The following is a 57,671-nucleotide window of genomic DNA, read 5'->3' on the forward strand; positions in this document are numbered from 1 at the left end:
AAGCAAGCTTCCTTCAGTTCGCTCGACTTGCATGTATTAGGCATGCCGCCAGCGTTCGTCCTGAGCCAGGATCAAACTCTCCATAAGAGAAATTCGATTAGCTCGAGTTTCATTTGCTGGCATCAATTAATATACTCATTTTGTTTGTGTCATCGTTAGATGCACAAACTGTATTTCGTTAACGTTTTGCTGTTCAGTTTTCAAGGTTCATTCTGTTGGTCTCTCGTAAGAGGCAACTTTCTAATATTAACATCTCATCATTTCGTTGTCAACACTTTTACTTAAAAAGTTTTTCTTGTTAAGTTTGATGTTTTCGCAACTGCTTGATGCGACGCTTATAAATATACCACCGCGTTTATGGGAATGCAAGTCTTTTTATCAATTCTTTTAAATAAATATTAAAAACCCCGTACCTACAACAATACACGGATATGAAATTACTACATGACTGCAATATAATAGATCCATATCCGCTTAATCTTCTTCTTTTCCCATATCGTTCATGAAATTATTATATTAAAAGGTCTTAACAATAGAGATTTTTCTATTAGATGAAAGATCAGTATGTGTGCCTGTATCCAAAATCTTAACTATAGGACGCAGGGGAAAATCACGATGCAAGTAAATGATTTCTGCTATCTCGTCAGTTGTCAGTTTCACTTTCGTTCCAATAGATAGCTTGTTGATCAGTTCATGAAGTACTTCAATTACCTTCATATCAAATTTTCCAAACTCCTCTTCCCTCATTAACTCGATTACTTTAAAAGAACTTTCCTTCTGTCTGTATGGTCGTTCAGATACCATAGCGTGATACACGTCCGCCACTGAGAGTATTTGAGAGATTTCCGTTATCTCCTGTCCTTTTAGTCCTCTTGGATAACCACTACCATCAAAGCGCTCATGATGCTGCAAGATTGCTACTTTCATTTCCTGACGTACCAATGGAGAGTCATTTACCATTTGAAAACTGTGAATGACATGTTTTTTCACTTCACTTAGCTCTTCACTCGTTAAGAAGGCCACTTTATCGATAATCTTCTCATCGATTTTCGCCATACCGCTGTCCGCTAATACTCCTGCTATTCCGATTTGAAGCACTTGCCCTCTTGGATATCCCATTGCATCACTTATCAAGGCTGCTAGGATGCCTACACTGATGGAGTGATGTGCACGATAGTTTTGTAATGTAGAAAACTCATTAAGTCCTTTGACATATTCCTTATTCTCTAAAAATGCTTGAATCAAAGGTAAAACAATTGTACGCACTGCCGCAACATCCAATTTTTTTCCTGATCTATAACCAATAAATTCTTTTCTGTATGATTCTATTGCTTCATCATATAGCGCCTCCAAAGATCTTGATTTCAGGGGGGCGCTTTGGTTCATTAGCTTTTCTACCTCTGGAGTTAATTTTACTTCTGTTATTTGCTCTATTGGCCCTTGTTCTGTATTACCAAGTGCCTTTGACTCGACCAGTACACGCGTAATATCAAAGGAATGGAGAATTTCGAAATGCTCTAGCATTAATTTGGTGTCCTTCACCATAATTGGATTTCTTGTATTAACGTAGAGATCCTCTTTTAGAAAACTACCTGGTCTTAAATCACTAACCTCTTTGTAAACATCCAATGCTTTCACCTATTTTCCTCTTCGCTCTATCTATTATCATATAATATTCTCAATTATATGGATAGTTATCTGAGTAAATTCTCCTACCAAAAGAAAAAAGTTATTGAAGTGACGCATTACGCCTCTTCAATAACTTTTCTTTATACGTCTGTATCTGTGTCTGATTGTACTTCTTCAGTCACTTCCAGATGATCTTCTAGCTTATCATCCATCTCATCTTCAAGATCGTCATCCTTTTCTACTTTTGCAACCGTTGCTACACGTTCTTCATCACCTAATCGAATGAGGCGTACACCTTGTGTAGATCGGCCAAATATAGAAATATCGCCAATAGACATACGGATTAAGATGCCGTGAATTGTAATTAACATCAAATCTTCTTCACCGTTAACCGACTTCATCGCTACAATAGCACCATTTCGATCTGTCATATGCATTGTTTTCAATCCATAACCGCCGCGTGATTGAGATCGGTATTCACTTTCAGGTGTGCGTTTACCGTATCCTTTTTCAGTAACTACCAGAATATCGTCTCCTGCTTCTACGATATCCATGCCAATTACTTCATCTTCTTGACGCAATCTGATACCACGTACACCAGCAGCAGTTCTGCCGAGTGGGCGGATACTTTCCTCATCAAAGCGAATCATCATGCCATGTTTTGTACAGATCGCAATGTCTGACTTGCCATCAGTTGATTTAACGGAGATCAGTTCATCATCTTCACGCAATCCTAATGCAATCAAGCCGTTCGCACGAATATTGGCATAGTCCATTATCGATGTGCGTTTAATAACACCTTGTTTAGTTGAGAAGAATAAGTAATGATCCTCAGTAAACTCGTCAATCGGGATCATTGCCGTAACCTTTTCACCTTTTTCGAAGTCAAGTAAGTTAATAATCGGCAATCCTTTGGCAGTTCGACTGTATTCAGGAACTTCATAGCCTTTTTTACGGAATACACGGCCCCTGCTCGTAAACAGTAAAATCGTGTCATGTGTGGAAGTATTCAATAAGTGCTCTACAAAGTCATCTTCATTTGTGCCCATACCTTGGATCCCACGACCGCCACGTTTCTGACTGCGATACGTATTAGCTGGCAGACGTTTAATGTACCCTTGATGAGTTAATGTAACTATGGAGTTTTCCACTGGAATTAAATCTTCATCTTCAAGCATTTCAGAACCGCCGAGCATAATCTCTGTTCGACGTTCGTCAGCAAAACGTTCTTTAATTTCACTCAATTCCTCACGGATAATCTCAATTAATTTTAGTTCATCCGCTAAAATTGCACGCAATTCGGCAATAAGTGTCAGCAACTCTTGGTATTCGGACTCAATTTTGTCTCGCTCCAGTCCAGTCAAACGTTGCAAACGCATATCGAGAATTGCTTGAGACTGGCGATCAGACAACTCGAATGTCTCCATTAAGTTCGCTTTCGCTTCAGCCGTTGTTTTAGATGCACGGATTAAGGCAATGATCTGATCGATATGATCAAGTGCTATACGTAATCCTTCCAAGATATGTGCACGGTCTTCCGCTTTGTTCAAATCGAATTGTGTACGACGGCGAATGACTACTTTTTGGTGTTCTAAGTAATGGTATAGAATTTCTTTCAATGACAATACTTTTGGTTGCTTGTCTACCAGTGCCAGCATATTGATCCCAAAACTAGTCTGCAAGGCAGTCTGTTTATACAAATTGTTCAATAATACGTTCGCATTAGCATCACGTCGTACTTCAATCACAATACGCATACCTGTACGGTCCGATTCGTCTGCTAAGTGTGTAATTCCATCAATCTTCTTATCGCGTACGAGCTCTGCAATTTTTTCGATTAACTTCGCCTTATTTACTTGGAAAGGTATTTCATTGACAATAATCGTTTCTCGGCCGTTTGCAGCCGTCTCAATTTCAGCTCTTCCACGGATGATCAATGAACCTCGACCTGTTTCATAAGCACGACGAATACCACTACGGCCAAGAATCATACCGCCAGTCGGGAAATCGGGGCCTGGAATGATTTCCATCAATTCTTCAGTGGTGATTGCGCTATTCTCTGCTAAAGCAAGTACAGCGTCAATCGTCTCACCAAGGTGATGGGGTGGGATGTTTGTTGCCATACCTACAGCAATTCCTGATGTACCGTTCACCAACAAGTTCGGATAACGACCTGGCAAGACGGCAGGTTCTTTTTCCTGCTCGTCATAGTTTGCTTGGAAGTCGATTGTATTTTTATTGATATCACGCAATAATTCCATTGCGATACGGGACATACGTGACTCTGTATAACGCATTGCAGCAGCCCCGTCACCATCAACAGAACCAAAGTTACCATGTCCATCTACTAACATGTAGCGATAACTAAAATCTTGAGCCATCCGTACCATCGTGTCATATACTGCACTGTCGCCGTGCGGGTGATACTTACCGATAACGTCCCCTACGATACGGGCTGACTTTTTATGCGGTTTTTCCGCAGTGATACCCAAATCATGCATAGCATACAAAATGCGGCGATGTACGGGCTTCAAACCATCTCGAACATCTGGAAGGGCACGAGAAACGATAACGCTCATCGCATAGTTTAGAAATGAGGTCTTCATTTCTGTATTAATATTTATTTCCTGCACTCCGCCTTTTGGCAAATCTGCCATGTTGTCATGCTCCTTTCACCACTTACATCTATAAGTTCGGTCTTTGCTATATAATCCGTTTACGATTCATCAAGTATCAATATTTTGCACGTAAACTGCATTATCTTCAATGAACTTTCTGCGTGGCTCTACTTCATCACCCATTAATTCTTCAAATGTTTCATTTGCTTCTACCGCATCATCCATACGGACCTGTAGAAATGTTCGTTTATCAGGGTCCATTGTGGTTTCCCAAAGTTGCTCGGGATTCATCTCACCCAAACCTTTGTATCGTGTAATATCGGGCTTTGGTGAAGCAGGCATACTGCTCATAATTTCCTGCAACGCTTCTTCGTCATAACAATACTCTTCCCTTTTTCCAGAGCGCACACGATAAAGTGGTGGCTGTGCAATATATACGTACCCTGCTTCAATTAGTGGACGCATGAAACGGAAGAAAAAGGTTAGTAATAATGTACGAATATGAGCACCATCAACATCAGCATCGGTCATGATGACTAGCTTATGATAACGAGCTTTATCTAAGTTAAATTCGGGGCCGATTCCTGTACCGAGTGCCGTAATGATCATACGAATCTCTGCATTTCCAAGAATCCGGTCCAAACGTGCTTTTTCTACATTGAGGATTTTTCCTCGTAATGGCAAGATCGCTTGGAAGTGACGATCACGACCATTCTTCGCTGATCCTCCAGCAGAGTCACCCTCAACAATATACAACTCACTAATAGCTGGATCTCTTGAAGAACAATCTGATAGTTTCCCTGGTAAACTCGAGATTTCCAACGCTGATTTGCGACGTGTCAATTCACGAGCATTTTTCGCAGCCATACGCGCTCTTGCCGCCATCGTACTCTTGCCAACTACCTGACGCGCTACTACTGGGTTTTCAATTAAGAAACGTTGCAATGCTTCGGAAAACAATGAATTTGTAATTGTGCTAACTTCCGAGTTACCTAATTTCGTTTTTGTTTGACCTTCAAATTGAGGATCAGGATGCTTAATTGAGACGATAGCCGTCAGTCCTTCACGCACGTCGTCCCCAGTCAAATTATCTTCTGATTCTTTCAATAAACCATTTTTACGTGCATAGTCGTTAATGACGCGAGTTAACGCAGTTTTGAAACCTTGCTCATGTGTTCCACCTTCATAGGTATGAATATTATTAGCAAATGACAATAGATTTTCGCCATAGCCACTGTTGTATTGCATAGCAACTTCAACAGTAATACCATCGCGTTCGCCTTCAATGTAAATTGGTTCTTCAAAGATCGGCTCTTTATTTTCATTCAAATGCTGGACGTATGATTTAATTCCACCTTCATAGTGAAACAACTCAGATACAGGTTCTTCACCACGTTCATCGCTAATGGCAATACGCAAACCACGGTTCAAGTAAGCAAGTTCACGCAAACGTGTTGCTAGTATGCTGTATTCGTACTCCGTTGTTTCGGTAAAGATTTCAGAGTCCGCTTTGAAACGGATAGTAGTACCGGTTTCGTCCGATTCACCAATGACTTCAAGTTCCTTCGAGACAGGACCTCTAGAAAACTCAATTGCATATAATTTTTTATCCAGTTTAACATAAACTTCCGTCTTCTCTGACAATGCATTAACGACTGAAGATCCTACGCCGTGCAAACCACCGGAAACTTTATATCCACCGCCACCGAACTTACCACCTGCGTGGAGTACAGTCATGATGACTTCAACTGCTGGTCTACCTGTTGATTCCTGAATGCCTACTGGAATTCCACGGCCATTATCGGATACCTTGATCCAGTTATCTTTCTCTATCGTTACTTCAATATGGTCACAATGACCTGCGAGAGCTTCGTCTATACTATTGTCGACAATTTCCCATACTAGATGATGAAGCCCTTTTGCACTCGTTGTCCCAATATACATACCAGGGCGTTTACGGACAGCTTCAAGGCCTTCCAACACTTGTATCTGACTTGCATCATAAGCTGTCTGCATATCCTTTTCTTCCATTGCCAAGGTTTTCACCTTTCCTTTCCAAAACTATCAAACCACAATCATTTATTCTCTACGTAAAACGGATCCATCATGCACTTCAAAAATAGCTGCTTCTTGGATCGTATTATGATCAATTCCTGCGATATTGGTTGTTGTTACAAATGTTTGTACTTGTCCTTGCATCGTACTGAGCAAATGTGACTGTCGGTAATCATCCAATTCCGATAACACATCATCAAGCAATAAAATTGGCGTTTCGCCCACTTCTTGTTTTACTAGTTCGATTTCCGCAAGTTTCAAAGAAAGGGCGGTCGTCCGTTGCTGTCCCTGTGAACCGTACGTCTGAATATCGTACCCATTGACAAAAAACTGCAAATCATCACGATGTGGACCTACCAGGGTAAGCCCTCGTTCTAATTCGCGTCTTCGCACATTCTTTAACTGATCAGCAAAAATTGTTTCCATCTCTTCAGCAGTCTGCCCAGAATGTAGGTCTTTTAAAGTCCCATAGGAAACTTCCAATGTTTCAAGACCACGTGAAATTCCTTGATGAATCGGATTTGCCCACTTTTGTAGCAATTCCATAAAATAAAAGCGTTTTCGAATAATTTGAACTGCCACTTGAATATACTGTTCCGTGTAAATATCGAACATAACATCCTGGAGATCCAATTTACCTCGATTTGCTTTTAACAAGGCATTGCGTTGCTTTAATATCTTTTGGAAATTGACCAAGTCGTGCAAATAGACTCTTGAGATCTGTCCAATTTCCATATCTAAAAAACGCCTGCGCAGCTGTGGGCTGCCCTTTACGATATTCAAATCTTCAGGCGCGAACATGACTACATTCATCTGACCAACATACATACTCAAACGATTTTGTTCCAAATGATTGACTCTAGCCTTTTTTCCCTTTTTGGAAATTGTCAGCTCTATCGGCAAGTATCCAAATTTACGTTGGACATCCCCTTCTATTTTACCACACTCTTGTTCCCAACGTATAAGTTCACGATCATTTGATGTACGGTGGGATTTTGCCATTGCTAATACGTAAATAGCTTCCATGACATTGGTTTTTCCTTGTGCATTTTCACCGATCAATACGTTCATCGTAGGAGAGAATTTTAATTCCAGAGATTCGTAATTTCGATAGTTCGTTAACTTAAGCCGATCAATATGCATCCGACTGTCCAGATTCATCCACTGACAGTTTGAATTTTCCTGCACCTGGAATATTTACTACATCTCCGTCATATAATTTCTTACCGCGTCGTTGTTCTGGCTCGCCGTTTACGTAAACAATGTTTTCACCTAAATACCATTTAGCCATTCCACCTGAGCTAATAACATTCGTCATTTTCAATAATTGGCCTAGCGTAATATATTCTGTATTAAACTGTATTGTCTCCATTTTTAATTCAATCCCTCATAAAATATTCTGTCCCTCTAGTTTACCTAACTTTTCGCAATAAGTAAAAAGGTAGCCAACATGTTGACTACCCTATTACGAGATATTTTCTTAAGTTACAGATTAAAACGTTCTAACCGGTAAAATTAATTGTAGAATGGCTTCGCTATCAATGGACTTCAAGATGAATGGGCGCATGCTGCCAGTGAAATGAATCTTTAGATCTTGGCCATCAATTGCTTTCAAGGCATCCATCATATATTTCGCACTGAAAGAGATTTTCAAAGGTTCACCTTCGATATGCACGGCTTCTACCAATTCTTCTACATTTCCGACGTCCGGTGAATTAGAAGAGATTTGCACATGTGGACTACCATCTGTTGAGAAGTGCACGATATTATTCCGATCTTCTCGAGCTAATAAAGATGCACGATCAATTGCTTGCAACAAATTGCGTCCATTAATCGTGATGGATGTTTTGTATTCAGTCGGGATCAGACGTGATGTGTCAGGGTAATTGCCCTCCAAAAGTCTTGAATAGAATAAAACATTGTGAAGCTTGAATAATACTTGTTGATTCGCAATAAAAATTTCTACTGCTGTAGCATCGTCAGGCAATATCTTGCTTAGTTCTTGAAGACTTTTGCCTGGGATAACTGCATTGAATGGTGAACTAGCTTGAATCTCAGGTGTCACAATCCGTCTAGCCAATCTATGACTATCTGTTGCGATACAGTAAAGTTCTTGCTCTTTCATAATCCATTGAACGCCTGTCAAAACTGGACGAGTTTCTTGTTGGGATACTGCAAATACAGTTTCTCTAATAAGCGATTTCATCAAGTCAGCAGGCATTTCAAAACGCTCCGCATCTTTTACATCGGGCAATATGGGATATTCATCAGCACTTTGGGCAATAATATGAAATTCAGACTGTCCAGAACGAATATGTGTTTTCATTCCATCACGTAACTCAATCATCACTTCATTTGTTGGGAGCTTGCGAATGATTTCGTTAAAAACTTTTGCTTGCAATACCAGTGTACCTGGTTGGATTGTTTGAATAATTTGAGTGCCGTCTTCTTCTACTGGTATGAAAGTGGATATCGTAATATCTGAATCACTTCCAGTCATAGTTAATCCCTTTTCAGTAATTTCTAATTTAATACCTGTCAAAATAGGTGTTGTCACTTTTGAACTGATTGCTTTGACAACATCGCTTAACCCATCCAATAATCTATCTCTCATAATTTCAAACTGCATATCGATACCTCGCTTATATAATAATAATTAAGTAATTAAATATAGTAGTAATAGTAGTAGGGCCTGTGGATATGTGGAAAAGCCTTTCGGACGTATGAGAATCATAGTTTCCCACATGTGTATAACAAGTGGACGACCCTGCACTACTTGTCCACAGTTATCCACAGTTCATTAGGCTCTTCCTAAAACCTTTTTAATATCTTGGACATCTTGGAGCAATGCTTTGTCTTCATCGAGCTGTTTGGAAATCTTCTCATGTGCGTGAATAACAGTTGAATGATCTCGACCACCAAACTCTGAACCAATCTTCGGTAAAGAGGAATCTGTCAGCTCTCTCGATAAATACATCGCAACTTGACGTGGAAACGCGATAGCCCGGGTTCTTTTCTTCGCTACAAAGTCTTCTAATCGAATGTTAAAGTGTTCCCCGACTGCCTTTTGGATGTCTAGAATGGATATAATCCGCGGACGGGAATTTGGAATAATATCTTTTAACGCTTCCGCTGCCAAATCGGTAGTGACATCGGCATTTACCAATGAGGAGTAAGCAACGACGCGGATTAGGGCGCCTTCAAGCTCTCTAATATTAGTATCAATTTGGTTAGCAATATACAACATGACATCGTTTGAAATGTCTACTAGGCCGTCTGCTTTCGCCTTTTTACGTAAAATTGCAATTCTAGTTTCCAAATCAGGCGGCGCTATGTCCGTGATCAGGCCCCATTCAAAACGGGAACGCAAACGATCTTCCAGTGTAGGTATCTCTTTTGGAGGACGATCACTGGAAATAATAATTTGCTTTGACTCTTCATGCAGTGTATTAAATGTATGGAAGAACTCTTCCTGGGTTTGTTCTTTTCCTGCTAAAAATTGAATATCGTCAACTAACAGGACGTCTACATTGCGGTAGCGGTCCCTGAAATCGCCGGCTTTATTGTCTCGTATGGAGTTAATAAACTCATTCGTGAATTTTTCGGATGATAAATACACTACCTTCAATGCAGGGTTTTGCTCCAGTACATAATGACCGATCGCATGCATTAAGTGTGTCTTACCTAATCCAACTCCTCCATATATAAAAAGCGGATTATAGGCTTTGGCAGGTGCTTCAGCAACTGCTAATGAAGCTGCATGGGCAAAGCGGTTGCCGGATCCAATAACGAACGTATCAAAGGTATACTTCGGATTCAGCATTCCAGCTGGGTTGACCGTAGGTGTTTTTTCTACTGGTTTTGGCTGTGATTTTGGCAATTTAATATCGTTCTCTGCCATGTCTTGCGGAACAATAAATTCAACGATTCGATCTTCACCTGTTAGTTCGGATAAAATCCCCGTAATTAAATGGACGTAATGCGTTTCAAGCCAATCCTTGGCAAATGAATTTGGAACAGAAATAGTTGCATGTTCTGCTTCATACGTTAGCAATTTAGTCGATTTTAACCACGTCTCAAAACTAGGCTTCGAAACTCTAGCTTCAATATTTTTTAATACTTGTTCCCATAAACCTGATAGATTTTCCAATCGTGTGCCTCCTTTACAATGAAATATTAAAAAGCCCGGAATCCGCTTATGCACAGTATCCAGGGCTGTGGATAAAAATTATCGAAACATGTTGAAAAAACTATCCACACTGTATTCACATATGTGGATAAGATTTTAGCTATAAAATATATACACAACAAAAGCTTTTTAATTGTAACAGGGAAACTGATTATTGACAAGGAGTCTGATGATTTATGCACAATCCCGTTAACTGTGCATAAAGTGGTTATCCACAGCCCTGAATATGTGAAAAACTTGTCGACAATTGCCGGTTTAGAAAATCCACAATTTTAGCCATGAACAATTCATCCAGAGCTGAATCTTCTTTTGTTGTGGATAAGTTTCCAGTGAACAAGAATATTATTATAAGTGGATCCCAAACGAAGGAATAGAAAAGCATTGACATTCTTTTACTGAATCGCTATACTATTCAAGACTGTCACAGTAGGAAAAGAGACAATCAAAGCAGGAGGTGTCTTACGAAATGAAACGTACATTCCAACCAAATAAACGTAAACGCGCTAAAGTCCACGGCTTCCGCCAAAGAATGAGTTCGAAAAACGGCCGTAGAATTTTAGCAGCTCGTCGTCGTAAAGGAAGAAAAGTTCTTTCAGCATAAGGCCACTGACATCAGTGGTCTTTTTTTTAGCTATTAGAGCGATTCGAAACGAATATTGGATCTCTTCCATAGTAGCGGATCAGTAGATTATGACGGTAGAAAATTAAAGCAGGTGTTATTATGAAAAAAAGCCAGCGAATTAAAAAAAATAAAGAATTTCAAACGGTATTTAAAAAAGGAAAGTCCTTTGCTAATCGACAGTTTATTGTCTATACCTATAAGAAGGAAGACCAGCAAGAGTTCAGAATTGGCCTATCCGTCAGCAAAAAGGTCGGGAATGCTGTCACACGTAACAGGATTAAGCGCTATATTCGACAATCATTTCTAGAAATGAATGATGAAGTCAAATCTGATCTAGATTATGTTATTATCGCAAGAAATCAAGCTGCCACGCTCGATTTCCATACGACCAAAAAAAATCTGAGACATGTTCTAAAAATCGCAAAAGTCTTTAAGTGAAATCAAAGTTCTTCCTAGATGTAGAACGATTAAAGCCATCATGTTACACTGAAAATTAAAAAATGATCTTGCGACTGTTTGGGGGAAAAAACATTGAAAAAGAAATTAGTGTTCCTTTCACTACTCGTTGTAGTTGCTGTCTTCATGGCAGGTTGTTCGGAATTCCGAGAGCCTATCACGGCAGAAAGTACAGGGATTTGGAACGAATATATTGTTTGGCCGCTTGTTACATTGATTGTGAAATTCAAAGAATGGCTAGGAACATACGGATTAGCAATCATCGTCGTTACAGCGATCATTCGTACTGCATTGCTTCCATTGATTATTCAACAAACGAAAAGTTCGAAGCGTATGCAGGAGATTCAGCCAAGACTTAAAGCGTTGAAAGAGAAATACAAATCAAAAGACGCTGTGACACAGAAAAAGTATCAAGAGGAAATGCAACAGATTATGATCAACGAAAAGATTAATCCAGTTGCAGGATGTCTACCAGTTCTCATTCAGATGCCAATATTTATTGGTTTCTACCACGCCATCAGCCGGATGAATGCCACACCAACGATTGAGTTAGGTAACTTCCTAGGTGTTGCACTTGGTTCACCAAGTATTTTATTTGCTATCATCGCTGGATTGTTCCAGTTAACGGTTTTACGTACAGGACCCGCAATGGATAATCCACAGATGAAGATGATGATGTACATCATGCCATTTATGATCATGGTATTTGGTTCATTCTTACCGGCAGCACTTGCTTTATACTGGATCGTCGGAAATATCATTTCGCTACTCCAAAACATTTTCATCTATAAGCCGTTCGATAAGCCAAAAAACGTCGAAGTAGTGAAAGCAGGAGGGAAAAAGAAATGAAACAACTTACACAAAGGGCAGCAACCGTTGAGCTAGCAATTGAATCAGCTTTACAGGACCTGGGTGTAACAAAAGATCAAGTAAAAGTACAGATAGTGGAAAACGGCAGGAAAGGCTTTCTTGGTTTTGGCGTAAAACAAGCAGAAGTGCTTGTAACCGTCCTAGAAAAATCAGAGCCAGATCCTAAACGTAATAGTGCTCAAGTACCTGAATTGGCGCGGTCGCTTACAGATAACAGTGAAGTATTATCTTCCGTTACTGAGAAAACGGAAGTAGTTCAACAACTTCAAACTAAAGCTGAGCAATCAGAACCATTTGTGGCTACAGAAGATAAGGAAAGAGTACATGCAGCCAAGATCAACAATGAAAATGACGTAATTGAAGAAACAAAACAGTATATTGAGGATATGGCTAAAGAAATGGGCATTGAAGATTTGGTCATTACGTGCGAAACAAAAGGGAAGTATATCAATTTCCAGCTTGAAAGTGAAAAAGCAGCGTTCCTAATAGGTAAAAGAGGGCAAATGCTTAATGCGATCCAGCAATTAGCGCAACTCGTAGCCAATAAGGTAACAAAGCAATTCAAAATTGTTAGAATTGATGTCGCGGATTACCGGGAGCGTCGCGAGCAATCGCTCGAGCAACTGGCAGATCGTATGGCAGACCGTGCAGTACGAACAAAACGTCAGGTCGCACTAGAACCAATGCCTTCATACGAGAGAAAAGTTATCCATAACGCGTTGTCGCTCAGACTCGATATTGAGACATTTTCAGAAGGAAAGGATCCATATCGATACATCGTCATTAAAGGAATCGAATAAGATCAAACCCGTAGAGGCTTTCTACGGGTTTTTTATTGTCATCAAAAGACAATTAATGAGTGGATGTGGAGGGATTGAAGCATCAGATGAGGACGCTTTCCGAAGGAGCAATGTAGAGTCGTTTTCCGTCCTAGTCTTTGCTTCAATAATAGCCTAATAATGATGAAATATAGATCGCCCGTTCCTGCCTTATTCTATTCATCCCACATTTTTCTTTAAGAAAGTTTCTACACTAGAAAGCTTGAAACGACAGGGTTCTTTGTCGACTGCTAGCACATGATAAATTACCATGACGCTAGGTTCAAAATTCCTGAATTTATCCACATGTTTTAAATTCGCGTGCTAGGAGATTCCGACGATTTATGATAATATAGGTTGTTAGAAAGTAGTATTCGCTATAAAAGATATGCACATGTGCACAACGAAGCCAGGAAGGTGAAAAAACTTGCATTTTGATACGATAGCCGCTATTTCTACTCCTATGGGAGAAGGAGCGATTGCCATCGTTCGTCTGAGTGGCGAAGACGCATGGAGGATTGCAGACCGTATATTCCAATCACCAACAACTAAACCACTCTGCGAACAACCATCGCATACAATTCATTATGGACATTTGCACGACCCCGCCACCGAAGAACTAGTGGAGGAAGTCATGGTGTCGATCATGAAAGCGCCAAAGACCTTCACGCGCGAAGATATAGTGGAGATTAATTGTCACGGAGGCATCACCTCCGTCAATAGAGTACTCCAATTAGTATTGACAGAGGGGGCTAGACTAGCAGAACCCGGTGAGTTTACTAAACGAGCATTTCTGAATGGCCGAATTGATTTATCCCAAGCTGAAGCAGTTATGGACTTGATTAGAGCCAAAACAGATAAAGCTATGAATGTTGCACTCAATCAAATGGAGGGAAAGCTATCCCATTTGATCGGTGAATTGCGACAGGCATTACTCGAAACACTTGCACAAGTAGAAGTTAATATAGATTACCCAGAGTATGATGATGTGGAAGAAGTGACGATTCCTTTGATGATTGAAAAAGGAACGTGGGTACTGGATGAGATTGATGAGTTATTGCGCACGTCATCACAAGGAAAGATCTTACGTGAAGGATTGTCTACTGTAATTGTAGGACGTCCGAACGTTGGGAAATCATCGTTGCTTAACAGCTTAGTGCAGGAAAATAAAGCGATTGTTACGGATGTTGCGGGGACTACCCGTGATATTATAGAAGAGTATGTCAATGTTCGTGGAGTTCCTTTGCGTCTTGTCGATACTGCAGGAATTCGGGAAACGGAAGATATTGTCGAGCGGATTGGTGTGGAACGTTCAAGGAAGGTACTGAAAGAAGCAGACCTCATTCTATTGATGGTTAATAGCTCTGAAGCTTTAGCAGATGAAGATGAGCGATTATTTGAAGCTGTTGCCGGCATGGACATGCTTGTCATCGTCAATAAAACGGATTTACCAACAAAGATTGATCTAGAACGAGTCTATGAATTGGCGGGAAGAGATCGTGTGATTACTACTTCCATCCTGCAAGAGAAAGGTATTACTGAACTGGAAGAAGCCATCGCTGCACTGTTTTTCGATGGTTCATTAGAATCCAATGACCTGACGTATGTATCCAATGCCCGTCACATTTCGTTACTAAAACAGGCACGTAATACGATAGACGATGCAATACAAGCTGCTCAAGCAGGAGTTCCTATTGATATGATTCAAATAGATGTTACACGCACATGGGAAATTCTCGGTGAAATCATCGGAGATACCGTTCAAGATAGTTTAATTAAAGAGTTGTTCTCAAAGTTCTGCCTCGGAAAATAATGATTTTATAAATGGGAAGGATGAACGAACATGCCACAATTTGAAGCAGGCACGTTCGATTGTATCGTCATTGGAGCTGGACATGCAGGCGCAGAAGCAGCCTACGCATCCGCCAAGATGGGCGCATCGACATTAGTATTAACAATGAATTTAGACATGATTGCTTTCATGCCATGTAATCCTTCATTAGGAGGACCTGCAAAAGGTATCGTAGTGCGTGAAATAGATGCACTAGGCGGCGTGATGGCAAAAGTCATAGATAAAACGCATATTCAAATGCGTTTATTGAACACAGGGAAAGGTCCAGCAGTGCGTGCTTTGCGTGCACAAGCGGATAAAGTACTATATCAGCAAGAAATGAAGCGGATACTGGAAGAGGAGCCGAATTTGACACTTCGTCAAGCGGTTGTCGAGCAGTTGATCGTAGAAGATGATGAAATAAAAGGCGTAGTGACACAGATTGGTGCAATTTTCCGTGCGAAGACTGTCATTATTACAACAGGTACATTTTTACGCGGTGAGGTTATCATTGGGGATCTGAAATACTCTAGTGGACCGAATAATCAAATGCCGTCTATCAAACTGGCAGAACATCTGCAGGAGCTTGGTCTACAGACGGTTCGATTCAAAACAGGAACACCTCCGCGTATCAACAGTAATACGATTGATTATAGTAAAACAGAGATTCAGCCAGGAGACGACGTGCCGCGTTCATTTAGTTATGAAACAACGGAATACATTATGGATCAACTACCATGTTGGTTAACGTATACCACTCCGGAAACACATGAAATCATCAATGAAAACCTTCATTTATCTCCGATGTATTCGGGTATGATTAAAGGAAAAGGACCCAGCTATTGTCCATCCATTGAAGATAAAATTGTACGTTTTGCGGACAAGTCGCGACACCAGATTTTTCTTGAGCCTGAAGGCCGTAATACAAGGGAAGTATATGTGCAAGGGTTGTCAACAAGTCTTCCTGAGCATATACAGCATCGCCTAATTGCGAGCGTACCGGGACTTGAAAAGGCTGAAATGATGCGTGCGGGCTATGCGATTGAGTACGATTCCATAATTGCGACACAACTATGGCCAACGCTGGAAACTAAAAAAATCAAAAACTTGTACACAGCTGGTCAAATAAACGGAACTTCGGGATATGAAGAAGCTGCAGCACAAGGATTGATGGCGGGAATCAATGCAGCATGCAACGTACTTGGCAAAGAAGAGGTCGTCCTTGGACGCAGTGATGCGTATATTGGTGTACTTATCGATGACCTGGTCACAAAAGGTACGAGTGAACCCTATCGTCTCTTGACGTCACGAGCGGAATATCGTCTCTTGCTTCGTCATGATAATGCTGATATGCGCTTGACGGAAATCGGTTATCAAAACGGAATGATTAGTGAAGAGCGCCATACGAAGTTTTTGGCGAAGAAAGCACAAATTGACGCGGAGATTGATCATTTACGCAAGATTACTGTGAAGCCGACCGAACAAATCCAAGCGATTATCGCTGGAGTGGATGGAACACCGCTTCGTGAACCAATGAAGGCGGCTGATTTATTGAAACGGCCGGAAATGAAGTATAGCGAATTGTGTAAAGTAGTTCCACCTCTTGAAGAAATTAATGAAGAAGTGGCGGAACAAGTAGAAATTTTCATTAAGTATGAAGGATACATCGAAAAGTCCATGCAGCAAGTAGCAAGAATGAAAAAGATGGAGAATAAGCGCATTCCAGAAAACATTGATTATGATGCGATTTCAGGTATTGCGAAAGAAGCAAAGGCAAACCTTAAAGAAGTACAGCCATTGTCAATTGCACAAGCATCACGTATTTCTGGTGTCAATCCAGCAGATATCTCTATCTTACTTGTCTATATTGAACAAGGGAAAATTGCGAAAGTATCCGGTTGAGTCTTTGACTGGCGTTCAGTGGCGTCAGTCTTTTTGAAAAGGAATGAGAACATGACAGAAGAACAGTTTTACGAAGCTCTGCAAGAGAAAGGTTTTGAGTTGTCCGATGCACAGAAGCAACAATTCAAACGCTATTTTGAAGTGCTCGTCGAATGGAATGAAAAGATGAACTTGACGGCAATTACGGATGCACCTTCCGTATATCTAAAGCATTTCTATGATTCCATAACAAGTGCATTTTACGTGGACTTCACAAAATATGAGTCTGTTTGCGACGTAGGTGCTGGCGCGGGTTTTCCGAGTATCCCGTTGAAGATTATCTACCCGCACCTACACGTGACGATTGTAGATTCATTGAATAAACGTATTACATTTTTAAATCATTTGGCTGGTGAATTACAGCTTGAAAATGTGGCATTTGTCCATGCTAGGGCAGAAGAGTTTGGTCGTGACCCGAAGTACCGTGAACAGTTTGATGTAGTGACTGCACGCGCGGTAGCACGGTTATCGGTATTATCGGAACTTTGCATTCCGCTTGCCAAACAAGGGGGACTGTTTGTTTCTATGAAAGGTGCAGCTGCATCGGAAGAAATGAAAGATGCTACTCGAGCAGTAAAACTACTTGGAGCAGTTTTACAGAATGAACATGAATTCTTATTACCGGAAGAAGATAGTGAACGTCATATTTTTGTATTTGAAAAGAAAAAGCAGACACCTAAGAAATATCCTAGAAAACCAGGAGTACCTAATAAAACACCGATTACAGCAAACTAATTGTGGGAAATGTTTCACGTGAAACAATTATATAGAAGAGTAAAAAAGGGAATAGTTTCGAAAAGGTGGTGCAGAGGTTGAAAAGTACTTTTTCGCGTTTTTTTGGTGGGGGAGAAAAGATGACTACAATAGAAGAAGTAAAAGTTCATCATCTGGAGAAGGTAGCACAAATTGCAATTGATTCAATTACACCGAATCAATACCAGCCACGGGCAATTTTCAATGAAGAAAAAATTGAAGAACTTGCTAGAACAATCCATACACATGGCGTTATTCAACCCATTGTTATTCGAACAAAAGAAGACGGATCATACGAAATCATCGCTGGGGAACGAAGATTTCGGGCAATGCGTAAGCTTGGTTGGACAGAAGTACCAGCAATTGTGCGTGACTTAGATGATAAAGAGACAGCCTCGATTGCTTTAATTGAGAACTTGCAGCGTGAAGAATTAACGGCAATTGAAGAAGCACATGCTTATGAACGTTTACTAGAGCTACATGAATTAACACAGGAAGCATTGGCGCAACGGCTCGGTAAAGGGCAGTCTACAATTGCAAATAAGATGCGCTTGTTGAAATTACCTGAACCGGTTCAAACAGCAATTTTACAGAAAAAGATATCTGAACGTCATGCACGTGCTTTATTACCGTTAAAAGAACCGACACTTCAAATGGAAGTGCTGGAAGAAATCAAAATAAATCAATATAACGTCAAGGATTTAGAAGCTAGGATTAAAGAAATATTGTATCCAGCAGAATCAGTTGAGAAAGTACAACCCGCAAGAAGACGCGGACCTCGACAAAAAGCTGTGAGTAAGGATGTTCGTATTGCAGTGAATACCTTGCGCGAATCTCTTGCGCTGATATCTAAGAGTGGAATTGAAGTAGTCTCTGAGGAAGTGGATTCTGAAGAATACTACACGATTACGGTGAAAATATGTAAAAAGTGACGAATGGAAACTCTTGCTGATTTACTAGCAAGGGTTTTCTTATATATCAATAGAGTTCATACAGTGAAGATGATAAACTGAAATAGATCACATAGAACATATTCTTTGTCAGGAACTTCAAACATAGGAAGCCACGAGTAAAACTTTGGTATACTAGTAAGACAAACGAAATAGGAAAGAAAGCAGGTGCAAGAGTGGGTAAGATTATTGCTATAGCAAATCAAAAAGGCGGAGTCGGAAAAACGACGACTTCTGTAAACTTAAGTGCATGCCTTGCCCATTTAGGCAAAAAAGTGCTCTTAATTGATTCCGATCCACAAGGAAATGCGACGAGCGGAGTCGGTGTTAACAAAGGTGATGTACAAGACTGTATTTATAATATGTTAATTGATGATGTGCCAGTACGTGACGTTATTCTGCCAACAGATATTGAAAATCTTGAAATTGTTCCTGCTACCATTTCGCTTGCGGGTGCTGAAATAGAGCTAGTTTCTACGATATCCCGTGAGGTTCGTATGAAACACGCAATTCAAGACATTAAAGATGACTATGATTATGTCATTATCGACTGTCCTCCATCTCTTGGTCTTTTAACGTTGAACGCATTAACGGCTTCGGATTCAATTATAATTCCTGTACAGTGTGAATACTATGCGCTCGAAGGACTTAGCCAATTGCTAAGTACGATCCGCTTGGTTCAAAAACATTTAAATGAGGCACTTTATATTGACGGGGTATTATTGACAATGTTTGACGCTCGGACCAATTTAGGCATTCAAGTTATTGAAGAAGTAAAGAAATACTTCCAAGATAAAGTGTATACAACAATCATTCCGCGTAACGTTCGTTTAAGTGAAGCACCGAGTCATGGTAAGCCGATTATATTATATGATCCACGATCCAAAGGTGCGGAAGTGTATTCAGAGTTGGCAAAGGAAGTGGTGGAGAATGAGTAAAGGTCTAGGTAAGGGTCTTAATGCATTATTTCCTCGTGAAACATTAGAAAAGGTAGAGCTTTTACGTCTAAAAAGTATTAAAGTCAATCCATATCAGCCGCGCAAAGAATTCAATGATGTGTCTTTGAATGAATTGAGCGAATCAATTAAGGAACATGGCGTTCTGCAACCAATCATCGTACGAAGTGTAGGTACGCAGTATGAAATCGTTGTAGGGGAAAGAAGATTCCGTGCTTCTGAATTAGCAGGCAAAAAAGAAATTCCAGCAGTTGTACGTGATTTGACAGATGAACAATCCATGGAAATGGCTATTCTCGAAAACTTGCAGCGTGAGGACTTATCCCCAATTGAAGTAGCAGAGGCATATCAAAACCTAATGGAAAGTCTAAAGCTCACACAAGAGCAACTTGCCTTTAGGTTAGGCAAGAGTAGACCACATATTGCCAACCACATTCGTTTACTCGCGTTACCGGAGAAAGTTTTGAAAGACATTTCCCACGGAATACTTTCAATGGGACATGGCCGAACACTTCTCGGTTTGCGTAAAAAAGAACAAATCTTAGCTATTGCGGAAAAGACCAAGACGGAAGGATTAAATGTCCGTCAATTGGAGAAATTAGTTCAACATTTAAATGAAGATGTTCCACGTGAAACAAAGAAGGAAAAGAAAAAAGATATATTTATTGAAGCACAGGAAAACACACTGCGTGAACAATTCGGTACAAATGTAACCATTAAGAAAACGAAGAAAAAAGGTAAAATCGAAATCGAGTTTCATTCGGATGAGGATTTTGAACGTATTCTTGAATTATTGAACGCTGAGTGATGATACACAAACCTATTTTGCTTTCATTGCAAAATAGGTTTTATTCTTGAAAAGAACTTGGACGTGACTACATGATATTGTTTGGTTCACTGTTTAATGTATTTACGATTATCATCGGTACATTAATTGGAAGGTTTTTATATGGAATACCCGAACGCATGAAAGAAACCATCATGTACGGAATAGGAATGGCCGTAGTAGCAATTGGTTTACAAATGACATTCGAAACGACACAAATAGTCATTGTCATACTTAGTATTGTGATAGGCGCAATCATCGGCGAATGGATTGACCTTGATCAAAAGGTTAACCAATTGGGGCGATGGATTGAAAAAAAGTTGCCCGCTAAAAAAGAAGGACAAGGAATCGCACAAGGATTCGTTACGGCTACGCTGTTTTTTTGCGTAGGTTCTATGGCAATTATCGGGGCTATTGATAGTGGTCTCCGTAATGACCACAACGTTTTAATAATGAAAGGAATATTAGATGGATTCACTTCCATCATCTTTAGTTCTACATTAGGCATTGGTGTGGCATTTGCGGCCATCCCTCTATTGATTTATCAAGGAAGTATAACCTTTCTTGCTACCGTCCTCAGTCGGTTTGTCCCAGATGAGTTAATGCAGTTATTCATTTCTGAAATGACAGCTACAGGTGGTTTGATGATTGCGGCAATCGGATTAAATCTAATCGGCTTGACGAAAATCCGAGTAGCCAATTTTATCCCAGGTATTGGGGTAGTTGCGATCATCGTAACGATTGTATATGCTTTTTGATGGCTGACGATGATGTGCCAATTGTAAAGCACGGCCAATCATACGACTCATTTCAAACGGCAGATGAAGACGAGTGCTTTGTAAAACAGCCTGCTCCATGAAACCTCCGACATTGACGATTCCTTTGACTGATACATCTCCAACTAAGGGAAGTTCTTTACCTACAGCTTTCCCTGGTGCAATTGGACCGCTATGAAACAATAAATCACCAACTGCGTCCTTCTTACTTAGGCAGGCATCAATTGCCACTACAAAAGCATCGGGATATAATGATTTCGTGAGCTCAATGCGTTGTTGTAGATTAAGTGCGTGCAAAGGGTCTTGTAATGTACCAACTACTGTGTAAGGGAATAGACTTAGCTCTGACAAATAGGAGCCTGTCAACGGACCGAGAGAGTCACCAGTAGAACGATCGGTTCCAATACAATAAAAAATGATTGGTTGTTGTTTAAAAGGGATATGTTGCATGAAATAAGAACTTAATTTCCACACGACGCCGGTTTCTTTACTAGAAATACGGTAATGATAAGAAGAGGGTTCAGCTGTATGCATAGGAGACACCAATCCTTTATGATGTATTTACGCTGAAATGTATTCTGCGCAGGTATTGCTGTGCAGTATATCCTCAGAGGTAACGGTTTATACGAAAGGAGGATTTCTTTCAATGACAGCAACTTCTACTACAAAAGAAGAAGTGAAAGAAAACCTAGAAGGTCTAGAAAAAGCAATTCAACAAGTAAAAGATACCCTATTTGATGCGGATTTTTGGCTTGGCACTGGATACTTTGCTATTCGCATCATGTTAATTATTGTTGTAGCGGGAATCATCGTGAAAGTTGGTCAAGTGTTGATTCGCCGGTTTTTCGCTATTAAGCTAAAAAGTCCAATGCGTAAAACAGAACGACGTGAAAATACCATAGTCAAACTTTTGGAAAATGCATTGAAATACATCGTGTATTTTTCTGCTATTCTAGCGATTTTGACAGAGTTCAGAATAGACGTAAAAGGTCTTCTAGCAGGTGCAGGTGTGCTTGGTTTGGCCGTCGGTTTTGGTGCCCAAAGCTTGGTAAAGGACGTCATTTCCGGATTTTTCATCATTTTCGAAGATCAATTTGGGGTCGGGGATTATGTACGCATTAATTCAGGTGAAGGAACCGTCATGGAAATAGGGCTTCGCACAACGAAAATTGCGTTGTATGGTGGCGAGTTATATACGATACCTAACGGACAAATAGGTGAAGTTGTCAATTACTCCGTCACAAATTCCATGGTCTTACTTGATCTGGCATTATCCTATGAGACGGATATTGACCATGCGGAAGAATTAATCAAAGAATTCCTTAAAAAGTTACCAAGAGAACGTTATTCGGAAGTTATCGGTGTACCAGAGGTATTGGGCGTACAAAGTATGGAACCGTCAAGAATCTTACTACGTATTGCCGCAGAAACAGAACCGGTTGCTAATTTTGGCGTAGGTCGTAAACTTCGACAGGACTTAAAGAAATTCATGGATTTGAATGGAATTGAAATGCCTTATCCAAGAATGGTGATACGCGAAGAACAGAGGGAAGGAGATTCACACAATGGCGGACAAAGTGTTTAACATGCATGATGTGGTAGAGATGAAAAAACAACATCCTTGTGGAACAAATGCTTGGAAAATCATCCGAATGGGCGCGGATATTCGAATTAAATGCGAAGGCTGTGGGCACAGTGTTATGATTCCGCGTAATGAGTTTGCTAAAAAGATGAAAAAGGTTCTGCTGAAGAACGAGTCTTGAGAACACGTGGACAATCTAGCGTATTGTCCTTATAATGAAGTGGTTGACTAACGAATAATGTAAGCTTTGGATAGATAAGAAAGGTGTGGGAATAATGGCGTTAACAGCTGGGATTGTAGGTCTTCCGAACGTGGGAAAATCAACTTTATTTAATGCAATAACAAAAGCAGGAGCAGAGGCGGCAAACTATCCGTTCTGTACGATTGACCCAAACGTAGGAATAGTTGAGGTGCCAGATGAACGTTTGGACAAGTTGACTGAGCTCGTCACACCGAAAAAAACAGTTCCGACTGCATTCGAATTTACTGATATTGCAGGGATTGTAGAAGGTGCAAGTAAAGGCGAAGGTCTTGGCAACAAGTTCCTTTCACATATTCGAGAAGTAGATGCAATTTGTCAGGTCGTGCGTTGTTTCGTGGATGAAAACATTACACACGTATCAGGGAAAGTAAATCCAATCGATGACATCGAAGTCATTAACTTGGAATTGATCTTAGCAGATATGGAAAGCGTAGATAAGCGCTTGGCGCGTGTTTCCAAAATGGCGAAGCAAAAAGATAAAGAGGCAATGGTAGAAGAGCCAATTCTACTAAAATTACGTAATGCATTTGAAAATGCAATGGCAGCTCGTTCCGTTGAATTAACGGATGATGAGTTACAAGTCGTAAAAGGCATGCACTTATTAACGATCAAACCTATGTTATATGTAGCGAACGTTTCAGAGGATGAAATTGCAGATGCAGACAATAATCCCTATGTACAACAGGTTCGAGACTTTGCAGAGAAGGACAATGCAGAAGTAATCGTAGTTTGTGCGAAGATTGAGGAAGAGATGGCCGAACTTGAGGACGACGAGAAGGAAATGTTCCTTGAAGAGCTAGGCATCAAAGAATCCGGTCTTGATCAATTGATTAAAGCAACGTACAACTTGCTTGGATTTGCTACGTACTTCACGGCGGGTGTACAAGAAGTTCGTGCGTGGACGTTCCGCAAGGGCATGAAAGCACCACAGTGTGCTGGAGTAATTCATACAGACTTTGAACGCGGATTCATCCGTGCAGAGACCGTAGCATACGACGACTTGGTCGAACACGGTTCCATGGCAGCAGCGAAAGAAGCTGGCAAGGTTCGTTTGGAAGGTAAAGAATACGTCGTTAAAGACGGCGACGTAATGCTGTTCCGTTTCAACGTATAATACAAAAAGCTGATTCTCCATGTGAGAATCAGCTTTTTTGGTTTGAAGTTGGTTAAGTTCAAGAACTACTTAGATACGGGGTAGACCGCTTACTATCATGATGTGTGAATAATGGTTGTCTTTGAACACATTTGAGTTCAAGTTCAAATGCCGAGCAGAATACAAGCCTAAATTCAAAGCGTAACAGTAAGGATCCCGACCCCTATCCGACTGTTGGCCTGTCTATTTCATTTAACGGGATATACATACAACTTCGGTAACTCCGGATCATCCTTCACCATTGCATCATCCGGAAACTTCTTTAATTCCTTGTACATCGCAATATCTCCAGCTGCTCCGCCAATCAGCATCGCACTTAACAGCAACAGGACGCCATCATTGAAATACAATGCCATAATGGCAGGCAACACACCCGTCATCCAAAAAGGCAGTAACAACGCTTTGCGAATGCCTTTGTTGTCCATCAACTGATCTGCGGTAGCATACGCAATTCCCATCTTCAAATTGACGCCATACGCCATGTTCTTCCACGGTACATTACAAAAAATACGGAAACCGAGCAAATGGAAAAACTCGTGTATAACAATCAATAAAATATACCCGACCAAAGCATAGACAAAATACCACACCGAAAATGACAGAGATAGTTCACCTTGTAACAGACCACGAATTATTAAAAGTGCTATGAGCGGTAGGAAAGTGAGCCAAAGACTTTGCTTCGCTATTTTCTGTAAATTAAGCTCGATAATCACAGGCCGTTGTTCTTCCATGCAAGATCACTCCTTAATTCATTTAGTATAGTATATTGAAGGTTGATATTCCAATTGTGATGTGATAGTATGTACTGATGTGAGTAATATTAAATTTACTTACTCCTTGCCCACTTGCAAAAGTAGGGCCCAAGTCCATAAGGAGGTGACTATTGATGAGAAAGTACGAAATTATGTACATTATGCGCCCAACTCTTGAAGAGGACGCGAAAAAAGCGTTGATTGAACGCTTTGATACTGTCCTAACTTCAAACGGAGCGGAAATCATCGAGTCGAAAGAGTGGGGCAAGCGTCGTCTTGCTTACGAAATCGACGACTTACGTGAAGGTTACTACCAATTAGTAACTGCTAACGCTGGTGCTGAAGCAATCGATGAATTTACACGTCTAGCGAACATCAACGAAGGTATCATTCGTCATATGACAATTCGTGTAGATGCGTAATCTGATATAAAATTTAAAAATTTATGATGAGGGAGGTTTGATTCTGAATGATAAACCGTGTCGTTTTAGTTGGCCGATTAACAAAAGATCCTGAGCTGAAGTATACACAAACTGGAATTGCTGTAACACGTTTTACACTGGCAGTGAACCGCGCGTTCGCTAATGCCCAAGGAGAACGGGAAGCGGATTTCATCACATGTGTAGCTTGGCGTAAACAGGCTGAGAATATCGCGAATTACTTACGAAAAGGAAGTCTTGCCGGAGTGGATGGTCGTATACAGACGGGCAGCTTTGAAGGTCAAGACGGTAAGCGTGTTTACACGACAGAAGTTGTTGCGGATAGTACCCAATTCCTGGAGCCGAAAGGTGGCAATACAGAACGTCAGCAAACACCATCTTATGGTGGAGCGCCTTCTTATAACGCACCTTCCCAAGATCAAGGATACAATAACCAGCAATCCTACCAACCGAATCAGCAAAATATGACACGTGTCGATAATGATCCATTCCAGCCAGGCGGCGGTCCGATTGAAGTAACAGATGACGACTTGCCATTCTGATAGAACGGTTCACTTGATACGTAAATAGGAAGGAGGACAACAATTATGGCACCACGTCGTGGAGGTCGCAAACGCCGTAAGGTTTGCTATTTTACTTCTAACCACATTACTCACATCGACTATAAAGATGTAGATTTGTTGAAGAAGTTTATCTCTGAGCGCGGAAAGATGTTGCCTCGTCGAGTTACTGGTACAAGCGCTAAATACCAACGTAAATTGACGGTTGCAATCAAACGTGCACGCATCATGGCACTACTTCCGTTCGTATCTGAAGAGCGGTAATATATAAACCGCCACTGACTGAATTATTCAGTCAGTGGCGGTTTTTTTGTTTTGAAAACTTTATACCCAAAAATTTCATTGCGCATCCATTTTAGTGGAAACTGCGACTGCCTGTATTTTTGATTTCACGTCGAATCGTGATACAATTAGAAGGATGATTGTAGCTTTATATGAATTAAGGGATGCAACACCTTGTCCTTTAATTATTGATAGGTGGTAAAAGAAGTAGTGAATGAATTGGGGCGTAGATATGCAAGATCAAGCAAGTAGAATTACGTACGGTGCGATGATGGTAGCACTTTTCGCCATATTACTGGCAATGACTTTATACGTACCATTACTCGGCTTATTGACAATATTGCTCGTTCCATTGCCCATTACGATTTATCGTTTGCGCTATGGCCGGACCTCAACACTAATGGTGGCGATGTGTACATGGCTTATTACATTATTGATTGGCGGTTTGCTTTCCATTCCAGCAGCGATTGTATTGAGTGCAGTTGGATTCGTTATCGGAGACACCGTGCGAACGGGCAAGACGAAACTTTATGTATATATGGCAACAGGAATCACATTGCTCATTTCATTGAGTTTATTGTATCTTGGTACTGTGTGGTTCATGAAAATCAATCCGATTGAACAGTTGATGCAACAATTTTCAGCTATTCAGCAAGAAGCGCTTGTGATTATGTCGGGAATGGGAAATTCAACAAGAGATATAGAACGAATCGTGGCTGAGGCATTTACATATTACCAAACTATTGTGCCTTCACTGTTCATCTTGTCTGTTTTTGTAATAGCCTATCTGTTTGTCATGCCAATTTTAGCGGTTGCAACACGTTTGCGTTTTGAAGTACCTAAATTTGCTTCTTTCCTTACTATGCGTCTTCCATTTGCAACGGTATTAGTTTATCTAGTATTGCTGTTGATTTCTATTTTGTCACAGCCTGAACAAGGAACGACGTTTTATCTACTGGAGGCAAATGCCATTCTCATCTTTAGATTCTTATTCTTCTTACAAGGTTTGGCGTTGATTTACTATGCGTTGCGCAAGATGAAGCTTCCAATGATCGTCAACGTGCTGGCTACATTATTCGCCATGTTCCTCAGTCCCTTCACTGTAATGTTGGGTGTTTTGGATATCGCCATTAACATTCGTACATGGATAGATAAAGATAAGAGAGCGTAGGAGATGAGATAGTGAATTTATTTTATAAAAAACGTGGGATACGAATTCCGTTAGCATTCTTGTCTTTACTTGGAGCGGTAGGTTCCGTCCTACTAATGCTATTGAACTTTTGGGTTGGACTGTTTTTCGCTATCGCTTATGCGCTTGCACTGGGTATTGCTTGGAAAGTAGAGAATGATAACTACCTGGAGACAGAGAAATATATTGAAACGTTATCCTATCGCATGAAAAGGGTAGGAGAAGAAGCATTGTTGGAGTTGCCAATTGGGATTATCTTGCTAAATGATAAGCAATTAATCGAATGGGTCAATCCATTTATAACCTCCATTTATCCCGATAAGACTTGGATTGGATCGCAGCTTTACGATATGAACGAAGCGTTCCGGCAAGTGATCAGAGAAGACAGTGATCAGGATGTTATCGTATTGAATGATCGCTCGTACCGTGTGTATTACAAACCGGAAGAGAAACTGATCTATCTATTTGACGTAACAGAACGTATGAAAATGCAATCTCTTTACTATTCCGACCGAACAGCGATTGGGATTTTGTTAGTTGATAACTATGATGAACTGTCACAGACAATGGACGACCAGACACGAAGCCAGATGAACTCCCTTATTACCTCATTGGTCAATCAATGGGCAGATGAATACGGGATCTTCGTAAAACGAATTTCTTCTGAGCGCTTCCTGGCTGTTTTCAATGAAGGTACATTAGAGTTGTTGGAGAAGACTAAGTTTGCATTGCTCGATACAATTCGTGAGAACACGTCTAAACACAGCGTATCACTTACATTGAGTATTGGGGTAGGGACGGGTACTACGTCGCTTACAGAGCTTGGTGAGCTGGCACAGTCGAGTTTGGATTTAGTTCTCGGGCGTGGTGGTGACCAAGTAGCGATCAAACATCATGATGGGAAGCTGAAATTCTATGGCGGTAAGACAAATCCTGTTGAAAAGCGTACACGCGTGCGTGCAAGAGTGATTTCACATGCACTACGTGATTTAATCCAAGACAGTGACCGCGTGTTCGTCATGGGCCACAAAATGCCTGACATGGATGCGATTGGAGCATCGATTGGTGTACGTAAGATGGCAAAAATGAATGGTGTCGAAGGTTATGTCATCGTTAATTTCGATCAGCTTGATACTAGTGTCGGCCGTTTAATGGATGAAGTGCAGCAAGATGAAGAATTACATGATCACATGTTGATGCCTGAAGAGGCATTGGAATTGATGACAGAGCGTTCATTGGTCGTTATTGTCGATACGCATAAGCCCAGTATGGTTATTGATGAACGCGTGCTGGACAAGGCACAGAAGGTTGTATTAATTGACCATCATCGACGTGGAGAAGAGTTTATTAATAACACTGTGCTCGTTTATATGGAGCCTTATGCATCTTCGACGGCGGAACTTGTAACGGAATTGCTGGAGTATCAGCCGAAGAACGAAAAGTTGACGATGCTGGAATCGACAGTGATGTTAGCAGGTATTGTAGTCGATACAAAAAGCTTTACACTTAGGACAGGTTCTCGAACATTTGAAGCCGCCTCCTACTTGCGGACGAATGGTGCCGATACCGTGCTAGTACAGCGTTTATTGAAAGAAGATATTGAGACATATATCGAACGATCAAAACTAATTGAGACTGTAGAATTTGTAGGCAATGGAGAAATTGCTATTGCAAAAGGGCAGGATGAAGTCGTGCACAGCTCCGTGCTGATCGCGCAGACAGCTGATATCCTACTGACGATGCAAGGTATTTCCGCTTCATTCGTTGTCGCAAAGCGTGATGATGGAAGAATTGGTATTAGCGCGCGTTCATTGGGTGAATTAAATGTTCAAGTCGTCATGGAAGAGTTGGGTGGCGGTGGTCATTTAACAAATTCTGCTTGCCAGTTAAGTGTAGACACGATGGATGAAGCAATAACTATGTTAAAAGATGTACTAGATCAATATGGAGAAAGGGGAAATGAATGATGAAAGTTATTTTTTTAAAGGACGTTAAAGGAAAAGGTAAAAAAGGTGAAGTGAAAGAGGTTTCAACAGGATATGCACAAAACTTTTTATTGAAAAATAATGTAGCAGTTGAAGCGACTCCAGGTAATTTAAGTAAGTTGCAAGGACAGAAGGAACGCCAGAAGAAAGATGCGGCTGCAGAATTGGCAGAAGCTAAAGAATTAAAAGAGCAAGTCGAAAAATTGACTGTAGAGCTACAGGCGAAAACTGGCGAAGACGGTCGTCTATTTGGTTCTATTACGTCCAAGCAAATCGGACAAGCGTTGGAAAAGCAAAATAAAATTAAAGTAGACCGCCGCAAGATGGAATTACCTGAGCCAATTCGTGCACTTGGTTTTACAAATGTTCCGATCAAATTACACCCTGATGTAACAGCTACACTTAAAGTGCATGTTACAGAAGAATGATAAGGAGATAATAGCTTGAACCAGATGATCGAGCGCACACCTCCGCATAACAACGAAGCAGAGCAGTCGGTCCTTGGCGCGATATTTTTAGAACCACAAGCACTGATTACCGCGTCTGAAATATTGTTACCGGAAGATTTCTATCGAATTGCACATAAAAAGATTTTCGAAACTATGCTTGTACTAAATGACAGAGGTCAGCCAGTCGATTTGGTGACAATCGCCGAAGAACTCAAAGTAAAAAACGAACTTGAAGACGTCGGGGGTATTTCATATATCACAGAGCTTGCTAACGCGGTTCCGACTGCTGCAAACATTGTCTATTATGCGAATATCGTAGATGAAAAAGCTTTACTGCGCAGATTGATCCGCGTTGCCACTGACATTGTAGAAGATGGGTATACACGGGAAGATGAAGTAGAGGCATTACTTGGCGAAGCTGAGAAGAAAATGATGGAAGTATCCAATCGGAAAAACGCTGGTGACTTCCGTCATATCAAAGATGTATTAGTGGAGACGTATGACAATATTGAATTACTGCATACACGTAAAGGTGATGTAACAGGTATTCCAACTGGTTTCCGTGACTTGGATAAGATTACTGCAGGCTTCCAACGTAATGACTTGATTATTGTGGCGGCTCGTCCATCTGTTGGTAAGACCGCGTTTGCGCTGAACGTAGCGCAAAACGTGGCGACGAAGGCAGGAGAAAACGTCGCGATCTTCAGTCTCGAGATGGGTGCTGAACAGCTGGTCATGCGTATGTTATGTGCAGAAGGAAATATTGACGCGCAAGTACTGCGTACAGGTACCCTTGAAGCCGACGATTGGCGCAAGCTGACAATGGCTATGGGGTCGTTATCAAATGCGGGTATTTTCATTGATGACAGTCCAGGTCTTCGAGTCAATGAAATCCGTTCAAAATGTAGACGTCTACAACAAGAACACGGTCTCGGTATGGTGATGATTGACTACATGCAGCTGATCATGGGAAGCGGCCGGGGTAGCGACAATCGTCAACAAGAAGTATCTGAGATCTCCCGTTCATTAAAAGCTTTAGCACGTGAACTGAAAATCCCGGTCGTTGCACTATCACAGCTATCACGGGGTGTAGAGCAACGCCAAGATAAACGTCCTATGATGTCCGATCTTCGAGAGTCAGGGAGTATTGAGCAAGATGCCGATATCGTCTCTTTCCTTTACCGAGAAGATTACTACGATAAAGAAACTGAAATGCAAAACATGATTGAAATCATTATTGCCAAGCAACGTAATGGTCCAACTGGTACCGTAACGTTGGCATTTGCAAAGGAATACAACAAATTCCTCAATATCGACTGGAGTCAGCATGAATCCCCTCCATCTTACGAATAAAACAGCGCGCCCTTCTTCTACGACCATAGAAAAGGACGCGCTGTTTTTTCGCGTTCCAAGCAAGCTACCCCCGCTTGAAAAAGTGCGATTTTGCACAAATCGTGATAGAGTTAAAGGATATGGAATGATATATTTCAGCTTGAGAATAAGGTTGTACCTATAGAAAAGATAGATAAGTATTCGAGATGCTACATGAGTGTATATTGCTTAATTTAGTCGTAAGACCAGTATGTAGCTTAAAAATTCGATCGCCAATTATGGTGAGAAAGGAACAAGTCATGCAAAATAAAACTATATTTATTGTAGACGATGAGAAACCCATCGCAGACATCATAGAATTTAATTTGAAAAAGGAGGGCTTCAACGTCTTTTGCGCATATGACGGTGAAGATGCTATCAACCGAGTGGAAGAAATCCAGCCTGATCTTATGCTTCTAGATATCATGCTTCCTAAACGCGACGGCATGGAAGTCTGTAGAGAAGTACGAAAAAAGCATGATTTTCCCATCATCATGCTGACGGCTAAAGACTCTGAAATCGATAAAGTCTTAGGGCTTGAACTAGGTGCAGATGATTATGTCACTAAGCCATTTGGCACAAGAGAATTAATTGCCCGGGTCAAAGCCAACTTGCGTCGTCATGCAAGAACTATAGCGGAAGATCAGGAAGAAGAGACGAACGATATTACAGTAGGTCAACTTGTCATCCAACCTGATGCATACTATGTTCAAAAGCGTGGAGTGACAATCGAATTAACACATCGTGAATTTGAATTATTGTACTATTTAGCAAAACATATCGGGCAGGTGATGACGCGTGAGCACCTATTGCAAACTGTATGGGGCTATGATTATTTCGGAGATGTACGGACAGTCGATGTAACGATTCGACGTCTTCGTGAAAAGATTGAAGATACGCCGAGCCATCCAAGCTGGATCGTCACAAGACGTGGGGTAGGCTATTACTTGCGTGATCCGGAACAGGAGTAAGCCATTATGCATAAGGTAGGTTTTTTTCGATCGATTCAAGTCAAATTTGTCTTGATATATGTTCTGCTTATCCTTGTGTCCATGCAGATTATCGGGCTGTATTTTGCCCGTGAACTGGAACAAACACTAAAAGATAACTTTACAAATTCTATTGTAGACCGGATGAATTTAGTCGAGTTCAGTGTGCGGGAAGAAATTACAAAAAAACGAAAAGACAATGACCCCACATTAGAACAAAGCTTAAAAAATGTCTTGGTCGAATTCACATCAGATGACATTATTGAAGTACAAGTTATAAATCCAAAATATCGTATTCTGGCGACATCTTCATTTGACAATCAGATGAGGGTAGGCCAACATTCGACTAATGATAATGTGCGAAAGTCAATTACATCGGAGACGATGAAAGATGTCGTGATGATGGATCCGCAATCGCATAATCGCGTGCTTTCCTTGGCCAAGCCGATCTTCAATGGCAATGAAGTTGTAGGGTCGCTTTATGTAGAAGCCAATATTGAATCCGTTTTTCAACAAATTGAAGAAATCAATAGGATATTGGCGGGGGCGGCGGCGGTCTCACTAACCATTACAATACTAGTCGGGATTTTCATTGCCAGAGCATTTACCCGACCAATATCAGACATGCGGAGACAAGCACGGGCAATGGCGAAAGGGAACTTCACCCGAAAGGTTAAAGTGTATGGATCGGATGAGATGGGCCAGCTAGCCATCGCATTCAATCACTTAACCAACCAGCTGCAAGAATCTCAGTCCACCACTGAGAGCGAAAGACGAAAGTTAGCCTCGGTTCTGGAAAATATGACGGACGGTGTTATTTCGACCGACCGTAAAGGACGAGTTAGCCTAATTAACGACTCCGCTCTACAGATGCTTGGCGTAACGAATGATCTTGTCATTAATCGCCCTATCGCCAATATTCTTGGTATAGATGATGCATATACGTTTGAAGAATTGATCCAGATGAAGGAATCGATTCCACTAGATTTCAGTACGGAAGATCAAGCATATATTTTACGTGCGACGATTTCTGTTACCCAGCGTGAGACAGGGTTCGTAAATGGTTTGATTGTTGTATTGCATGATAACACCGAGCAAGAAAAGATTGATATGGAACGTCGTGAGTTCGTGTCAAATGTTTCGCATGAACTGCGTACACCACTCACTACAATGCGCAGTTATCTTGATGCCTTGGCAGAAGGAGCTTGGCGTAATGAGGAAATTGCTCCGAACTTCTTACATGTTACGCAAAATGAAACCGAGCGAATGATTCGTCTTGTGAATGACTTACTAAAACTGTCACGCATGGACAGTAAAGAATATGAATTGAATAAAGAATGGGTGGAATTTAACCGATTCTTCAATGCCGTTATTGAGCGTTTTGAATTCTCCAAGTCGCAAAATGTACGCTTCACACGGAACTTGTATTCAAGCAGTCTATTCGTGGAAATCGATACCGACAAACTAACGCAAGTATTAGACAATATCATTTCCAATGCTTTGAAGTATTCGCCAGATGGTGGAGAAGTCCGCTTCGGTGTAACGGTTTCAGGTGATTATATTAAAGTGATGATTTCAGATGATGGAATGGGTATACCTAAATCCAACGTCAATCGAATTTTCGACCGTTTCTATCGTGCAGATAGAGCCCGATCCCGTGCACTCGGCGGAACCGGTCTTGGTCTTGCAATTGCTAAGGAAATGATTGTGGCACATAAAGGAGATATTTGGGCGCAGAGTGAAGAAGGAAAAGGAACGACAATATTCTTCAAGCTACCATTTGAACAACAAGAGGACGGTGAGTGGGATTGAAATACATTGAAATAATCAAATCCGTCGTATTGTTGTTGCTCGTTTCGTTGAGTGTCTTATTCACCTTTGAGGTCTGGAATTATTCACCCAATTATGAACCACTGGAACAGCTACAGACTGTCGATATATCCATTTCTGAGAAGAAAACAATAGATGAAATTATTAAACCGTATAAAATAATTACTAATTTAAAAGACCACGTACTAGGCTCTACAGATACCGAAAAAATAGACAAAATCCTGACAGAAATGAATACATGGAATTTATCTGATCTACAGCTAGTAAGCCAAGATATGAAAAAGTTTGATATTGCACAGATCTTGCGTCAACCAAGCCAAATGTCGTTCTACTTTACGGGAGAGGTACCTATGCTAGTCTATGACAATGTATTATTAATCGATGAGGTGAATATTCCGGAAGCTACCTTTAATCGTCTAGTCATAGACTGGAGTCAATCCACGCAAGCACCAGTTGTTCATTTACTGAGTGAAATGAGCGGCTTACATTACCAGATGCAGGTGACGTTACCGAATAAAACAAGTTTTCTACGCAATGTAGTGGATGTTGGTCAATCGTTTGAAGAATATGTGGAAATCGATCGCGACAATGCACCAGTTCTTGCCGTACCAAAAGATCCTATAACTATTATGCGTAATACGTATTATCAGGAAGAAATCAACCCAATACGTTTCCGTGATGCCTTGTTCAGTGACCCGAATGCTGTACGACGTAGTCAAATAGATGCGACGCATGAGGAATATGGAGACGATCATGCTTTTATGACTGTCGATACCGAGAACAAATTTTTAAATTATGTCATGCCTACAGAGGAAAGTTTTGAGTTCGCATTGCCTTCAGAATTGCTGTTGAATTCTATTGACTTCGTCAATGAACATGGCGGCTGGACGGATGAGTTTCGCTACGCCTATATGAATCCGTATTCCCGTTATGTCCGGTTCCAGCTATATGTCGGTGGTTTGCCAGTCTTTAGTGATCAACCGAATATGAGTGAAATTAAGGAGACATGGGGAGATACGCGTGTATTCAAATATATACGTCCATATTACACATTAGACGTGAACATCGAACCGGTACAAGAGAAGCTACCTTCAGGAGTGGAAGTGGCAGAGTCTTTACGTGAATCAGAAGAGCTAGACTTCGATTTGATAGAGGAAATCACTCCCGGTTATTATATGATCCATGATGTAGAACGCAAATTAATTATTTTGCAACCTTGCTGGTATTACCTTATCAAAGATAACTGGTTACGCTTCGCTCCGAAAGAACCGCAAGGAGGTGGCATGAGTGGATTGGAATAGAACCAAGACGATCTTCATTATCGTCTTTTCAATTCTAAATGTCTTCTTGTATGGGCTCTATTTAGACAGGCAAATGAGTGTCGGAAATATGCAGATTATCGGGAAAACATCCATCGAAGAAACGTTGGCGCTTGAAAATATTACGTATGACCCCATCCCTTTCACTAAAAAAGATGTTTCGTATTTATCAGCTCATATTGCCACCTTTACTAATGAAAAATTAGAAAAGTTAAGTAACCAATCATTCGTCCTAGTCGAAAAATCACGATTGCTATCCCAAATGAAAAAGCCTGTAAAAGTGACTGAGGGAGAAGATGGATATGACTTTGACGAGTTCTTAAAGAAATATGTGCTAAATGGCGAAGATTACGTGCTTTGGGATGTGGATGAAGAAGAACAGAACGCCGTATTCTTTCAACGGGTGAAGAATGAAACAATTTTCCACAGCCCGAATGCCATGCTCGTCATGCATTGGGACAAGGATGGAAAAGTTACTCATTACGAACAAAGTATGCTTGACGAATTCTTAAGCTTTAATCATAAAAAAGATTTACTGTCGCAAAACGATGCGGTCTCCTCACTCGTTACACGTGGCTATCTGAAACCGGATTCCACTGTTATGCAAGTCAAATCAGGTTATTCGACACTCGTTCAGCTGACAGAAACTCAAGTATTTGCACCGACGTGGAATGTTCAGGTAAAATTGAAAGATGGGACGATAGAACATTACTTCATCAATGCGATTGAAGGAAAAGTCATCGAGTTCCAATCGGATATAGTAGAAGAACCAATAGAATAGGAGTTTTCCACATGCGATTTAGCATTTTGGCGAGTGGTAGTACAGGCAACTCGCTATATATAGAGACAGATGAGCATGCTTTTCTCGTAGATGCCGGCATGAGCGGTAAGAAAATTGAAGGTTTGCTCGGATCGATCAATCGCTCGATGAAACAAATTGACGGCATTTTCGTCACACATGAACACAGTGATCATATAAAAGGGATCGGCGTACTTGCCCGAAAATATAAAACACCTATCTATGCCAATGCTAAAACTTGGCAAGCGATGGACGGACTGGTAGGAGAGATTCCCGTTGATCAGCGTTTCCACTTCGACATGGAAACGGTGAAAACATTTGGTTCACTGGATATCCAGTCATTTGCTGTATCCCATGACGCAGCAGACCCAATGTTCTATACGTTTAATGAAGGTGACCGTAAACTGGCGATTATTACCGATACGGGCTACGTAAGTGACCGTATGAAAGGTCATATTCAAGGAGCTGACAGCTTTGTATTCGAAAGTAATCACGACGTCAGCATGCTGCAGATGGGTCGCTATCCATGGTCCATTAAACGTCGTATATTAAGTGACGTGGGCCACGTATCAAATGAAGATGCAGCTGTCGCAATGAGTGAAGTAGTAGCTCAAAAAGAAGCGCATATTTATTTAGCCCATCTTAGCTTAGATAACAATATGAAAGACTTGGCGCGCATGAGCGTAGCACAGACACTTGAAGACTGCGGCATTCGTGCAGGGGAATTTGTTCACTTGCATGATACGGATGCATTAGAATCTACAGAGCTTGTGCTAGTCTAAAGTAAATGCGAAAAGCCTTGCTAAATTAGTGAGGCTTTTTGCATTTTCAAAGAGTTATTGGGGTACAGTACATGTAGGAATACTTACTAATAAGGAGGAAATGCGAATGGATGAGGAAAGAAGAGAGGAAAGAAAAGAAGAAATGGAATGGCAACAACCAATTCCACCGGTAGAACCGAAACGCAATCCAAAACGTAGAAGTAGTTTTTGGCCAGGCTTACTTGGCGCACTATTGGGTGGCATTATTGTATTTTTAGTCACGATGTACACGACTGGCTCATCAAGTACTAACGATGTTACAACCTCTAAACAAACGGAAGATAAAACCAACTCGGAACATGCACAAGTATCAATGGACATCTCAAGCGAAATTACCGATGTGGTAGGTAACGTCGCAAATGCCGTCGTGGGTATTACAAATATCCAAACAGTCCAAGACTTCTGGTCTTCCACAACATCTACACAAGAAGCCGGCTCGGGCTCAGGTGTCTTGTATAAAAAAGAAGGCGATAAAGCATATATCGTCACCAACCACCACGTCGTAGAGAATTCCGAACAACTCGAAGTTAGTTTTGATGATGGTACAAAGGTTGAAGGAAAGTTAATCGGCAGTGATCTTTGGACAGACCTGGCTGTAGTTGAAATTGATGCAGAACACGTCGATACAGTGGTAGAATTCGGTGATTCAGATGCGTTAAAACGTGGGGAATCGGTTATTGCCATCGGTAATCCATTAGGACTTGGCTTTGCGGGATCTGTTACAGTGGGTGTAATTTCAGGTAAAGACCGCTCTATTCCAATGGATTTAAACAAAGATGGAAATGTCGATTGGCAGGCCGACGTCTTGCAGACAGATGCAGCGATCAACCCGGGAAACTCCGGTGGTGCTTTAATCAACATGGCCGGCCAATTGATCGGAATCAACTCCATGAAGATTTCTGAAGCGACAGTAGAGGGTATTGGATTGGCTATTCCAATCAATATTGCATTACCTATTATTGAACACTTAGAAGAAACAGGACAAGTAAATCGTCCGACAATGGGCGTATCGTTACTTGATCTTCGACAAATACCCATTCAGCAACAGCAACAGACATTAAAATTGCCTGAAGAAGTAACGGAAGGTGTTGTCGTAACGGACGTCATACCGAATTCATCTGCAATAGAAGCAGGCATGAAGAAGTATGATACAATCGTTCAGTTGGATGATGAGAAAGTGACGGATATGGTCAGTCTACGTAAGTATTTGTATAATAAAAAAGAAATTGGCGATCCATTGAAAATTACAGTCTATCGAGATGGAAAGAAACTGGACTTGGAGATGGTTTTGAAAGACGGAAATACATTCTAATAGAATGTACATTGTCCACATAGTGAATAACTTCCTGTCCACATCAGGCATCTAGCGATAATGCGCTACGATGCCTGATTTTTTTATGAAGTTATCCAATTGTGGATAAAATCTAAATAATGTGTATAATATTGTGTAAAATAAAATGTTAGGAAAATAATAAGTAACAACAAAGTGACAAGTGTTAAACCCTTACAGGTCAATAGGTTGAGGCATTTTCATTTTTTATGGTAAATAAATAATTCTATTCAAAATGAAAAACGAATGAAAAGTTATCCACATTGATGTGATACAATAATCAGTAAGATTTACATGTAGTGCAGAACAAATAATCGGACACAATATGTAGATAGGGTTGTGGATATGTGCATAAGTATTGTGTATAACTTTTGGAAGGTGAGTGGATAAGCTGTGAATATATCAATTGTGACCGTGGGTAAGTTAAAAGAAAAGTATTTGAAACAAGGAATAGAAGAGTATACGAAACGTCTGAATAGCTATGCAAAAATGCAATTAATCGAAGTGGCGGATGAAAAAGCACCTGAAACACTAAGCGAAGCCGACATGGAAATCGTTAAAAAGAAAGAAGCTGATCGAATTCTGGCGAAAATTGCACCAGACGCGCATGTTATTGCACTAGCAATCGACGGGAAAATGAAAACTTCTGAAGAATTCGCAGCCAGTATCGATTCATTGATGACCTATGGTAAAAGCAAGATTGTCTTTGTGATTGGTGGTTCACTCGGCTTACATAGTAGTGTATTGCAACGATCGAATGAGAAGTTGTCCTTTTCCAAGATGACGTTTCCACATCAGTTGATGAAGTTGGTGTTGGTGGAGCAAATTTATCGTGGATTTCGGATTATTAAGGGAGAGCCTTATCATAAGTAAATAAGGTTTATAGTTAATAATCAGCGTTCATTAAAAATGACTAAAGGAACTATGGATAGGACAGTAGTTAACTTTACAAACTAGCTATACAAGCGTGCATTCATGCCAAGGATCTTTTCAACGGTTATACTAAAAGAGAAAGTATTTGACGCTTGAGAGGGGTCTTTAAAATGGCACAAACATTAACTGGAAAAGTAGCTTTTGTGACTGGCGCAGCACGAGGAATAGGCAAAGCTACAGCACTTCAATTAGCAAAAGAGGGAGTCCATATTGGATTGCTTGCAAGAACAGAGTCTGTTTTAAAAGAAGTGGCTGCAGAAATTGAAAGTCATGGTGTGAAAGTCGCTTATGCAACGGCTGATGTTTCATCTAAAGAGCAAGTTGAAGAAGCCATTGCATCGTTAACTGCTGATTTAGGAACTGCCGATATTTTAATAAATAATGCGGGCATTGCAACATTTGGTACTGTCTTGGAGATGGACCCAGAGGAATGGAAGAACATAGTAGATGTAAATCTGATGGGCACGTATTATGTTACACGTGCTGTATTACCGCAGTTAATTGAAAAAAATGCGGGCGACATCATTAATATTTCATCGACAAATGGTCTAAATGGCGCAGCTACTTCAAGTGCATACAGTGCATCCAAATTTGCGGTAATTGGCTTTACGGAATCATTAGCGCAAGAAGTACGACGAAATAATATTCGTGTTTCGGCTCTGACACCAAGTACTGTAGCAACAGATTTGGCACTAGATTTAAATTTGATTAAAGAAAACGATGACTCTAAATTGATTCAATCAGAAGACATTGCTGAAGTGATTGTAAATCAATTGAAGTTAAATCGACGTGTGTATGTAAAAACAGCCAGTTTCATAGCTACGAATCCATTTTAATCTATTTATTCACTTGATAAAACATGAACGGGCCTATCCAGATAAATTGGATAGGCCCGTTTTAGTAGTTCAACTACAGCTTTTATTATTCATATATAGTTACTATACGAATATTTTCATTCGACAAGTCAAAAATATTTTATAACAGTTCCGGGAATAAGTAATGCAAAATATCGGTTGTCACTCGTCGTGTTTTGCCTTTATAAGGGTAAATATGCATATACATCGAAGGGTTAAAGTTCGCTTCGATGATGCCATACGCGCCTGGATTGGCTGCCGGAACATCGAGATCTTCAATAATCAAATCGATACCGCTAATTTTTGCTCCGAGAGCGGCTACTGCATCTACTGCAATCTTCTTATAATCCTCGGAAACTTGATCGGTTACATCAATCGAATCTCCACCAGTACTGACGTTGGAGTTCTCACGCAAGTAGACGATCTCCCCGTCTTCAGGAATAGAATTCAGTTGATAACCTTGACCTTTCAGCATAAGAACCTCTAGTTCTCCGAGTTGAATAAGTTCCAATGGTGTACGGTGGTCTGTGCCTCTTAGTGGATCACGGTTCTTTTCTTCAACAAGTTCCTTAATTGTGTGTGTACCGTCTCCTGTGACGTTTGCAGGCACGCGTAGCATGACAGCGAGAACTTTATCGTGTAACACGAAGAAACGGTACTCTGTGCCCTCAAGGAACTCTTCTACCAATACAGACGAATCTTCGTCGAATGCTAGACTGATCGCTTTCTCGTAATCCTCATAACTTGCGCCGTCTTTGAAGATGGATATGCCGATCCCGTAGTTCGTCGTTTTTGGCTTCACAACAAATGGTGTCTTAGCAAACATCTCATAGGCGCGTAAAGCTTCTTCACTATTACTGAATTCGTCTCCACCTGGAACGCGATAACCTTCTTGATGAAGGATTTTCTTGGTAACCGTTTTGTTTTCCATAATCAAAGTAGATACATACGTATCCTTACTCGTCATGTTACCGTTCTTGACATATTCTATATGGTCATGCAGTTTCAACTTCAAGAATTGATCTTGGCGGTCCAAAACTTCTACCTTGATGCCTTTCTGAATCGCATCGTACATCATAATCTGCGTGGATAGCTCCATATCCGTAAAGCCTGTCAATTCATATGGCTTTTCCCACAGCTGAGTATAGGTTTCCCTCGCAATTTCTGTCGCCACCTGGCTTTGACTCGTCTTTTCACTCTCTGAATAAAGTCTTCCCGCCAAGGTTTTGGAAGGATCAGCAAGCATCTCTCGCAGATTCACAAATAATGATTCGGAAACTGGGAAGTCTAGATCTTTTGATAACTGTTCCATTTCATCCACCAGTTCATGTGCTTCGGCTTCAAACTGAGTATGTGCTAGTGGATGCTCAAGTGCGACAACATCATTGCGAGCATCACCCGCATTACCCCATTCGTCACTCTCCGGATCCTCTTCTTTCTGTAGAAGATAAAGCAGGAATACATGCAGAAATTCCGCTTGCTCATAGCTAATGCCATTCGTTTCAAACGGGTTTAAGTCGATATTCCGTAACTCTACATAACGCACACCAGTATGCTCGAAGTCTGCCACCCGATCACTGCCACGTAAACGCATAGCTGTATAGAACTCTTTTTCTTCTACCAGCAAACCTCTATTAACTACGGAAGATAAATCCGAAATGTATTTCTGAATCGTGCTAAACGACACATTTACATCATCATGGTTCGTATAGCCGAATCGGCTGCTTCGAATACTTCTAACTGGTTCGTCGGGTTGGTCGTCGCATCCATAGAAGTTTTCTTCACTTCTAGGGGACGCACCGTAGAAATATGTGACGAGCCAGCGATAGTACAAATAGTTTCTAGTCAGTTTCAAATAAATATCTGTTTTGAATTGCTGATAATCATCAAAGTCTGATTGTAAATCAAATAACATACGGAGCAGTTCGTCTCTGAATTCAAAATTGAAATGAATACCACAAATCATTTGTTTGCGACGACCGTATGAATTGGCAAGTGAACGACGATAGAGAACATTTTCAAAATTGTTCAGCTTTGCAATCATGATATCTTCTTCTTTTTTAGGAAGGGCAGGGGGCATACTTAACGGCCAGAGCATTTCATTCTTGCCCATCGAACGATAGGCAACGTCATGAATGCCTGATAGGTAATCAAATAATTCGTCCAGTGTGTTCAGGACAGGCGTGATCAATTCCATTTGAGTTTCAGAGAAGTCGCGTTGAATATACGGATGCTCGTCTCCCATTCCGATATTCGCTGGGTGGCAGGTCGTTGCCAAGTGCCCATCGAGATCTACGCGCTGTCCTTCTTTTTCTATGCCGTAACGAGCTTTCATAAGATATGGTTTCACACGTTCATCGGCTAGCATTTTCTTAAGATCCATTGTAGCTATCCCTCCTATGTAAGGTATTTATAAGTTCGTTCTTCTATCTTAATTCATATACCCTTAAAAACAAAAACATCCACACTGCGTGGCAATGTGGATGTTTTAACTTGTGAAGGGGGAGGCCTCGATAATTGACGCTGCAAGGGGCGCGTTTGAAGGCCCGCGGTGAGCCAACTAGTCGTGACGCTCCTTTAGTTGTCTCACCTGTCGGCCTGATCCTTCCCGAGTCGCCGCCTTCAGCTTACGATCAACTGGCATATTTCTTTGGATATAGTAAGTTGAAAAGTTATCTAGAATTGATCTTGAATTTAAAATTGAAAAAGTAAAGTTTTCAGTTTTTTGAGTAGGATTGGAGCGAAAGAGGGGCGACTCCTGGAGGATCAGCGTGTGACTTGAGACCCTGGACTGAACGAAGTGAGGGAAGCGGCTCAAGCCACGCCCTCAGGAAAGCGTCCCCTCTGTAGCGCAAATCCCAAACAATACACTATTACGACACTCTATTTATAAATAGTTTACTCCAAGTTCTTCATATGAAAGTCAAAGTGTTCTTCCAAGAATGAGGAGATGAAGAAGTAGCTGTGGTCATAGCCTTCTACTTGGTTATACTCCACTGCCTGGTTATGCTGCTTCGCATTTTCTAGGAACGGCTTCTCATTCAACTGCTCTGGATAGAAATCGTCTGCCATTCCTTGCGTGATCAAAATAGGAGGAAGACCCGCTTCTTTCACCAGTTCTGTAGTATCCCATTGCTTCCAAGTCGCTTTGTCTTCACCAAGATAAGTGGAAAATGCCTTGACTCCCCACGGAACATCGCACGGACTTGAAATTGGAGAGAACGCTGAAATCGCTTTGAAACGATTAGCATTCTTCATTCCAATCATCAATGCACCATAACCACCCATTGAGTGACCCATGATACTTTCTTTACCTGAGAAGTTAGGCACTAGAGTAGAGGCAATTTTACTTAGCTCCTCCGTTATATACGAATACATTTGATAATGCTTTGCCCATGGCTCTTCTGTTGCGTTTATATAAAAACTCGCACCTTGTCCAAGGTCAAATGCCTCATCATTCGCTACGTCTTCTCCGCGTGGTGATGTATCGGGTATAATTACAGCTACCTGATGTTTTTCAGCTAAGCTTTGGAAACCACTTTTTTGACTGAAGTTATCATCCGTACATGTTAATCCCGATAAAAACCAAATGAGCGGTATTTCTTTTTGTTCTTTATTAGATGGTAAGAAGACACTAAATGTCATATCACACTTGAGAACTTCTGAATAATGGTTGTACTTGTTTTGTTCCCCACTAAAAGAGCGACGTTGCTCAACGCGTTCTACATTCATGATCTCACTCTCCATATGTTAGTATTGATCGAATTGATTCACCTTTATGGAGCAAATCAAATGCTTCATTAATATCCGTGAAATTTAGTTGGTGTGTAATGAACGAATCTAAATCAATTTCACCGTCCATGTAGTCGTCAATCATCCCTGGCAATTCTGTTCTTCCTTTTACTCCGCCAAATGCAGACCCGCGCCATACGCGACCCGTAACTAATTGGAATGGACGGGTATGAATTTCTTTACCGGCCCCCGCGACACCAATGATAATACTCTCGCCCCAACCTTTATGGCAGCATTCAAGAGCAGCTTTCATTACTTCGACATTACCGATACACTCGAAGCTGTAATCGACACCGCCATCCGTCATGTCTACGATGACTTCCTGAATGGGTTTATCAAATGTAGAAGGATTGATGAAATCTGTTGCGCCCATTTTCTTCGCCAGTTCAAATTTGTCTTCATTCAAATCGATTGCAATGATGCGGCTTGCTTTTGCTTGCTTCAATCCTTGAATAACGGCCAAACCAATAGCTCCTAGACCGAAGACTGCCGTAACAGCACCTTCTTCTACCTTCGCTGTCTTATGAACAGCTCCAATACCCGTAGTGACACCACATCCAAATAGACAAACTTTATCAAGCGGTACGTTGTGGTCTTCCACTTTAACTAGGGAGATCTCAGAGACGACAGTATACTCACTGAAAGTGCTCGTTCCCATGTAGTGATAAATTGGTTCACCGTTGTAAGAGAAGCGAGTCGTACCGTCAGGCATTAATCCTTTACCTTGTGTTTCGCGAATGGCACCACATAGATTAGTTTTACCCGATAGACAGAATTTACACTTCCCACATTCAGGTGTATAAAGTGGAATAACGTGGTCACCAGGTTTAACGGAAGTGACTCCTTCACCTACTGAAACTACGACACCAGCGCCTTCATGGCCTAAAATGGCAGGAAATACTCCTTCTGCGTCATCGCCTGATAATGTATATGCGTCTGTGTGACAGACAGAAGTGTAAAGAATTTTGACTAATACTTCATTAGCTTTTGGTTCTTCTACATCAATTTCTACAATTTTAAGTGGTTCTCCAGGTTTGAATGCTACAGCTGCTCTACTTTTCACATGAAGCCCTTCTTCCTTTTACTGTATTGTGTTTACTTTTCTATCATTACATATTATAATTCACCATGCAATACTGACTCTTTTGTCACTATGAACATGATTAGTATAGAAAGAAGTGAAGCAATATGGTCATTCATTATAAAGATAAGCAGTACTTTACGAGCAAAGATTTAGCTTTGTCTGTCATAGGTGGTCGTTGGAAAATTGCGATCATCTGGTGCTTATTGCACGAAACACCGTTAAGACTAAGCGAAATACAGAAAAAACTTCCAGATGCTAATCAACGAATGTTGATTAGACAGTTACGTGAATTAGAAGAGGATGAAATCATTACGCGCTATGTCTATCCCGTCGTGCCACCAAAAGTGGAGTACAAATTAAGTGAAATTGGTTTATTATTGGAACCAGTCGTTACATCGATTTGTGATTTTGGCGATCAGTTTATGCAAACGATTGAACAAGAGACAGATTCAACGTCAATTGACTGAATGAAGACAAATTATAACGAATCAGGCTATACTAAGAACCAAAGCTATATACTATAGAGGGTACAGGTGATTACATGAATAATAATGATATTTTAAGCAGATTACGCTATGCGCTGGATCTAAAGGATTCCGCAGTTGTAGAAATGTTTGCGTTAGGTGGACTGCAGACAAACAGAGCGGAAGTAAAAGAGATGCTGACAAAAACGAATGAAGATAGTACAGATGAAATGCAGATGAATGAATATGCAAAGGAAATCGACAACATGACGTTGGAGTCATTTCTAAATGGCTTAATCAGCTCCAGAAGAGGAGTACCAGAAAATACCGGCAATGCACCGCAACCATTTCTAATGTCAGAAGAAGGCCATCGTAATGTCAATAATATTTTGCTGAAGAAAGTCAAAATCGCATTATCTCTTACAAGTGAAGATATGCTAGAGATTTTAGAAAATGCAGGTGTTACGATTTCTAAAAACGAGTTAAGTGCTGTTCTTCGTAAAGAAGGTCATCGAAACTATAAACCGTGTGGTGATCGATACGCTCGAAACTTCCTAAAGGGATTAGCATTACGTTACCGTGAAGAGTAAAACCATAGCTCGGAGTAGGTCATAGAAGATATAAAATAATAGGGAGTGTTAGACGGATATGTTCAAGCGTAATAAAGCATGGTATTTCATAATGAGTTTGATGGCGTTGGCCGTTCTTTTAGTAGGGTGTGGCAAAGCGACTGAAGAAAAAACAGTGGAGACACCTAAAGAAGAAGCGGTTGATTACTCGAAGGATGTAAAAGAGAACCCCGTCGTGACGATCACGATGGAAAATGATGAGCAGATTGTGTTGGAACTAGAGCCGACTGTTGCACCGAATACGGTAGCGAATTTCATTTCCTTAATTGAAGACGGCTATTACGATGGCTTGATTTTCCACCGTGTGATTCCAGGCTTTATGATTCAAGGCGGAGATTCATCTGGTGATGGCTCAGGCGGACCAGGATACGCTATTGACGGAGAATTCTCTTCGAATGGTTTTGAAAATACTATGAAACATGAGCGCGGTGTGATTTCGACTGCGCGTACGCAAGAGCCGAACTCTGCAGGGTCACAATTCTTTATTATGACAGACGACAACTCTTCACTTGACGGAGAGTATGCGGCTTTTGGTAAAGTAACGGAAGGCATGGAGACAGTGGATGCTATCGTGGCTAATGAAACAGATGCTATGGATAAGCCTATCAAAGAGCAGAAGATGAAGACAGTTGAAGTAGACACAAAAGGCTTCGACTACCCTAAACCAGTTACACATTAATTATTACAAGACGCAGTAGGCTATTGAGCCTGCTGCGTTTTTGATAGTGCGTTTTTTTATTTCCCATGGAATATACCCTTCTTAGGGGGCTTAGTAAAGTACTTACCTGTTACGATATACATATCTATTCCTTTTTAATTTGTTTTAACACCGCCACGATGAGGAAACTGACGATCACTAATAGTAACCAAGAACTTAATTTACCTATGCCAACAAGATGCCATGTCTCACTTTGATTGGGATAGGTCCAAGCAGCGAAGAAAGTAGCAATATTTTCAGCTACCCAAACGAAAAAGCCAATGCATATGAATGAAAGAGATAAGGGCATACGGTACTGTGTGTCGTTTATCCAATAACTAACCGAGGCACGCCAAAAAATAACCAGTACTAATGCGGACAACCACCATCTTAAATCGAACCAATAATGATGTGTGAAGAAGTTTCCATATATCGCGATAGCAAGAGGAATAACTGCCCAGAGCGGAGGCCACTGAATGAGGTGGACGTGCAATCTCCTCCAAGCCTGGCACAAATAACTTGCTACACTTGCATACATGAAGCCGCTGTACAAAGGAACATCGAAAACTTTGAAAAATCCTTCCTCAGGATAAGACCAAGAACCCATATGTACTTTAAATATTTCTAAAGTTAGGCCGATGATGTGAAATAACGTAATCACTTTCAGTTCATCACGTGTTTCGAGTCCAGATCGTACCATCCACCACTGAGTTCCTATGAAAATGAGGAGTAGCCAGTCGTATCGTGGTAGAAAAGGTAAAGGGATGAGTTGTGTAAGTGCTAGTGAACTGAAGATAATAATAGGGAAAATGCAAGCCAAAGCTTGTTGCCAACCGAAAATAAAGAGTTGTCGTGTTGTATTCATTGTTTTCGTACGTAATGCATGCAAGTTCATATGTCACCGCCTACTTTTTTGTAATAGAAAGTAGTATGACGCTGAGATAATAGTTTGGGTTCATTCAAGGAGAAACGTTTCACGTGAAACATAGCATATTAGTGAAAGAGGGTGATAAGTTTTGAGCAGGCATGTAATCGATGCGCATATTCATTTAGATATGTATGAAGAAGAAGAACGAATTCAAGTTTTGCGCGCATTAGAAGTGAATGATGTGACTGCACTAGTGGCGGTTTCAAATGACTTCGCATCTTCCGTTAAGCAATTAGAACTTTCGAAAATAGATAGACGGATCAAACCTGCAATAGGTTATCATCCAGAACAAGCGTTACCGAGTGAAGTGGAACTTTCAGCTATACTGCAATTGATTGATGAACATGCCAATTGCCTCGCTGCGATTGGAGAAGTAGGGTTGCCTTATTATTTGCGACAAGAGCAGGCTGATTTTGACGTGTCACTTTATAAAAATGTGTTGGAATGTTTTGTTCGGAAGGCAGATAAATATAACTTGCCAATTTCTTTGCATGCCGTTTATGCAGATGCAACTATTGTTTGTGAGATGTTGGAACAGTATTCAATCTCGAAAGCACACTTTCATTGGTTTAAAGGAGACGACAGAGTATTGCAAAGAATAGTTTCGAACGGATATATGATTTCTGTGACGCCAGAAGTTACGTATCGAGAAAAGATTCAACATATAGTCAAACAAGTTCCGTTCACTCAGCTAATGGTAGAAACAGATGGACCGTGGCCTTTTGAACATTGTTTTAAAGGTAAATTAACGCATCCTTCTATGTTGCATGAGAGTATTAACAGTATCGCCAAAATTAAAGGTGTAACTGTTGATGAAGCATATAGAGAAATCTATAAGACAACACAACGATTCTTTTGCATATAAAACAAAGACACGCTTCAATGAGAGTGTCTTTGTTTTATCTAAGTACACAATTCATGAACAAATTACTATAATTTTATGTGGTGTAGTTTGGGCAGGAATACTCTTTGTCGTTGTGGTATATATAACTATCAAATTTCGCTCTGCTATATTTCCTGTGAAATACTGGTCATTTGTCAAAAGTATTTCAGTTTGCGGAGACAGATTAAGCTGAAGCGTTCCGTCACTACTTTGCAAGCGACGATTGAAGTAGTCAACTTTGACGTTTTCACGAGGGGAGTCTTTAGACATAACAATTGCTCTAAATTGCGGAGGATAGATCATAGGCGTGGCAGCATCGGCATCATAAAATCCTGTAACGCGATCACCTACATGAATTTTTACATGATTGACGAAATAAGTTGTCGGCTCTACTACAAAGTTGACGACATTTCCTCTACCATTATCGACTGTCATCAACAAGTAGCAACCAGCGTCATTATTTTGCCCCGTATAAAAATCATTTATTACCATTACGACACCACTGAAGGACTGAATATTCATTGCACTACCCCTTTCATCCATAAATCATATCCATCTAGACTATGCGAAGCTTTAGATTTAGTGACTAGTTAAAAAGTTTATAGCCTAAATTGAAATAATTTTCCAAATACTAATTGACATTACTGGAAAAACAGGATATATTAAATGATAATTGTTCTCATTTATACGTTACAAATGTCACAGATTTGTCATAGACCATTAGATGATATAGTTGCAATGATTCATGTATGGGGTAATTTATGAGATAATTTAGAAGTGGAAATATATCCAGTGAATGGTAGTCAATCGGTGGATTTATGTAGCATGAAAATGAGCAAGTGAGAGGGGTTTATGTCCAAGTGAGAAAAGCATTTTTATACTTTTTAGTTGTAAGTTTTTTCGTGTTGACAGTAGGTCTACCGCAAGCATCTGCTAAAATAGCAGACGGTACCCAGCAATTAAATTATCAGGTTAATCAGCCAGATAGCAAGAACGCATCTATTGCAAATGATTATTTCCAAAAACCGGCACTCGTAACTGTAACGAATGGTTCTGCCATCGTACAGCTGACGCTTAAGAACAGTTCTTTGATTACGAAGTTCGAGCCAGCAGGCGGAGCGGAAGTGGTCAATGAAGATCTGAAAGCAGATACGCGTGTTGTAGAGTTTAGCGTAAGTGATATTTCAAAACCTGTAAAGATCCCGATAAAAGTCGACGTAGAGCATATTAATTACCATCACGAGTATACAGTGGATTTAGTGTTTGAGGACAAGAACGCCGTGACACCACCGGCAGTAAAACCACCAACAACTAATACGAACCGACCACCTAGTATTAACACCAACACTAGTACCAGTACAGTGACAAAAAAACCAACTACTCAAGAACCAGTTAAGAATCCACAAACCAGTGATTCAACGCCGTACCTATTAATCTTCGTATTGGCAGGTTCTGCATTTTTATTGTATAAAACTAGATTCCAAAGAAAACAGGGGGAACACTAATTATGACGAAAAAAACATCATCTCGTGTAACGAAAGTAGTACTTGCTTCATTACTAGCAGCTTCCATCGCTATTCCAACGGCGGCATCAGCTAATCCGATCAGCACAAGCGATCGAGCAACGTCTACTTTGAAACAAGCCGTAACAGTGGATCAAGTGATTGATTTAAATATATACAAGTCTGGAACAACGACACCTGAGCCGGCAATTAGTGGCCATCTCGTGCCACAAGGAACTTTAGTTGAAAAAGACGGAATATCATATGCGAACGTAACGGTTGCGGCTAAATCAGCTCCGATGATTGCAGGTCTTCAAACGAAACAAGGAGAAGAATTTGCTGATGCAACGGAAGTTAAAAATACTGATGGCACAACTACTTATACTTTCCCGGTAGTTACCGATAAAATATATCCAGGTAGAATTCATGTAGTAGTACCAGCGGCTAACATGGACAAGTGGTATGAATTTGATATGAGTGCAACAGTCGCTAAAGCAGACACAGATGCGGAAACAATAAGCGATGTGAACGTAAAAGTATATAAAGATGGGACGAATGAAGAATCTATCATGAACGATTATATGTCCCCAATTGCATCCGTAAAGAAAATAACGGAAGGCAACGAAGTAACAGTAACATTCCCTAAAGGAAGCTATATCCAAGGCTTCAAAGTTGCGGGCAAAGACGTACCTGTAGCAACAGATGATAAATCAACAGGTGTACGCACATATACATTCAATGTAGCGGATCTAACAAAGTTAGTGAATGCTGAGATTCACGTTATTGTGAATGAAGGTCCTATACAATATGACTCAAACCACAAAGTGCAAATTGCTCTTGACGGTGCAAAACCAACTGTGAACCCGTTCAAAGACATCGACAAAGACGGTAACAAAGAAGCGATTCTCGCACTTCTTGACAAAGGTATTGTAAAAAGTGCGGACAAGTTCAATCCACGTAACAACATCACACGTTCACAGTTCGCCTTGATGGTTGCGCGTGCGTTGAAGTTAGAAGAAGCTCCTTCTGCAGGGTTCCAGGATTTAGGCAAAATCACAGACAAAGAGCGTATCAACGCAATTAATGCTCTTGCCAAAGCAGGTATTGTCCAATCGAATGCCAAGTTCAATCCGAATGATATACTGACTCGTCAGCAAGGAGCATTGATGCTATACCGTGCAATTCAATTTGCAGAAGGTAATGAAATCAAAAAAGGTGATACAACTCTGCCATTCTATGCAGATGGGAAAGCAATTACAGATCCTGAAGCGAAGCAAGCATTTGCATTGTTGTATGCAGAAAAAATTATGACAGGCGCAAAACAACCGAATGGTAAAGTTTTGATCAACTCTGGCGATTCACTACAACGCACACAAATGGCTAAAATCCTAAACGGTTCACTAAACTTCATGGGAAAATAAGAATCAATACAGATACTTCCTTTCGCCTTTCCAAAAGCGGAAGGAAGTTCCTGTCGTTTTACATGATATGTAAAGGAGTGTACGTCCGAAATGAAAAACATGGTTTTATTACCGCTACTTTTGCTACTCATCTCTGCGTGGCTTCCTTTTCATTCTGTAAATGCAAACGAAAAGAAAGAAATCACACATGATGTGTATCAAGTTGAACTAAGTTTTCTATCACATGAAGCCGAGAGCATAAATCTTTTATTTACTAAGCAGGCTACGTTAACTGTTAAGGAAGATCGCTATACATTATCCATTTCGGCGAAGAATGACCACATCTTAACGCACGTCACTGCGGTACAGCAAGGGAACAAAACGAGCACGCGACTGGATCGAGCAGAAAACTTAGTTCAGTTTGATATACAGGATATACATCAAAAGATTGAACTCACAGGCAAATATCGTTTGCCAAAAGAACATGCACAGCAATTTTTTTCATATGAAGTGTTGATCCAGGAGCAATCATTACCAGTCTTTGACCAGATTCAACCAAGTGATGATACTGTACACTACCAGTTGCTGTCAGATGGTAAACGATCGGTAATGAACGACTATGTCAATCAAGTAATACACGTCAGTAAACGTGACAATCGATACTATGCACAGTTAGAGATTCTTCAACCGAGTAAAGTTAAAGGCTTCACGGTAGAGCAAGGTGGTAATTTAGTGGAACCAAAAGTGGTCTCACAAAACAAGTCACGTATTGTGCAGTTTGAAGTAGAAGATTTCCAGAAGGGGACTCGTATCTGGATGAAAGTGGAGGACGCTGAGAACTCGCATGTACAGGAAGAGTTTTTGCAAATTACTTTCGATCAGCAACAGATTGCGAAGTTTTTGAACAAAGTACCTTCAGACAGCAAAGCAGTTTCTTCCTTGACTAAGCGAACTGAGCAACCGAAAGAAAGCCCTACACCCACTAAACAAACCACGATTGAAAAAGAAGAAAAGAAAGAAAGACCGTCCGAAAAAATAGAACAAGCACAGGATGAAATACCACCTCTTCTTCCTGAAGCGCAATTGGAATTTGATCGTACGGTGGATGACGTGGAGGAAGAACCAGCCGAGGTCGTTACACAAGTAGCAAGCGAACCGGAAGAGCTAGCAATTCATGTACAGGAAGAACAAACGATTCCCTTCGATACAATGAAAATTGGCATACTGTTCACATTATGTATTTTGTCGGGCATCTTATTAATACGTCGACTAGTAAAGAAAAATAACGTTACGAGTAATGAATAACGAGTGGAGGATTACATCGTGCAGAAAAAGTGGAGATATGTATGGTTGATGTTGGCAGTCATGACAGCAACTATTATCGCAGGGTGCGGAAATGATAAAGAAGAGAAAGCTGTTTCGGCAGACGCGGCTAAGAAAAGTGAAAGCGCTGAAACAAGTGAACAACGAATTATTGCGGGTACTGTAGTCATCGCAGATATTCTAGATAAGTTAGATATAGATGCCATCGCTATTCCTGAAACGGAAAAAAATATGGCAAGCCGGTTTGATGAGCTTCCAACCATCGGTAATGCCATGACACCGGACATGGAGATTGTGAAATCAATGAATCCGACAGATTTTTTATCCGTTTCTACATTGGAATATGATCTCGAAGCCGGTTTCGAACAATTGAATATTCCAGCGACATTTTTAAACTTCCAAAGTGTCGATTCAATGATTCAAGAAATCCAAGGTCTTGGAGAGCGCTACGACCGTAAAGCGCAAGCAGACAAATTAGTAGGGAATTTACAGAAAAAGATTGAAGCCGCGGAAGTAGTAGCAGCGAATCGCAACGGTCCAAGTGTATTAATATTATTAGGTATTCCAGGCAGTTACTTAGTTGCGACGGAAAACTCCTACGCGGGTGATCTCGTGAAACGTGCTGGTGGAACGAATGTAATGGAAGGTCAAGATCCTGAATACTTATCGTCAAATACTGAGTATCTTCATAATAGTAATCCAGATATTATTTTGCGTTTATCACATGGTATGCCAGATGAAGTTGTGGAAATGTTTAACGAAGAGTTCCAAACGAATGATATATGGAAACATTTTGATGCTGTGAAAAATGGTAAAGTCTATGATTTGGAAGAAGAGTTATTTGGCACAACCGCTTCGTTGCAAGTACCTGAAGCATTAAGTGAGCTAATGAAGATATTCTATCGATAACTCGATGAATGTCGTTTGAAAAGGAAGTCCGTCATGAGAAAAAGAATTGCTAGTTATGTAATCGTATTCCTGCTGCTTGCCGTAACAATCGTTTATTCTGCTACGACAGGCAGTATTAAAATGGGCTTCTTTGAGTTTTTCAGAGCGTTCTCTGAACAAGGCAACAGTCAAATGGAAGCAATTCGCGATTTGCGTTTTCCAAGGATGATTGTGGCGATATTTGCAGGCGCGGCATTGTCGGTTTCGGGTGTCTTGTTGCAGTCCGTTATGCGTAATCCGCTTGCAGATGCGGGTATTATCGGGATATCTTCCGGTGCAGCATTCATGCAGTTATTCATTATTTCATTCTTTCCGGCACTCTTTTTCATGACGCCTTTATTTGCCTTTATGGGTGGGGCGTTCGCTTGTTTTCTCGTCTTTGCATTATCGTGGAAATCCGGTCTCAGCCCGTTGAAATTAATTCTAGTTGGAATTGCGATCAATGCGATGTTCACAGGCCTCACCGAAGCGTTCATCAGCTTTGGTGGATCGTTGAACGTCTCAGCCTCAAGCGTGATCGGTTCGAATTTAACGATGCGTACGTGGAGCGATGTTTCGACTATCGCGACATACGGAACCATCGGATTGGTTCTGGCGTTTGTATTGTATAGCTGGTGTAATTTATTAGTGCTACAGGATAAGACAGCGAAGAGTATTGGCTTCCATGTCACGCGTGCCCGTTTAATCATTGCGGCAGTAGCTGTTTTACTAGCGGCAATTTCGGTCGTAGTGGCGGGTGTAATATCATTTGTTGGCTTACTTGTACCGCATATTGCCCGCAGATTGGTTGGCCATGACCATAAGGTGCTTATACCATTTACTGCTCTTTTAGGGGCATTGATTATCTTGTTAGCTGACACGCTCGGTAGAACAATCGTAGCACCGCTTGAAATACCTGCTTCAACGCTGATGGCGATCATTGGCGGGCCGTTCTTAATATTCTTACTGCGAAAAGAGTGATACGTTATGGAAATGAAGCGCATTATGGTATCGCATGATAATATAACCAACCATTTGGATGATGTCTCGACGTCTATTTCTAAAGGGAAAGTTACGACGATCATTGGACCAAATGGTTGTGGGAAATCGACATTACTAAGTGTACTTTCACGAATTAATATGCCCACTTCCGGAACAGCTTCACTAGAAAATCGTGATTTAGTGATGTTTAAGCCGAAAGAGTTTGCGAAGAAGTTAGCGATTGTTTATCAGCAGAATGAAGTACCAAAAGATTTGACGATTGAGAAACTAGTCGGCTTCGGTCGGTTGCCACATAAAACGTTTTTACAGCGAAACCAAGAAGAGGATGACAAGGCTATAGATTGGGCATTATCCGTGACAAACCTGACCGACAAACGCCATAAAGACTTAGAAGCATTATCGGGTGGGGAGCGTCAGCGTGTATGGATTGCGATGGCATTGGCACAGCAATCAGAAATACTCTGCTTGGATGAGCCAACAACATACTTAGATATTTATTATCAAATTGAATTATTAGAGCTCGTGAAATCACTGAATGAAGATTATGGATTGACGATTGTCATGGTATTGCATGATATCAATCAGGCGATTCGTTACAGTGATGTGATCATTATGATGAAGAATGGTCGAATCATTGCAGAAGGGCCGCCACGTGAGATCATTACAAAGGATGTCATCAAAGAAGTATATGGAGTCAACGCCGTGTTTAAGGAAGATGACGAATTAGGTCTTTATATGATGTCTCTTGGTATTTAGGAGGTAAGCTGATGAAGAAACGCCTGTCGAAACTCATGCCTTTCGTTTATCTAGCAGTCTTTCTCTACTCAGGCTATTTACTCGTGCAGTATTTGTATACATACGTGGAATCAGCCAGCTCATTGAAGGAGACGCAACAGATGTATGAGAAGGCGTTGGAAAACACGGTTCAGGTTGCTGTAACAGAAGATGTTAAAGAAGACGCATCGAATGACTATTCGATGCGTCCGCAGTTTGAAGAATTGAATAAGGTGAATCAAGATATCGTGGGTTGGATTTCAGTAGAAGGAACCAATTTGCATAACCCGATCTTGCAGGCTGAAGACAATGATTTTTATTTAAATCGTAACTTCACACGAGAAAATAGTCGCGCAGGCAGTGTCTTTATGGATTATCGGAATGATATTACGGATATGAGCCGCAACACGGTCCTCTATGGTCATGCAATGAGAAATGATACGATGTTCGGTAGTTTGAAGAAATTTGGTGATCAAGACTATGCAGACGAACATCCCGTTATTTATGTCGATACATTGTATGAAGGGTATGATATTGAAGTGTTTGCAGCATATGAAACGACGATTGACTTTTACTATATCGAAACAGATTTTCAGACGGACGAACAATTTTCTGACTTTCTCGAGGAAGTGGAATCACGTTCTCTGATTGATATGCCTGTTGAAGTAGGGGCAGATGATCGAATTGTGACACTGTCCACTTGCAATAACTCGGTGAATAGTAAAGATAAACGCTATGTAGTGCAGGGGAAATTAGTGAAGCGCTAACGTATATATAGAACGAGGAGTTGCTCTAACAGGGTAGCTCCTTTTATTTCTTTAACGATTCGTCTGATAATGATACGATAGGATAAAACGCTGAGGTGGGGGACTTCATGGACTTGGATCAACTACAAAATAAGTTGTATGAAAATAAATCTTTATTCATTGGAGAAGAAACCGCGTTCCGTTCCGCTGTAATCATTCCGTTAGTAGAAGCGGAAGGGGAATGGCATGTGCTATTTGAGGTGCGTGCCTTCACGATGAGGAAACAGCCGGGCGACATCAGTTTTCCTGGCGGCAAAATCGATATAACGGATGCATCCCCTATGGAAGCAGCTTTACGGGAGACACACGAAGAGCTCGGGATTGATCCGAAGACGGTACAGATGATAGAAGAGTTAAGCCCGTATATTGCGTCTCCTTCATTCGTCGTCTATCCGTTCGTAGCGGTAATTGATTATCATGAAATCATTCGAAGTTATAATAAAGAAGAGGTGGAAGAGGTATTTACTATTCCGCTCAAGTGGTTGATGGAACATGAACCGTATATGCATTTGGTATCGATTGAAGTAGCTCCGCCGGATAATTTCCCATTTGAGAAGATTATGAACGGAGATCAGTATAAATTTCGAAGCCATTCACTTGAGGAATGGTTTTACGAGTATGGTACTTATACAGTTTGGGGATTGACGGCTAGAGTGTTAAAACATTTCATCGATATTGTGAAGAAATAAACTGGAATGAGGATCAAGTATGAAAAAAAAGAGGACATGGAAATTCAAGTTATTTATCGGGCTAGGTATTTTCCTGTTAATGATTGCAGTTGGGTTCTTCCTGTTTACTAGTTCTTATTATAAAGCGCAGTCTTACGCGGAAGAAAATTTGCAGTCAGATTCAGATGTAACCGTGACAAATGGTAAAGACTTAGTGTTTGAGCCTACTTCAAATAAGAGAAACATAGGTTTTATTTTCTATCAAGGTGCAAAAGTAGAAGCCGAAGCATACGCACCGATGGCCAAGGAGATTGCTAAACAAGGCTATACTGTAATCATTCCTCACTTGCCGCTCAAGATGGCAATCTTCTCCCCTGATCGGGCAGATAAGGTGATCCGTAATCATCCTCAAATGGATACATGGTTAATAGGGGGTCATTCTTTAGGCGGTGTGACAGCATCGGATTATGCATCCCGTCATGAAAAGATTTCTGCGCTCGTGTTGCTGGCTTCTTATCCTGGAAGCCACACGGATTTGAGTGAAACGTCGGTGGATGTGTTGTCGATTCGGGCGAGTCATGATGAGGTGGCGGATGCGAAGG

At 40.8% G+C, this 57,671-nt stretch carries 57 protein-coding genes and 1 rRNA gene (1 of these 58 running past the window's edge); 43 read left to right on the forward strand and 15 right to left on the reverse strand.

Annotated features, from left to right (window positions below; all coding sequences use genetic code 11):
• The 8 genes from CSV70_RS01760 to dnaA form a co-directional block, all read right to left on the reverse strand.
• Nucleotides 1-87: ribosomal RNA gene (locus tag CSV70_RS01760) — 16S ribosomal RNA — on the reverse strand; the annotation flags it as partial.
• 429 nt (nucleotides 88-516) lie between these two features.
• Nucleotides 517-1,638: an HD-GYP domain-containing protein gene (locus CSV70_RS01765; RefSeq protein WP_099628416.1), complete on the reverse strand. Its 1,122-nt coding sequence runs from the start codon at nucleotides 1,636-1,638 to the stop codon at nucleotides 517-519.
• 131 nt (nucleotides 1,639-1,769) lie between these two features.
• Nucleotides 1,770-4,286, reverse strand: coding sequence for a DNA gyrase subunit A (gene gyrA / locus CSV70_RS01770; protein ID WP_099628417.1), 2,517 nt, complete (start codon nucleotides 4,284-4,286; stop codon nucleotides 1,770-1,772).
• 69 nt (nucleotides 4,287-4,355) lie between these two features.
• Nucleotides 4,356-6,278 carry a DNA topoisomerase (ATP-hydrolyzing) subunit B gene (gene gyrB / locus CSV70_RS01775; RefSeq protein ID WP_233191743.1) on the reverse strand — a complete coding sequence of 641 codons (1,923 nt, stop codon included), beginning with the start codon at nucleotides 6,276-6,278 and terminating at the stop codon, nucleotides 4,356-4,358.
• A gap of 48 nt (nucleotides 6,279-6,326) precedes the next feature.
• The gene (gene recF / locus CSV70_RS01780; protein WP_085132269.1) at nucleotides 6,327-7,445 is read right to left on the reverse strand and encodes a DNA replication/repair protein RecF; all 1,119 of its coding nucleotides are present in this window, start codon (nucleotides 7,443-7,445) and stop codon (nucleotides 6,327-6,329) included.
• Complete coding sequence (gene yaaA, locus CSV70_RS01785; protein ID WP_085132268.1) at nucleotides 7,435-7,674, reverse strand: S4 domain-containing protein YaaA; 240 nt, start codon at nucleotides 7,672-7,674, stop codon at nucleotides 7,435-7,437. The genes recF and yaaA overlap by 11 nt, the downstream gene beginning before the upstream one ends.
• A 120-nt stretch (nucleotides 7,675-7,794) precedes the next feature.
• Nucleotides 7,795-8,931: a DNA polymerase III subunit beta gene (gene dnaN, locus CSV70_RS01790; protein WP_085132267.1), complete on the reverse strand. Its 1,137-nt coding sequence runs from the start codon at nucleotides 8,929-8,931 to the stop codon at nucleotides 7,795-7,797.
• Between the two features lie 171 nt (nucleotides 8,932-9,102).
• Complete coding sequence (gene dnaA / locus CSV70_RS01795) at nucleotides 9,103-10,452, reverse strand: chromosomal replication initiator protein DnaA (RefSeq protein ID WP_085132266.1); 1,350 nt, start codon at nucleotides 10,450-10,452, stop codon at nucleotides 9,103-9,105.
• Between the two features lie 505 nt (nucleotides 10,453-10,957).
• Here dnaA and rpmH point away from each other — a divergent pair.
• From rpmH to CSV70_RS01850, 11 genes are all read left to right on the forward strand, one after another.
• A complete protein-coding gene (gene rpmH, locus CSV70_RS01800) occupies nucleotides 10,958-11,092 on the forward strand; it encodes a 50S ribosomal protein L34 (RefSeq protein ID WP_029054388.1) in 135 nt (44 codons plus the stop codon).
• 120 nt (nucleotides 11,093-11,212) lie between these two features.
• Nucleotides 11,213-11,551, forward strand: a complete 339-nt coding sequence (gene rnpA, locus CSV70_RS01805; RefSeq protein WP_085132265.1) for a ribonuclease P protein component — start codon at nucleotides 11,213-11,215, stop codon at nucleotides 11,549-11,551.
• 93 nt (nucleotides 11,552-11,644) lie between these two features.
• Complete coding sequence (gene yidC / locus CSV70_RS01810) at nucleotides 11,645-12,418, forward strand: membrane protein insertase YidC (protein ID WP_085132264.1); 774 nt, start codon at nucleotides 11,645-11,647, stop codon at nucleotides 12,416-12,418.
• The gene (jag, locus tag CSV70_RS01815; RefSeq protein ID WP_099628418.1) at nucleotides 12,415-13,239 is read left to right on the forward strand and encodes an RNA-binding cell elongation regulator Jag/EloR; all 825 of its coding nucleotides are present in this window, start codon (nucleotides 12,415-12,417) and stop codon (nucleotides 13,237-13,239) included. The genes yidC and jag overlap by 4 nt, the downstream gene beginning before the upstream one ends.
• A gap of 445 nt (nucleotides 13,240-13,684) precedes the next feature.
• A complete protein-coding gene (gene mnmE / locus CSV70_RS01820; protein WP_099628419.1) occupies nucleotides 13,685-15,070 on the forward strand; it encodes a tRNA uridine-5-carboxymethylaminomethyl(34) synthesis GTPase MnmE in 1,386 nt (461 codons plus the stop codon).
• 30 nt (nucleotides 15,071-15,100) lie between these two features.
• Nucleotides 15,101-16,990 (forward strand): tRNA uridine-5-carboxymethylaminomethyl(34) synthesis enzyme MnmG, encoded by a 1,890-nt coding sequence (gene mnmG / locus CSV70_RS01825; protein WP_099628420.1) that lies wholly within the window; start codon nucleotides 15,101-15,103, stop codon nucleotides 16,988-16,990.
• 51 nt (nucleotides 16,991-17,041) lie between these two features.
• A complete protein-coding gene (gene rsmG / locus CSV70_RS01830) occupies nucleotides 17,042-17,764 on the forward strand; it encodes a 16S rRNA (guanine(527)-N(7))-methyltransferase RsmG (protein WP_099626593.1) in 723 nt (240 codons plus the stop codon).
• A 77-nt stretch (nucleotides 17,765-17,841) separates the two neighbouring features.
• Nucleotides 17,842-18,714, forward strand: coding sequence for a nucleoid occlusion protein (noc, locus tag CSV70_RS01835; protein ID WP_085132259.1), 873 nt, complete (start codon nucleotides 17,842-17,844; stop codon nucleotides 18,712-18,714).
• A gap of 194 nt (nucleotides 18,715-18,908) precedes the next feature.
• Entirely contained in the window at nucleotides 18,909-19,670 is a 762-nt protein-coding gene (locus CSV70_RS01840) for a ParA family protein (RefSeq protein WP_085132258.1), read from the forward strand.
• A complete protein-coding gene (locus CSV70_RS01845) occupies nucleotides 19,663-20,496 on the forward strand; it encodes a ParB/RepB/Spo0J family partition protein (protein ID WP_085132257.1) in 834 nt (277 codons plus the stop codon). The genes CSV70_RS01840 and CSV70_RS01845 overlap by 8 nt, the downstream gene beginning before the upstream one ends.
• Nucleotides 20,497-20,567: 71 nt before the next feature.
• The gene (locus tag CSV70_RS01850) at nucleotides 20,568-21,272 is read left to right on the forward strand and encodes a DUF554 domain-containing protein (protein ID WP_099628421.1); all 705 of its coding nucleotides are present in this window, start codon (nucleotides 20,568-20,570) and stop codon (nucleotides 21,270-21,272) included.
• Here CSV70_RS01850 and yyaC read toward each other — a convergent pair.
• A complete protein-coding gene (yyaC, locus tag CSV70_RS01855) occupies nucleotides 21,183-21,824 on the reverse strand; it encodes a spore protease YyaC (protein ID WP_085132255.1) in 642 nt (213 codons plus the stop codon). The genes CSV70_RS01850 and yyaC overlap by 90 nt on opposite strands.
• 112 nt (nucleotides 21,825-21,936) lie before the next feature.
• Here yyaC and CSV70_RS01860 point away from each other — a divergent pair, with 112 nt between their 5' ends.
• From CSV70_RS01860 to ychF, 3 genes are all read left to right on the forward strand, one after another.
• The gene (locus CSV70_RS01860; RefSeq protein ID WP_233191745.1) at nucleotides 21,937-22,875 is read left to right on the forward strand and encodes a mechanosensitive ion channel family protein; all 939 of its coding nucleotides are present in this window, start codon (nucleotides 21,937-21,939) and stop codon (nucleotides 22,873-22,875) included.
• Nucleotides 22,856-23,053 carry a DUF951 domain-containing protein gene (locus CSV70_RS01865; RefSeq protein WP_085132253.1) on the forward strand — a complete coding sequence of 66 codons (198 nt, stop codon included), beginning with the start codon at nucleotides 22,856-22,858 and terminating at the stop codon, nucleotides 23,051-23,053. Before CSV70_RS01860 ends, CSV70_RS01865 begins: the two co-directional genes overlap by 20 nt.
• A gap of 94 nt (nucleotides 23,054-23,147) precedes the next feature.
• Nucleotides 23,148-24,248: a redox-regulated ATPase YchF gene (gene ychF, locus CSV70_RS01870; protein ID WP_085132252.1), complete on the forward strand. Its 1,101-nt coding sequence runs from the start codon at nucleotides 23,148-23,150 to the stop codon at nucleotides 24,246-24,248.
• A 227-nt stretch (nucleotides 24,249-24,475) separates the two neighbouring features.
• On the opposite strand, the gene CSV70_RS01875 is transcribed toward ychF, so the two are convergent.
• Entirely contained in the window at nucleotides 24,476-25,018 is a 543-nt protein-coding gene (locus CSV70_RS01875) for a DUF3267 domain-containing protein (RefSeq protein WP_099628423.1), read from the reverse strand.
• A gap of 155 nt (nucleotides 25,019-25,173) precedes the next feature.
• Between CSV70_RS01875 and rpsF the strand changes: the two genes are divergently transcribed.
• The 15 genes from rpsF to CSV70_RS01950 all read left to right on the forward strand — a co-directional run bounded on the left by rpsF (nucleotide 25,174) and on the right by CSV70_RS01950 (nucleotide 40,172).
• Nucleotides 25,174-25,461 (forward strand): 30S ribosomal protein S6, encoded by a 288-nt coding sequence (rpsF, locus tag CSV70_RS01880; protein ID WP_085132250.1) that lies wholly within the window; start codon nucleotides 25,174-25,176, stop codon nucleotides 25,459-25,461.
• A 47-nt stretch (nucleotides 25,462-25,508) separates the two neighbouring features.
• Complete coding sequence (gene ssb, locus CSV70_RS01885; RefSeq protein ID WP_085132249.1) at nucleotides 25,509-26,021, forward strand: single-stranded DNA-binding protein; 513 nt, start codon at nucleotides 25,509-25,511, stop codon at nucleotides 26,019-26,021.
• A 45-nt stretch (nucleotides 26,022-26,066) separates the two neighbouring features.
• Complete coding sequence (gene rpsR / locus CSV70_RS01890) at nucleotides 26,067-26,303, forward strand: 30S ribosomal protein S18 (protein WP_029054370.1); 237 nt, start codon at nucleotides 26,067-26,069, stop codon at nucleotides 26,301-26,303.
• A gap of 232 nt (nucleotides 26,304-26,535) precedes the next feature.
• Entirely contained in the window at nucleotides 26,536-27,492 is a 957-nt protein-coding gene (locus tag CSV70_RS01895; protein WP_099626598.1) for a DUF2232 domain-containing protein, read from the forward strand.
• A gap of 11 nt (nucleotides 27,493-27,503) precedes the next feature.
• Nucleotides 27,504-29,477 (forward strand): DHH family phosphoesterase, encoded by a 1,974-nt coding sequence (locus tag CSV70_RS01900; RefSeq protein ID WP_085132247.1) that lies wholly within the window; start codon nucleotides 27,504-27,506, stop codon nucleotides 29,475-29,477.
• On the forward strand, nucleotides 29,477-29,923 hold the full coding sequence (gene rplI, locus CSV70_RS01905) for a 50S ribosomal protein L9 (RefSeq protein WP_085132246.1): 447 nt from the start codon (nucleotides 29,477-29,479) through the stop codon (nucleotides 29,921-29,923). The genes CSV70_RS01900 and rplI overlap by 1 nt, the downstream gene beginning before the upstream one ends.
• Nucleotides 29,924-29,947: 24 nt before the next feature.
• Entirely contained in the window at nucleotides 29,948-31,297 is a 1,350-nt protein-coding gene (dnaB, locus tag CSV70_RS01910) for a replicative DNA helicase (RefSeq protein ID WP_369802569.1), read from the forward strand.
• A gap of 278 nt (nucleotides 31,298-31,575) precedes the next feature.
• Nucleotides 31,576-32,286, forward strand: coding sequence for a response regulator YycF (yycF, locus tag CSV70_RS01915; RefSeq protein WP_085132244.1), 711 nt, complete (start codon nucleotides 31,576-31,578; stop codon nucleotides 32,284-32,286).
• A gap of 6 nt (nucleotides 32,287-32,292) precedes the next feature.
• Entirely contained in the window at nucleotides 32,293-34,116 is a 1,824-nt protein-coding gene (walK, locus tag CSV70_RS01920) for a cell wall metabolism sensor histidine kinase WalK (RefSeq protein ID WP_085132243.1), read from the forward strand.
• A complete protein-coding gene (locus CSV70_RS01925) occupies nucleotides 34,107-35,435 on the forward strand; it encodes a YycH family regulatory protein (RefSeq protein ID WP_099626602.1) in 1,329 nt (442 codons plus the stop codon). The genes walK and CSV70_RS01925 overlap by 10 nt, the downstream gene beginning before the upstream one ends.
• On the forward strand, nucleotides 35,422-36,234 hold the full coding sequence (locus tag CSV70_RS01930; protein ID WP_099628424.1) for a two-component system regulatory protein YycI: 813 nt from the start codon (nucleotides 35,422-35,424) through the stop codon (nucleotides 36,232-36,234). Before CSV70_RS01925 ends, CSV70_RS01930 begins: the two co-directional genes overlap by 14 nt.
• 11 nt (nucleotides 36,235-36,245) lie before the next feature.
• On the forward strand, nucleotides 36,246-37,034 hold the full coding sequence (locus tag CSV70_RS01935) for an MBL fold metallo-hydrolase (protein ID WP_085132240.1): 789 nt from the start codon (nucleotides 36,246-36,248) through the stop codon (nucleotides 37,032-37,034).
• 106 nt (nucleotides 37,035-37,140) lie between these two features.
• Nucleotides 37,141-38,385, forward strand: coding sequence for a S1C family serine protease (locus CSV70_RS01940; protein WP_085132239.1), 1,245 nt, complete (start codon nucleotides 37,141-37,143; stop codon nucleotides 38,383-38,385).
• Nucleotides 38,386-38,796: 411 nt separating this feature from the next.
• Nucleotides 38,797-39,276 carry a 23S rRNA (pseudouridine(1915)-N(3))-methyltransferase RlmH gene (rlmH, locus tag CSV70_RS01945; RefSeq protein WP_029054359.1) on the forward strand — a complete coding sequence of 160 codons (480 nt, stop codon included), beginning with the start codon at nucleotides 38,797-38,799 and terminating at the stop codon, nucleotides 39,274-39,276.
• Nucleotides 39,277-39,446: 170 nt separating this feature from the next.
• The gene (locus tag CSV70_RS01950; RefSeq protein ID WP_099626606.1) at nucleotides 39,447-40,172 is read left to right on the forward strand and encodes a 3-ketoacyl-ACP reductase; all 726 of its coding nucleotides are present in this window, start codon (nucleotides 39,447-39,449) and stop codon (nucleotides 40,170-40,172) included.
• A 139-nt stretch (nucleotides 40,173-40,311) separates the two neighbouring features.
• Here the strand turns inward: CSV70_RS01950 and gshAB are convergent, their stop codons facing one another.
• Nucleotides 40,312-42,573 carry a bifunctional glutamate--cysteine ligase GshA/glutathione synthetase GshB gene (gene gshAB / locus CSV70_RS01955; protein WP_099661121.1) on the reverse strand — a complete coding sequence of 754 codons (2,262 nt, stop codon included), beginning with the start codon at nucleotides 42,571-42,573 and terminating at the stop codon, nucleotides 40,312-40,314.
• 134 nt (nucleotides 42,574-42,707) lie between these two features.
• On the opposite strand from gshAB, the gene CSV70_RS01960 reads away from it, so the two are divergent.
• The gene (locus CSV70_RS01960; RefSeq protein ID WP_085132236.1) at nucleotides 42,708-42,902 is read left to right on the forward strand and encodes a hypothetical protein; all 195 of its coding nucleotides are present in this window, start codon (nucleotides 42,708-42,710) and stop codon (nucleotides 42,900-42,902) included.
• Nucleotides 42,903-43,088: 186 nt separating this feature from the next.
• Here the strand turns inward: CSV70_RS01960 and fghA are convergent, their stop codons facing one another.
• Both fghA and CSV70_RS01970 read right to left on the reverse strand, forming a co-directional pair.
• Nucleotides 43,089-43,922 carry an S-formylglutathione hydrolase gene (gene fghA / locus CSV70_RS01965; RefSeq protein WP_099661120.1) on the reverse strand — a complete coding sequence of 278 codons (834 nt, stop codon included), beginning with the start codon at nucleotides 43,920-43,922 and terminating at the stop codon, nucleotides 43,089-43,091.
• 4 nt (nucleotides 43,923-43,926) lie between these two features.
• Nucleotides 43,927-45,045 (reverse strand): S-(hydroxymethyl)glutathione dehydrogenase/class III alcohol dehydrogenase, encoded by a 1,119-nt coding sequence (locus tag CSV70_RS01970; protein ID WP_099628431.1) that lies wholly within the window; start codon nucleotides 45,043-45,045, stop codon nucleotides 43,927-43,929.
• Nucleotides 45,046-45,170: 125 nt separating this feature from the next.
• On the opposite strand from CSV70_RS01970, the gene CSV70_RS01975 reads away from it, so the two are divergent.
• The 3 genes from CSV70_RS01975 (at nucleotide 45,171) to CSV70_RS01985 (ending at nucleotide 46,838) form a co-directional block, all read left to right on the forward strand.
• A complete protein-coding gene (locus tag CSV70_RS01975) occupies nucleotides 45,171-45,533 on the forward strand; it encodes a winged helix-turn-helix transcriptional regulator (RefSeq protein ID WP_085132233.1) in 363 nt (120 codons plus the stop codon).
• A gap of 74 nt (nucleotides 45,534-45,607) precedes the next feature.
• A complete protein-coding gene (locus tag CSV70_RS01980; protein WP_099661119.1) occupies nucleotides 45,608-46,120 on the forward strand; it encodes a YehS family protein in 513 nt (170 codons plus the stop codon).
• A gap of 58 nt (nucleotides 46,121-46,178) precedes the next feature.
• The gene (locus CSV70_RS01985) at nucleotides 46,179-46,838 is read left to right on the forward strand and encodes a peptidylprolyl isomerase (protein WP_099661118.1); all 660 of its coding nucleotides are present in this window, start codon (nucleotides 46,179-46,181) and stop codon (nucleotides 46,836-46,838) included.
• A 124-nt stretch (nucleotides 46,839-46,962) separates the two neighbouring features.
• On the opposite strand, the gene CSV70_RS01990 is transcribed toward CSV70_RS01985, so the two are convergent.
• Nucleotides 46,963-47,721 (reverse strand): DUF817 domain-containing protein, encoded by a 759-nt coding sequence (locus tag CSV70_RS01990; protein ID WP_099661123.1) that lies wholly within the window; start codon nucleotides 47,719-47,721, stop codon nucleotides 46,963-46,965.
• A 151-nt stretch (nucleotides 47,722-47,872) separates the two neighbouring features.
• Here CSV70_RS01990 and CSV70_RS01995 point away from each other — a divergent pair, with 151 nt between their 5' ends.
• A complete protein-coding gene (locus CSV70_RS01995; RefSeq protein ID WP_099626613.1) occupies nucleotides 47,873-48,649 on the forward strand; it encodes a TatD family hydrolase in 777 nt (258 codons plus the stop codon).
• Nucleotides 48,650-48,700: 51 nt separating this feature from the next.
• Here CSV70_RS01995 and CSV70_RS02000 read toward each other — a convergent pair whose 3' ends face one another.
• Nucleotides 48,701-49,189 (reverse strand): hypothetical protein, encoded by a 489-nt coding sequence (locus CSV70_RS02000; protein ID WP_085132230.1) that lies wholly within the window; start codon nucleotides 49,187-49,189, stop codon nucleotides 48,701-48,703.
• Nucleotides 49,190-49,527: 338 nt separating this feature from the next.
• On the opposite strand from CSV70_RS02000, the gene isdC reads away from it, so the two are divergent.
• From isdC to CSV70_RS02045, 9 genes are all read left to right on the forward strand, one after another.
• Nucleotides 49,528-50,172 carry a heme uptake protein IsdC gene (isdC, locus tag CSV70_RS02005; RefSeq protein ID WP_233191746.1) on the forward strand — a complete coding sequence of 215 codons (645 nt, stop codon included), beginning with the start codon at nucleotides 49,528-49,530 and terminating at the stop codon, nucleotides 50,170-50,172.
• A gap of 2 nt (nucleotides 50,173-50,174) precedes the next feature.
• The gene (locus CSV70_RS02010) at nucleotides 50,175-51,590 is read left to right on the forward strand and encodes an NEAT domain-containing protein (protein ID WP_099661116.1); all 1,416 of its coding nucleotides are present in this window, start codon (nucleotides 50,175-50,177) and stop codon (nucleotides 51,588-51,590) included.
• Between the two features lie 90 nt (nucleotides 51,591-51,680).
• The gene (locus tag CSV70_RS02015; RefSeq protein WP_085132227.1) at nucleotides 51,681-52,874 is read left to right on the forward strand and encodes an NEAT domain-containing protein; all 1,194 of its coding nucleotides are present in this window, start codon (nucleotides 51,681-51,683) and stop codon (nucleotides 52,872-52,874) included.
• Nucleotides 52,875-52,922: 48 nt separating this feature from the next.
• Nucleotides 52,923-53,801: a heme ABC transporter substrate-binding protein IsdE gene (gene isdE, locus CSV70_RS02020; protein ID WP_099661122.1), complete on the forward strand. Its 879-nt coding sequence runs from the start codon at nucleotides 52,923-52,925 to the stop codon at nucleotides 53,799-53,801.
• A 33-nt stretch (nucleotides 53,802-53,834) separates the two neighbouring features.
• A complete protein-coding gene (locus CSV70_RS02025; RefSeq protein ID WP_099661115.1) occupies nucleotides 53,835-54,800 on the forward strand; it encodes a FecCD family ABC transporter permease in 966 nt (321 codons plus the stop codon).
• Nucleotides 54,801-54,806: 6 nt separating this feature from the next.
• On the forward strand, nucleotides 54,807-55,577 hold the full coding sequence (locus tag CSV70_RS02030; protein ID WP_085132225.1) for an ABC transporter ATP-binding protein: 771 nt from the start codon (nucleotides 54,807-54,809) through the stop codon (nucleotides 55,575-55,577).
• Nucleotides 55,578-55,588: 11 nt separating this feature from the next.
• Nucleotides 55,589-56,362 carry a class B sortase gene (srtB, locus tag CSV70_RS02035; RefSeq protein ID WP_085132224.1) on the forward strand — a complete coding sequence of 258 codons (774 nt, stop codon included), beginning with the start codon at nucleotides 55,589-55,591 and terminating at the stop codon, nucleotides 56,360-56,362.
• A 107-nt stretch (nucleotides 56,363-56,469) separates the two neighbouring features.
• Complete coding sequence (locus tag CSV70_RS02040) at nucleotides 56,470-57,090, forward strand: NUDIX hydrolase (RefSeq protein ID WP_085132223.1); 621 nt, start codon at nucleotides 56,470-56,472, stop codon at nucleotides 57,088-57,090.
• Nucleotides 57,091-57,109: 19 nt separating this feature from the next.
• Nucleotides 57,110-57,671 carry the 5' portion of an alpha/beta hydrolase gene (locus CSV70_RS02045; protein WP_099661114.1) on the forward strand. Its footprint extends 188 nt past the window's final position, so 562 of the gene's 750 nt are visible here — the first part of the coding sequence; it begins with the start codon at nucleotides 57,110-57,112; the stop codon falls past the right edge of the window.

This window comes from Sporosarcina sp. P25 (genome assembly GCF_002743235.1).
Classification (GTDB): domain Bacteria; phylum Bacillota; class Bacilli; order Bacillales_A; family Planococcaceae; genus Sporosarcina; species Sporosarcina ureae_B.

Coding starts and splice junctions, on each gene's coding strand:
- fghA (WP_099661120.1), bottom strand. CDS start 43,922: ATGAATGTAGAACGCGTTGAGCAACGTCGCTCTTTTAGTGGGGAACAA.
- CSV70_RS01935 (WP_085132240.1), top strand. CDS start 36,246: ATGCGATTTAGCATTTTGGCGAGTGGTAGTACAGGCAACTCGCTATAT.
- rpmH (WP_029054388.1), top strand. CDS start 10,958: ATGAAACGTACATTCCAACCAAATAAACGTAAACGCGCTAAAGTCCAC.
- recF (WP_085132269.1), bottom strand. CDS start 7,445: ATGCATATTGATCGGCTTAAGTTAACGAACTATCGAAATTACGAATCT.
- CSV70_RS01875 (WP_099628423.1), bottom strand. CDS start 25,018: ATGGAAGAACAACGGCCTGTGATTATCGAGCTTAATTTACAGAAAATA.
- CSV70_RS01950 (WP_099626606.1), top strand. CDS start 39,447: ATGGCACAAACATTAACTGGAAAAGTAGCTTTTGTGACTGGCGCAGCA.
- rplI (WP_085132246.1), top strand. CDS start 29,477: ATGAAAGTTATTTTTTTAAAGGACGTTAAAGGAAAAGGTAAAAAAGGT.
- CSV70_RS02015 (WP_085132227.1), top strand. CDS start 51,681: ATGAAAAACATGGTTTTATTACCGCTACTTTTGCTACTCATCTCTGCG.
- CSV70_RS01940 (WP_085132239.1), top strand. CDS start 37,141: ATGGATGAGGAAAGAAGAGAGGAAAGAAAAGAAGAAATGGAATGGCAA.
- CSV70_RS01990 (WP_099661123.1), bottom strand. CDS start 47,721: ATGAATACAACACGACAACTCTTTATTTTCGGTTGGCAACAAGCTTTG.
- gshAB (WP_099661121.1), bottom strand. CDS start 42,573: ATGGATCTTAAGAAAATGCTAGCCGATGAACGTGTGAAACCATATCTT.
- yyaC (WP_085132255.1), bottom strand. CDS start 21,824: ATGCATACAGCTGAACCCTCTTCTTATCATTACCGTATTTCTAGTAAA.
- jag (WP_099628418.1), top strand. CDS start 12,415: ATGAAACAACTTACACAAAGGGCAGCAACCGTTGAGCTAGCAATTGAA.
- yycF (WP_085132244.1), top strand. CDS start 31,576: ATGCAAAATAAAACTATATTTATTGTAGACGATGAGAAACCCATCGCA.
- CSV70_RS02010 (WP_099661116.1), top strand. CDS start 50,175: ATGACGAAAAAAACATCATCTCGTGTAACGAAAGTAGTACTTGCTTCA.
- walK (WP_085132243.1), top strand. CDS start 32,293: ATGCATAAGGTAGGTTTTTTTCGATCGATTCAAGTCAAATTTGTCTTG.
- gyrB (WP_233191743.1), bottom strand. CDS start 6,278: ATGGAAGAAAAGGATATGCAGACAGCTTATGATGCAAGTCAGATACAA.
- CSV70_RS01895 (WP_099626598.1), top strand. CDS start 26,536: ATGAATTGGGGCGTAGATATGCAAGATCAAGCAAGTAGAATTACGTAC.
- ychF (WP_085132252.1), top strand. CDS start 23,148: ATGGCGTTAACAGCTGGGATTGTAGGTCTTCCGAACGTGGGAAAATCA.
- CSV70_RS01850 (WP_099628421.1), top strand. CDS start 20,568: ATGATATTGTTTGGTTCACTGTTTAATGTATTTACGATTATCATCGGT.
- dnaN (WP_085132267.1), bottom strand. CDS start 8,931: ATGCAGTTTGAAATTATGAGAGATAGATTATTGGATGGGTTAAGCGAT.
- ssb (WP_085132249.1), top strand. CDS start 25,509: ATGATAAACCGTGTCGTTTTAGTTGGCCGATTAACAAAAGATCCTGAG.
- dnaB (WP_369802569.1), top strand. CDS start 29,948: ATGATCGAGCGCACACCTCCGCATAACAACGAAGCAGAGCAGTCGGTC.
- CSV70_RS01985 (WP_099661118.1), top strand. CDS start 46,179: ATGTTCAAGCGTAATAAAGCATGGTATTTCATAATGAGTTTGATGGCG.
- CSV70_RS02030 (WP_085132225.1), top strand. CDS start 54,807: ATGGAAATGAAGCGCATTATGGTATCGCATGATAATATAACCAACCAT.
- yaaA (WP_085132268.1), bottom strand. CDS start 7,674: ATGGAGACAATACAGTTTAATACAGAATATATTACGCTAGGCCAATTA.
- CSV70_RS01865 (WP_085132253.1), top strand. CDS start 22,856: ATGGCGGACAAAGTGTTTAACATGCATGATGTGGTAGAGATGAAAAAA.
- CSV70_RS01975 (WP_085132233.1), top strand. CDS start 45,171: ATGGTCATTCATTATAAAGATAAGCAGTACTTTACGAGCAAAGATTTA.
- CSV70_RS02025 (WP_099661115.1), top strand. CDS start 53,835: ATGAGAAAAAGAATTGCTAGTTATGTAATCGTATTCCTGCTGCTTGCC.
- CSV70_RS01980 (WP_099661119.1), top strand. CDS start 45,608: ATGAATAATAATGATATTTTAAGCAGATTACGCTATGCGCTGGATCTA.
- srtB (WP_085132224.1), top strand. CDS start 55,589: ATGAAGAAACGCCTGTCGAAACTCATGCCTTTCGTTTATCTAGCAGTC.
- CSV70_RS01860 (WP_233191745.1), top strand. CDS start 21,937: ATGACAGCAACTTCTACTACAAAAGAAGAAGTGAAAGAAAACCTAGAA.
- rpsR (WP_029054370.1), top strand. CDS start 26,067: ATGGCACCACGTCGTGGAGGTCGCAAACGCCGTAAGGTTTGCTATTTT.
- mnmG (WP_099628420.1), top strand. CDS start 15,101: ATGCCACAATTTGAAGCAGGCACGTTCGATTGTATCGTCATTGGAGCT.
- CSV70_RS02000 (WP_085132230.1), bottom strand. CDS start 49,189: ATGAATATTCAGTCCTTCAGTGGTGTCGTAATGGTAATAAATGATTTT.
- rsmG (WP_099626593.1), top strand. CDS start 17,042: ATGACAGAAGAACAGTTTTACGAAGCTCTGCAAGAGAAAGGTTTTGAG.
- CSV70_RS01845 (WP_085132257.1), top strand. CDS start 19,663: ATGAGTAAAGGTCTAGGTAAGGGTCTTAATGCATTATTTCCTCGTGAA.
- rpsF (WP_085132250.1), top strand. CDS start 25,174: ATGAGAAAGTACGAAATTATGTACATTATGCGCCCAACTCTTGAAGAG.
- isdE (WP_099661122.1), top strand. CDS start 52,923: ATGTTGGCAGTCATGACAGCAACTATTATCGCAGGGTGCGGAAATGAT.
- CSV70_RS02040 (WP_085132223.1), top strand. CDS start 56,470: ATGGACTTGGATCAACTACAAAATAAGTTGTATGAAAATAAATCTTTA.
- rnpA (WP_085132265.1), top strand. CDS start 11,213: ATGAAAAAAAGCCAGCGAATTAAAAAAAATAAAGAATTTCAAACGGTA.
- gyrA (WP_099628417.1), bottom strand. CDS start 4,286: ATGGCAGATTTGCCAAAAGGCGGAGTGCAGGAAATAAATATTAATACA.